Origin of the sequence: Priestia sp. JV24 (genome assembly GCF_025910025.1) — a bacterium.
In the GTDB taxonomy this organism is placed as follows: domain Bacteria; phylum Bacillota; class Bacilli; order Bacillales; family Bacillaceae_H; genus Priestia; species Priestia megaterium.
In genome coordinates this window covers 1-49,090 of record NZ_JAPCIN010000013.1, presented here as the reverse complement: position 1 = coordinate 49,090, position 49,090 = coordinate 1, and the positions used below count along the sequence as shown (strand labels likewise).

The following is a 49,090-nucleotide window of genomic DNA, read 5'->3' as shown; positions in this document are numbered from 1 at the left end:
CGGTATGACCAAATACCCTTCTTTCCAAGCTGGGAGAGGCTAAAGGATGTTTTTATTTATTTTATGAAAGAAAGAGTAAATATCTTTATTGCCTGTCTAAATGATAATAGTGATTCAGAAGGAAACAATACCGGATTGAAGAAGAAAAACAGTTGGTTTCAATAAACTTATTGCTTTCAAACAAAAAAGTAGAGAGGTGTTTATAAATTGTATAGAGGTCGAGATATGACTAGATTGTCAATGATTTCAAAAAAAGAATGGAAAGATGATGAACTTACTTACTTTCATCATTCACTTCAACAGATAACTCCCTATTTAAATGAAGAAGGTCGAAAAATTCATCGTCAAATTATAGAGGAAATCGAATCTAGAGGTGGACTTCCCTGTATTGATTCGAACTGCACACATGATAAGGATATTAAATCTAAAGGGTGAACTTAATACATTGAAGGATAGGGAAATCCCTAAATATAAGGTTCATCTGAAAATGGTAATATTTTCAACATGTTAAGAAAGGCTTGTTTATGATATAAAAATACAATCAATGTAAGTAATATTATCGGAAATATAAATAATTTTTGGGCTGGGTGTGAGTCTCCGGTTACTTGGTAGAGCATGGTCCAAAAGTGGTGAATAGCCCACGCAGAATCTGCAATAGACATCCCAACTTGAGTGAGTAGGATTCCGGTAATCTGGTTGTTCGGGTCGGCGTAGATAGAGGTGCCACTTCGTCCGACCCAGCCAAATTGGCCGATGTGCGCATAGTCACCGCGGTAAGTTCACACCGTCATCCCCATATCCCAGCCACCGTAACGCCCTTGTCCATTGGAAAAAGGAAGCTTAAGGGCTACCAATATAGCCTTTAAGTTTCTTTTCTATTCCGATAAAAACCATTACGGTAACTAACCTAATCCTGCTTACGATATACAACTCAAAAGGGAATTATTTAAGCTTATTTCTTATTTTAAGATCTTATCTAATCTTTCAGCCTAGGAAAGTTAGGCTATAGGGGAAAGACTAATTTTATCTACTATACATTTGGAGTTTAACAATCCACATCTTAGTTCCTTGAAAGCAGATAATTTAACTCAATTTATACGACCTTTACCCTGTATCTGTATGAGATTGTTTTTAATTAGCTGGTGAAGGATATATCTATTAGTTGAACAACCTATTTTATAGGGGGAGAGGAGGAGAAAATAGTGAAAGAAATTAAAGTAGCAGAAAATAGTGGTCAGGCAAATAAGTTGATTGAAGATCTTTTTACCACTGGTTTTAGTAAAAGTGAAGTTTACTTGTTGGCCTATAATAAAGAGCGTTCGGAATATTTAACAGATATAACAAATACAAAAGAATATCGAACTTCTGAACAAGGGATTTTTACGTCTACTGTTGATAAGTTATTTTCTCGTGAAGATGAACTCCGTTCTAAAATGACTTCGTTAGGGTTAACAAAAGAAGAAACTGAACGATGTATAGGTGAAATGAAGCAAGAACGTATAGTAATTATTGCAAAGAAAAGTATTTAATAGTTTGCGGATGGAATAAATGTTAAAGAAACTAAGTGATCGAGAAGAATGAACCTTATTGGTATGTTGCTGTCTATATATGGTTTGCTCTATTATTAGAAAAGTATATAATTCTAAAAAAGCTATACAAACTCTCTTTACCTGTTAATTATAGAGAGTTTGTATAGCTTTTTTACTGATATTATTCGTTAGTAGTAAAATCATCTGTTTTTAATGCAAAAACTAGTATACGGCCCCAATTTAATTCTTTTAAATAGTGTTGAACTTCCTCATCTGATAATCCCAAAGAGTAAAGCTTAGAGTGTAGTTCATCTTTGTAAAAATGAAATGAATTTGCTATTGGATTGTTATCCCTTAATTCGGATACACCAATATCGTTTATATTCAACGCACTTGTCAATTCTTCAGTACGATCTTTTTCATGGGCTAATAAGTAGATATTATCTTTTCTGAATCCTAGACTTAAAAATTGTTCAATAGCCTCTTTTACTTCATAGCCGTCCTTTACTACTCTTATTTTCTTCATTAAAAAACCTCCTTAATCATAGGCTATTTAATGGAAGTTTATAATATGAATAACTTGCTACCTTCTTAGAACATCTTAACTACGCTTTAGATATTTTAGACTAAGGTATGAAGCCCATGAATATGTTTGTTGGCTCTAAAATAATACATATGATTATGATGAAAGCAATATCTGTCCAAGATACAACTGAAGTGTTTTACAATTGTATTAACATAGTCAATAATATGAACTGATGATTCATTGTTTCTTTTCATTATAATATTGCACAGGGAACATAGATCCTTCTGAGACCATTTTATTATCTTCAATGTCCAGAGGGTCTGGATGACCTGCTTTGTGTATGGGAAATGAGGCCAATTTTTTGGTCGATGATTCATATGAAATAACTTTTTTTACACTTCGAACAAACCCTTTTACCTTATCTAAGTTTGATTTATCCTTCAATAAATAAGTTGTAATTCCTACGCTTACTGTTGAAATAGCAAGACCAGAAATAAGTGTTTTTTGTCGCATTCTACTTACTCCTCCTTAGTTTTATTTTGAAACCATTTTCCTTATGTGATAGCTTAATAAACCTGTATTTTTAGGTATCATTTGCAAGCTTCAAGGCTATCTATTAAATTTTAAAAGCAGATCGTTCAATTTAACTTGTAGATTATCTCGTAATTATATCTAATTCAAACTCAAATGTTTTTTCGCAAAAACCAATTAATCATGTATTTTTTCTTGTTTAAGGTCTCTTCTCTCATTTTATTTATCTTTATAATCGAATCGAAAATTCCATAAGCATAGGTTTGAGATCATCTTCGTTAGGATAAAAGTAAATAAACTATTTCACCTATAGGAGGAGATGTATATGGATTTATATGGTCGGAACAGGGAGGTATTAAAATGACAGAGTCAAGAAAGAAATCCCCCCATCCTCAAGAGACCAAAAGAAGGGATCATGCTGAGCAATATCCTACGGAGAATAAAACTCTATTTGATCAATTTAAAACTGAAGAGACAGTTGATCCAATACCAACTGAAGAGTTAAAGATAGAAAAGCAAGATGAAAGAAATAGGAAGAAAACTAAAAATGAATCCTCCACTGAAAATAAATATAAGAGAAATTAATATTAAATCAATAGCATGAAAAAGTAGATATTCTAATTGATTATTACACTAAGTTATTAAAAAGTACTTGAAAGGAGTGGTAAGAATGGGAAAAACAGAACTACAGCCGGTTTTTGTTTATTTACATCCAGATGTATTAGCGCAAGGTGGTATTTATTTTATCGGACTAAATAAACGAGACAGGGAGCTTCCTCCGGCGAGTATTGAACATTTACGTTTAGATATGGCTAAACAATATTTCCCTTGGGATCCTGAGGCTCATCTTGTTGTAGAAGAAGGAAGATTCCAATGGGATGCTGTAAAAAAAGACTATATAGAAATCGTCGCCTAATAAAAATCTCGACATGGTAAAATGTCGAGATTTTTCATTTAGATAGTTTATTGTAGATAATAGGCAGAAATATACGCTGCGCCTCATATAATATTTAGAAACAAAATTAAATAGCCCATCCATAAACAATTGCAGAGATCACAATAAATCAAATCATTCTTTATAATAGATGGGTGAACAACACTCCTACAATAAAGACAAGTTGGTTTAGTTTCAATGAGTCCTTCCATACTATGCGGGTTAACGTAATGTGCGTTATTGATACAAGAAGAGGGAACACTCTATGATGAGCGTTCCTTTTCTCTAATCTCAATTCTCTTTAAAATACTTGTCCATTCTTTGCTTTAAATCTTCATAATTTTCATCGGTGGCTCGTTCGAGACCATATGTAAGAACATCTTTCGCTTTCTTTTTCTCATTAGCCATTAGATAAAAATCACATACTCTTTCATAAAATACATCTTCCTCATTCAAAGCCATCTCAGCTGCTGTATTCCAATCTATAATCTGTTCATAATGAGGAATACCTATATTTATTACATTTTGAACAAATTTACTAAACTCTTTTTTATCTGACTTTTTATTGTAAAGTGTAAAATGTTCTTCATTACCTTCTAACCAATTAGGAATATTCCAATCTGCGCTGGCAACAACTACATTATTAGCTTTAGCTAACTGAGTACCCCAAGTTTGCTCATACCATTTCCCATATTCATTTGACGATACATCCCACATAGTCCAAAAAATGCATTCATCTTGGGAGCTATACGGACTAATACAAAAAGATAAACTTAAACTGAAATGCCCTGTCTTTCTAGAGAATTTAGGTGTGCTTTTGGCATATTTGAAGCCCAAAGGCTCTAAGAGAGGAAGGAGATCAGTTTTAATATGAAAATTAAGTAAGTCTTTTGGCTTCATAATTTCTCCTCGATTGGATGCTAAAGTTGATTGCCATTAGGTAGCAGCATGTAGCTAAAATATTCTTGAAAAACACCCGTTCCTTTGAGGCTGTTCTTAACAGTGGTAAAATGCTTTTCTACTGCGTTACTATAAGTCGGATTTCTGGATGGAGTTCGTCCGGAAAGGTAAATAAGTTCTATAAATGGATCTTCTTTGTTCAAATTGAAGGATTTATTAATCAGTGATTCACCGAACTCTTTCGTTTTATCGTAATCTTCTCCAAAGTATTCTGGAAACAACTCAATCATAAAACCAAAAACAGCATTAAAAAATGCATCTTCTTTAAAATGAATGATTCCATAATGATAAAGTTCCTGTAGCAATTCTTCATAGTCATCATAATCACTTTCTTGTACTTTACTCGTGTTTTCTACGCCCCATTCTACACCTAAATACCAACACAAAAAGCTAAGTTTGAGAAAAACCTTTAAGTCCTGGGAATTTTCTTTCCAAGTATGATATAACTTATCCCTTGCTGCGTTCCAATCAGATTCTTTTTCCAACTGATCGGTATCTTTCAGTTCCCAGTTTTTCATAGATTACCTCCAATTTTCTTTTAGTCTCCTACTATAGATATTTTTTGGATTTCATGACTACTTAATATTTTTATTAATTCGCTCAATGCCGGATCATAATCTCCTGGGATAAATATTTTTATGTTCTCTAAATCCTTTATAAATTTATCAATTTCGTCTCGATCAAATTCTACATTAGTCAAATAGTAATCTCTAATTTTTCTTAAATACAAATAACTTCTCCAGTTATTATTTGTGTGAAATAGAGCATCATGTAATGACTCCTCAATTTCTTTAAAATCAAGATACCGATCTTCTTTACCGTACATCTCAATATCAAGTCCCATGTGCTTCCCTCGCTTTCTAATTAATTTATCCAACTAAAGTAATTATATCGCTTTATAGATAAGTATCCTCTAATTAAATTTAATAAGGATAGCCATAATAAAAAGTTCGCAAAAGTATACTTTTACGAACTGTGGGTTTGTATGAAAAATTTATTATTCTCGACGTTCGTTCAAATTTAAAAACATTTTAAGAACGTTCTTTAAAATTCACGTAGTTTTATGAACGTTCTTAGCAAAGTAATAGATTAAAAAGTCTACTTCCTATAATCAAACTTATGGAAACTAGAAAAATAAAAATTACAACCCTACTCATTTCTAAGTTAGGGTTGTAATTTTTATTTATACATGTAACTGCTGATTAACCAATCTCTTTACTTTCTCATAAGCTTTGACCTCACCTTGGTAAAAACATGCACTGTTCCAGTCTTCTCTTTTCTCCGCATCCTTTCTCCACGCATCAGATTGTTCCAGTAACTTATCAATGTATTCAATAAATTTCTTTCGTTCCATTTAATCACCTTCTTTTATCAAATTTGGAAATATTTTTAAGTTATTTCGATAAGTAATATTTCTAGAATTTAGTGAGAATACCTGTTGAAATTTGATATAATCTCCAGGACTTTTAGGAATAAAAGAAATGACCTCCAGTAATGAAAGTCATTTCTTTTATTTTATTACCTGTTTATGCTCATTTTAATGAGTTATTTTAATTCTTTTTGATTTTAAAAACATTACTTATGTTAATTTAAAGAAAAATAAAAAAAGCTGCCAATACAGCTAGGCAGCCCTTCCTTAAATATCCCTAATTATTCTCTCTGCTATAAACCATAGAGGAGATATACTTATTTCTTTTGCTTGTTTGTTGATTTCTCATTATTCTTCCCTTTTTCAGAAGTAGTAATATCCGCATCTTCAACATGACTTTCTGGTTTCTGATTGTTTACTGAGGCTGTAACCTCTTCAATCTCTTTGATAACAGGAGAAGTTGTCACTTTAAGTTGAGCTTCTTGTTTCTTGTTGGGTGAAAGTTTAACTTTTTCCTCTTTTGGAGCATCAGAGGCAATTGCGGCAGCAACTTCTTGGTAACTTTGGTCTACGTAATTATCCATGTTTTGATAGATTTCAGAGTCAGCAAGTTCAGGAATTGCGGGAAGTTCTGACTGTTCAATTTTTGCTTCTTCCTTTAGAACAGTATCTTTCATCTCTTTAATCTCTTGAATTTTACGCTTACCAATGATGACTTCTTCCACAACTACAGGCCTCTTGGTTACTTCAATTCGCTCCTCCATAATAGGAATACGAATGATCTCGTTCTCTGTCAATGGGCTACCATCATACTGACAGTCTATGACCGGGCGACGTTCTACGTAGATTTCCTCACGCATAACTGGAACCTTGATAGTTCGTAGTTCTTCTACAATTCCCTTACGAAGTTGTATTTCCCCAGTCTGAACTCGCTCTTTCCTTACATTAAGTTGCTCTTCACGAAGTAGCACTGACCTATGCCCCTCTGTCTCGTATGGCAACTCCCTAACCGTAGTATATGAAGGAATTGTTTGAGTTTCATCCACATCAATTAGGATAAGGATTTTCCCTTCTTTTACATCCATTTCACACTGTTTTGCAGTAAAGTTTTGAATGCCCATTCTAATAAGTTTTGAAGTTAGGCCACCAGCTTGGGTAGTAGTAGCCATTCCACCTGTCATTATGGTAAGAAAGCTATCCATCATCACACCTGCCAACGAACTTACAGCTGACGTTCCAGCTTCTATCATTACATTCGTCTCGGCTCCTAACTGTAGAGTTTTACTTCTATCCTTTGCTACTACCAATATATCTGTTTCACGATATCCCTGACTTTTTAACCCCTTAATTGCATGTATTGCTTCTTGCTCCGAATGAAAAGTCCCTACAACTCGTTTTCTCGCTTCCATTTTCCCATCTCCTTAAATTTTAATTAAACGAAAACTTCTTTTCACATTTAATTCCATCCTTATTGTGTATATCATGTACCCAGTGGGCTTCTATTTAAAACTTAATACGGATGACTATGTAAATGACACCTAAATCATAAAATGTAGAAAGATGAAGTAGAGGCAATATCCATATTCGGGAAAACTTTAGAGTTTTTATTGAAAAAGAACATTCGTTCGTATATAATATGAAAAAGGAAAAACCTCATATTTTTCCTTAATTGAAACATATAGGATATTTAATACAAAGATAATTTACAATTAGTTTTCATGGAGGAGAAAAAGCGATGAATTCTACATACCATCATTTAAAAGATACAAAAAAAGAAGAAGGGCAAAAAGAATTACTTGAGAGAAACCTAGAAGCTCATAGAAGTAGAAGATGGGTAACCAACTCCATTTACGCTATGTCCCTGCTTGTAGTTGTACTTTGTTTCTATTTTCATGTACCAAAGGCTGCAATTATTACTCTAATCTTATTTTTGATATGTGCAACTAGCGAAATACTGTATAGAGCGTTAGATAAAAAGATAGAACTACGGTTAAAACGGATTAAACAGGAGAAAAGAAAGATCATATTTAAAGGAAATAAATCCTAACAGCTTTTCTACAAATTCCTTTCTGCTATACAGATTTGAAATTATTTTTCACATGGGAACGAAGAAGAAAGAGTTAGCTTCATTATAGAATGAAGTAAAAAAGCAGTCCTTTAACTATTAAAAGACTGCTTTCTTACTATATAGAAGAGAAAGAGTAGCAAAAAATCATCCTTGATAAAGTTTACGACTATGCTGAATTTCCGGATAAAGTTAGTGGCCGTTGCGATAACTGCAACTCAGCTTACTTCAAAATTTCTGTAAAGGATGGCGTATTCTTACGTGAATGTCGAGAATGCGGGATGAAGAAGAGTATTTAAGCATAGATGATACGGAAAAAGGAGGGGTAAATACCTTCTCTTTTTTGGTTAGACTGTGTTTTAACCCTTTTTCTAATTTGTCCTGTTATAACTTTTCTCTTAGCATAGAAATTTCATCAATCAAATCCTTTATTAATCGTCCCAATCCTGCTAATTGCTCATCTTTGCGATCATAATCATCAATTTTCATAGATAATTCTAAAATACGACAGGTCTCTTCAACTGTCAGACCATGATCTCTTGCAAGAGTTTTTACTGTATCAAGAAATTTAACAGCATCATTATCAAAATAATGTTTTCGGGGTATTTGATTGAATAATGTTCCCATTTTCTCTCTCCTTAAAAGCTTAATATTAGTAAATTGTACAAATGAATCAGTGACAGATTTGTAGGTAGTACAGGCTGAGAGATTATATTTATTGCAAAGACTTATTTTTAAAACTTGAGGCATTCGATTTACAATATTATTGCTACCAATCTGCACGGATTTATGTAATAACCCCCTAGAAGTACGGAAATTATATATTAGCAACATTGAGAATTGGACTGTATTACTTTATAAACTGTTAATCGGAAATAGACACTCCGCAACATCATTTTTCGGTGAATTAACAATTGTAGATACAGGGTATGATTTCATCTTTTGAGCAGGAAAAGGAATTAGCAGAGATTTAAGATACTCTATATCATACATCTTAGAGTCCATCCATACATCATATGCATTTTCTTCAAGAATTACAGGCATTCTATTATGAACTTCTTGCGTGATTTCATTTGGGATTGTGGTTATAATTGTACACGAATAAAGGGGATCACCATTTTTATCCCATTCATCCCAAAGTCCAGCAAATGCGAATGGCCGGTCATCTTCCATAACAAATCGAAAAGGCTGCTTATTTTTCCCTTCTTTTTTTATTTAATGTTTTTTTAACTCTCTTTAGAACTTAAGGTATACAATTTACAATGCTGCTACCACTGATGCGCATTACTTTATATCCTCGTTTCCTCAAAAAAGCACCTTTCTTTCAATTATATGATTTTTTCCCTATTAAAGAATGATACCGTTTTCCACCGCATTCAATCGCAAGCCTATCTACGGCAAGGCTGAGTCTTTATGAATCAAATTTTGTTTATGCTCGGACAGAATAGCCATTTATAACTAATTACTGACACGAAGGTCTTTCAAAAGTTAGTTGGGCTGTGATATGTCAAATATTCTGCTTTCTATCCAACAACAAGAAGACTACCTTCCATTGGTAGTCTTCCTGCTACTATAATTCCTTTACCTTATATGCAAAAGGTCACTTACTGCGTCCTTTAGTTTTCCATAGGTTCTTATTTTACTGAAGTCTATACCCAATTGAACGGCTGTTAAAGCGATCTCTGGACGGATACCTGTGATCGTTGTATCGATTCCTAGCAATTCTAACATGGTTACCACTTGAAACAATTCATTCGTCATCATTGTATCAATGGAAGGTACGCCTGATAAATCAATTATTAGGCAAGACAATTCAAGGTCTTTTGCCTGCACCATAATTTTTTCTACAAAGTTATTGCTCTTATAGTCATCAATCTGACCAATTATGGGAAGGACACCAACTGTATCTGAAATACTGATAACTGGTGTACTAAGTTCCGAAATTAGCATTTTTTGAGCATATATTTGCGCCTCTGCTACTTGCCCATAATACATGGTAAAAAGTTCAATCATCCGATCAAATGCTTCGTTTAAAGTTCTATTCCATAAAAGAATATCTCTTTGCGTAATACTAGACTGATGGAGATCTACAAATACTTCAACCCTTTTAAGAAAAATGAAACGGAATTTTTTAAAATGCTGGATACTTTGATACAGAGGATTCCCTAAGCGAGCTCGTTTGGTTGCAATCTCTTGGGCCCAACCACTAAGATTTTTAAAAGATCCATCCTTTAGGACCTTTACTATCGTACGGGTAAAATAGTGATTTTGTTCTCGAAGGTATTCAGTTACCTCTAAAGAAGCATCAGCTGTATAAACAGAATTCTCTTCTATCTCTCGAGAATCTAACCACTCTTGAGCCATTTCATTCACATGTTGTAATAAAAAATCATGTAATTCTTGAGTCATTTTATCCATAGTGTTTTCCCCTTTGGTGATAGATAACTTTACCTTTCCCTTTTATTGAGTATAGAAAACCTAACTACTATTCAAAACATTGATACTCACTTTAAGATATGGTGCATTCATCCAATAAAGCGTTTCTGGGGTACCTCTTTATTTTTATCGATGAATTATTTGAGTTAAAAAATAAAATGAGGTTAAGTAAGCTACTTAATATTGGCTTTGATTCTAAAAAAAGAGCTACTCATCTGAGTAGCTTTTCTAAAAAACAAACATTTAAGGGAATATAAGGGATTTAGGTTCCTATTATCTTAGTCTGCTCAAAAACCTGAATTTTATTCTTCTCCTATTTATTGAACGTTTCGTTATTATTTGATGTCAAAGGACTCTCTTGATTTTTAATATTTACTTCTTCCTTCTTTAAAGTTTCCGATATCTTTTCATTTTTTTCTTTTCGTCGTTTACCTACAACTACTTCTTCTGTTACCACAGGCTCTTTTGATACGGTCACTTTCTCTTCTTCAAGGGGAATACGAACTGTCTCTTCATCTTCTCTAATCTGCGTATTGGTTCTTTTATCAGATACAGGACGACGTTCTACGTAAACTTCATCATGCTCGACAGGGATATTAACTGTTTCTTCTTTTTGAAGAACGTCCTTATCGACTTGAACTTCTCCTGTTTGGACTCGTTCTTTATCTACGTTTAATTGTTCTTCTTTTAGCTCAATATGTTCTTCTGCATTTTCAGGAACATTTCTTTCATGCTCACGATGTTCTCCATATAATGATTTATCATAAACAGAGTCACCTTTCGCAAAAGCAGAATTCTCTCTATTTCCTAAGAAAGAATTTGTTTTTGTCTCTCTATTAGCTCTTACTAACAATAATACTTTTCCTTTTTGTAGATCATCTGCATAAGGTCCTGCTTCTGTAAGAGGGACACCTAAGTTAATTAAACGCTTTTCTACTTTTGCTTTATCTTTATGAGTCTCTTGATGATGATTTGGTGAAAACATATGTTTAATTTTATCCATAATTGACTCATCATGATGAGTTTGTTCTGTGGTTTCAATCTTCTTTACGTCAATTCCTTCTTTGCTCTCTACTTCCAAATATTCCTCTTTATCGATATCTTTGCTGGTTACCAGAGAAAGATCCTTCTCCTGAAATCCTTGTGTTTTTAAGTTTTGAATAGCTGTGATAATAGCTTCTTCATTATCATACGTACCTATTACATTTTTTGTCATGAGTAGTTCCTCCTCCTAATATAGAAAATGGTTTATATAAATGGATTCATTTATGCTATTTGTAATACCCCAGGTTCTTTTTCTAAAACATTCAAAAAATTAGCCAATCCTTGTTTAAATGGAAGTGAGCTGGGAATATAACTCACAAGTCAAAAAAATCATAAGGAGGAAACAAACATGGAAAAGAATAAGGAAAATGAAAAAATGAGTAGAGAAGAAGCTGGACGAAAAGGTGGAGAAACTACATCTAAAAATCATGATAAGGAGTTTTTCCAGGAGATTGGAGAAAAGGGTGGAAAGGCTACATCTAAGAACCAAAGCAAAGAGTTTTTTCGAGAAATTGGTGAAAAAGGCGGAAAAGCTAGCAATAAAAATTCTAACAATTAAAATCTCTACAAAATAGCTTAGCTAGGTACTGATTTATACGCATAGGGTCTTCAAAAAATACGATGACATGGAGGAATTGAGACATGACAAAAAAATTAGCTATGCATGAGACGCTAGAAGTCCATGAAATCTTAACGCTTAAAACATCATGTGTAACGAAAGGTACAGCGATGTTGGAGCTGGTAGAGGATGAAAAATTAAAAAAGATTCTTGAAGAAGACGTGGAAACGTCTACTAAGGCAATTGATGAATTACAAAAAATTTTAAAGAAAGCTCAATAACAGGAGGGGTCGAGGAATGGCTACTAAAAGTACGCTTAACAAAACATTAGATGATCTTGCTATCGCAACAGATTTATTATTATCAGCGAAAAATGGTGTACGAACGTATGCGGTAGCGCTTACAGAAACGGCAACACCAGAAGTGCGCAAAGTATTAAAAAAACAATTAGATGAAGCGATCGATCTTCATGAAAAAATCGCTCAATACATGATTGATAATGAAATGTATCATGCCTACGATGTTGAAGAACAAGTAAATCACGATTTGAAAAAGGCAGATAAAGCATTAGATTTAGCAAAAGGTTAAATGGTAGGTAGGTTTGGAACGTCTCTTTACAAGAGAGTTCGAGCCGAATCATAAGGGTAAAAGCAAAAAAGCTATCCACTATATAAAGTGGATAGCTTTTTTGCTAATGAATATGTCTCATTATTATTGTTGAGGAAGATGTAAGGCTGTATCAGTTGCTTGCAAGTCTATCTTTAGCTGTTCTTGCATATTTTGAGGGTGATAGTACCCCTTTGACACCATATAATCCGTAATCTCTTGATGTGTATATAGAAAATAAGCCACCTAGGGATATCGAAAGTAGGTGGCTTATACTGTAAACTTAATATGGAGTACGCTTTTAAAAGTTAATTTCTGTAAAAAAGAGAGCTACCAGATATACCTGGGTTCGTCATTTCATAGGGATTTAAAATTAATTCCAGCTCCTCCTCAGTCAATACGTCATATTGCAAACATAGTTCTCGTACCGACTTTCCATTTAAAATAGCCTCTCTAGCAATTCGAGCCGCTACTTCATATCCGATATGTGGATTTACGGCTGTAATAATCCCTACACTTTTTTCTACATACTCTTTTAAACGTCCCTCGTTTGCTTCAATGCCTCTTAGACAATGTTCTGTGAAGACGTGAAATGCGTTATTCATAATACTGATTGACTGAAGCAAGTTAAACACAAGAACAGGCTCCATCACATTTAGTTCAAGTTGACCTGCTTCCGATGCCAGGCAAATTGTATGATCATTACCTATAACTTGAAAAGCTACTTGATTAATCATTTCAGGCATGACAGGATTGACCTTTCCAGGCATAATAGATGAACCAGGTTGACGAGCTGGTAATATAAGTTCAGCTAATCCAGCACGAGGACCAGATGCCATTAATCGGATATCATTCGCAATTTTAGACATATTAATCATGCAAACTTTTAAGCTAGCAGAGACTTCTGTATAAGCATCTGTATTTTGAGTCGCGTCTACAAGATGATTGGCCTTCTTAAGTGGTAAACCACTGATATTTGCTAGATATCTTACAACATTTTCGATATAACGTGGATCTGCATTTAAACCCGTCCCAACTGCAGTTGCTCCCATATTAACCTCATATAAATGTCCATAAGATTGCTTAATACGTTTCATATCGCGCTCAAGAACACGACTATATGATTCAAATTCTTGACCAAGACGGATTGGAACCGCATCCTGTAGGTGAGTACGTCCCATCTTTATAATAGAATCAAATTGTTCTGCCTTTTTCTGAAATACACTGTGCATATAATTCATTGTTTTCAGTAACTTATTTAACAGATTAAGCGTTGCAATATGGATAGCAGTTGGGAATACGTCGTTTGTTGATTGTGACATGTTTACATGACTATTAGGGCTTAAATCGGAATAAGAACCTTTCTTGTGACCAAGTAACTCTAAAGCTCTATTTGCAATAACCTCATTTGCATTCATATTCATTGAGGTCCCCGCACCACCCTGTATTGGATCAACAATAAATTGATTGTTTCTTTTCCCTTCAATAACCTCGTCTGCTGCTTCAATAATTGCATTACCCAACCCATCATATAACCTTTTTGTTTCCATGTTAGCAAGAGCAGCAGCCTTTTTAACGATTCCTAATGCTTTAATAAGCTCTGGGTGAATCTGATATCCTGTTATTGGGAAGTTTTCAACTGCGCGTAAAGTTTGAATCCCATAATAAGCATAAGTAGGAACTTCTTTTGTTCCTAAGAAATCTTTTTCAATTCTTACATTTTGTTTTTTTGGTATTTCTATATTTGCCATAACATTGTCTCCTTCTTTACATAAAAAGAAATTTTTTATGCTACGTCCGATTTTCTAATAGACTCTGTATAATGCTTTGCTTTTTCTTTATCGAATCCGCCTTCCCACTTAGACATCACAATAGCAGCTAATGCGTTACCTACTACGTTGACAGATGTACGAAGCATATCTAAAATACGATCAATACCAGCAATGAATGCCATGCCTTCTAGAGGTAATCCCATTGATCCCAGTGTTGTTAATACAACAACAAATGATGCTCCTGCAACACCTGCCATTCCCTTAGAAGTCAACATCAACACAAGTAAGAGTGTAATTTGTTCTATGAAAGATAAATGAATGCCATACATTTGTGCGATGAAAAGGGCAGCAATGGCTTGGTAAATGGATGATCCATCAAGGTTAAACGTATACCCTGTCGGAATAACAAATGATGTGACAGCTTTTGGACAACCAAAGTTCTCCATTTTAGTCATTAACCTTGGCAATACTGCTTCAGAGCTTGCAGTTGTAAACGCTAAAATTAACTCATCTTTTAAGATTTTTATAAGGACTAAAACATTCGTTCCAGCCATTTTTGCAATAATACCTAATACTACAAAAACAAAGAAAATCATGGTCAGATATATAACAAGTACTAACTTTCCTAAAGGAATTAATGAGCCGATTCCAAACTTCGCCACATTCAAACCAATTAAAGCAAATACGCCAAATGGGGCAAATTTCATAACTAAGTTTGTCATCCAAAACATGGATTCCAGTACGCCTTCAAAAAAGTTTAAAACTGGTTTGCCTTTTTCTCCAATTGCTGCAACTCCTAGGCCAAATAAGACTGAGAAAAAGATAATCGCTAATAAATTTCCTTCAGTCAGAGATTGGAATATATTGGTTGGGATAATATGAACGATTTGAGCTGCTACACCTGCACTCTCAGTTGTTTTAGATGTTTCTTCATATTTGGATATATCACCTTTCTCTAGGTTCCCCATCTCTATACCACTACCTGGATGGAATAAATTTGCGGCTAATAAGCCCACTGCTAATGCAATTGTAGTAACAATTTCAAAATAAAGAATGGTTTTTCCACCTAGTCTTCCTAACTTTTTAATATCACCTACACCAGCTATAGATACGATTAGTGCAGATACAACGATAGGAATAACAATCATTTTAATTAGGTGAAGAAAAATATCCCCTAAAGGTTGAAGAATCGCCATCACTGTATTATTTCCATAAAAAATAGCGCCTATAGCAATCCCGAACGCAAGTCCAATAAATATTTGTGTAGCTAATCCCAATTTCTTCATAGTTGTAACCCCTTTCAATTTCTGGTTCATTAAAACACTTAAAGAGAGCCTATGCTTAGGCTAGCGTCTATAAAAAAGACAATAATTAAAAATAAGTCCAATGTGTGAATAATCTTTAAAATAACTGGTAATCATATGATTTGAAATTAACTCCCCCCTTCAGTAAAGCGTTTTCAAAACCTTCATTGTAAAAATACACTTTTTCTGATCACCTTATATACCTGAGCATATAGTATCGTTCATAAAGAGATTTTCTATTATCCTTTTAACCTTTTTGAAATCCTGTTTATTGTCTAACATTCATATAAATGTAGTAACAGTCACTTCTATATTTATATGAATGTTAGACAAAATATCCTAATCTATTATTCCTTCATTTCAGATAAAGAAATATCTTCTTCTTTACCTAGTGTCTAGAGATAAGGTAGCAATAACCCTAGATATCTCTATAATTTGTTAAAATAATTAAGTCTCTTAAAGTGTTTTTCTTCGAACGAAATGATATCGCTTTCAAAAAATCTCAATCGTAATAACTACACATATCTTCTCCGAAAGCTAAAGGAATTTAGGATTTATTCCAGGTGTAACTTAATTAACGAAACTATAGCATTAAGTTGGGCTATCTCCTTTAATCTCTTCATACTGTAATCTCATTATAATAAACATACTTTTCTTGTATATAGGTAATGAATGGAATCAAAAAAATGAGGATAACGAAAAGTATATTTTTAATTTCATGTTCTCTTTTTGCGTACTTCAGTTACATTATATTTATATGTAACAGATAAATCAAGAAAATTATTATTCATTTCGCGTACATTTTATTTAGATAGGTCTCATAGAAGTGAATGATATTTTAATAACGAAGAACTGTTACTTAAATATTAACCTTTCGTTTATGTTCAATAAGGTTGAGTAATAGATACTTCAGTTTAAGTGAGGAAGCTAATCCCTAATCGCGCATATTCTAGATCCGTTTACTCCTGACCTACTGCAGTAAAGAAGCATATCTGCACTTTATTTTTAAATATTTTCCATAATAATAAGCGACCCTATATACCGTAAACAAAGTTAATAAGGTCGCTTATACTATATTTTGATTTATTATTTTTTTGTCTGTTTCTTTATAATAAAATATCTGTAATCTCATTAATCTTCTGACAGAATTTCGCTATCATTATTAATTTGATCGAATAAATAAGTAAGATAAGAATCTAGTTCAAATTGATTACCTTCAACAAAATCATATAGCATAGAATTATTTTCTTCTCTCATTTTTAGTCACTCCAATTTAAGTTTTTTCAATTTTTATACATGATGACTATGATTCTTTTTTTGACCCATCTTTCTTAAAAGAAAGCTTACAATTAATACTAAAATGATTGATCCAATAATTGCTGGGATGATTGCAAAACCGCCAATGACTGGCCCCCAACTTCCTAAGATAAGGCCGCCTAACCAAGAACCAATAAAGCCAGCGATAATATTACCAATAATACCTCCAGGAACGTCGCGTCCTGTAATTAAACCGGCGAGCCACCCAATAATTCCACCTACAATTAGCATCCATAGAATCTCCATTAATATTTCCCTCCTTCTAAATTGTTTAGTTAACTTTACCCCTCACTAGAACTCATTAATCTTGTTATTTTTTTCCTGATTAGAGCTTTTCTCGTATATAAAAGGACACCCTCTCATTTCTCGACTGTTTCATGAAAAAGATAAACGATTAAGACAGCCCTCAGCATATAAAAAACCAGCACCTCCTATATAACCATCTACCCCTTACCTACTGCAGTAAGAGCTCCTTGTTATTTTTTGAGTAGACAGGTAAGTTTACTGCAGTAGCTGCATCATAGTATCTAAAGAATTACGACTTGATTACTAATCAGTATCTATTTCAGTATCGTTGCCGCGTTAATATACGTTGTGAATGTACAGTTTTAATTAGCTACTTTTCCTTTGTTAATCCGGATTACACGTTATCTTTCCATATCTCAATGCATCATAGATAGCTCGCCCATCGCTTAAACTCGTTTCTGAATATTCAAAGGGTAAGAGCGAGAAAACAATATAATAAATAGAGAAATAAACAAATTGGTAAGAGAAGAGATTCTTTGAGAGAACACCCCACATAATTAAACCATATACAAAAAGGATAGACGCTAAATTAGCTATGGTACCTCCAGCATAAACACAAGCATGAGTAAACCGATTATCATACTTTAATTTTTCGTAAATACAAAAGGAGTGCAAAAAATAAATAGATTTTATTTTAATTTTTTTCCACCTAAAAATCGTTCTCCCTTGTCCAATGGTAAAATCGATCCTTCCACCTAAAATAATAGCCATAAGTGAGTGCCCCAGCTGGTGAATAACAGACACAAGTGGAATGACAATTAAAAAAGAAAATAATAATTTCGGCATATCACTCCATCCAAACATACCTGTCTCCCCTTCATGCTAAAATAGTCTTACATTTGATATTCCACATTTCCGTCTATCAAAACCGGTATTCTTATGAGGGCTATATAAGAGAACGGTGCGTTTCTATGTTTTGTTTTTATGGTTTCTATTAGGTTAACTAAATAATTAAACCCGACCTTCTTTATAATAAAAAGAGCTACCTCCAAATAGAAAAAGGTAGCTTGGCTCTACTCAAGAAAAAAATTACATACGTTAATCTGGTTTAAAAAATTTAAGTATTTTAATATGATAAAACACTTAAATAAAACGCTTTCATTTTTTTCTATTCACTTATTTCCTTTGTTACAATGAAATTATAAGGATTAGAGTAGAAGGGTAGATGGGAGATATGAGTACAAATCTATTGATAATTTAGGGGTTATATTTCTGACAACAGTAGCTATCACTATTTTAATTAAGATTTCGGAGGAAGATTAAACGATACTATAAAATAAAAAGCACCTCGTTCTATTGGCATTGGAGAGTGAGGTGACTTTTTTTGATTTTGAGTTATACTTTGCAAAAGTATAAGAAAGGTTAGGTCTACTAGTAATTATAACATATTAATTGAAAGGTTGTCATACAAATTTTATTGTAGAAGAGCACCTCTGTACTCAAAAAACAGGAGTGCTCTTTAGCATGATTATAATTATTTTTATCTTTTTGAATTCTTATATTAACCATCTTTTTCCTTTAAAAACTTTTTATCCTATAGAAGAATAATAGTTCTTACAATATAATGTTTTCCTCATTATGCATATCCGATATATGACTTCGTTGTCCTGGTTTCACAAATATCATAGATACCATTCCAATTATTACGGCAATGGCAGCAGCAGTAAACATAGCATTATACCCATGTGCCGCAACAAGACTTCCTGTTAGCGTAGGCGCAATAATAGTAGCCAGGTTTGCAATAAAATGAGTTACTCCCCCAAAAGTTCCTGCTTTATTGGGCTCTGTATCAAGAACAACTGTCCAATAGATCGAATTGGGTAGGTAATTAAAGGCATTACCTATACACATTAATAAAAGCACTGAGGCCGCGCTTCCAACCGTTGGGATTAGCATAAAACAAATAGCTGTAAAAAATAAGCAGACTACTGTGAACCAGGATCTAGCTATACGCAAAGTTCCTGTTTTCTCACGTAATTTATCCGAAATTTTCCCTCCTATTAATCCTGTAACAATAGCACCTACCCATGGAATCATACCTATATATGAAAGAGATGCTAAAGAATAATTAAATTCATCTTGCAGATATTTTGGAGTCCAAGTTAGTAATAGGATATTGACATACAAAAATGCAAAGTACCCAATAGCGTTCATTACTAATGTAGGGTTTTTAAAAAAATAATACCAAGGAACATTTTGGGGATTTGTATTATCTAATTGTAATTCACCTTTTATTAAATTATCTGTGCTTCGAATTTTTTGAAGTTCAATTTTTGAAACTCTCGGATGATCTTCAGGTAAATTTGTAAATATTTTTCTCCATATTAATACCCAAATAAAACCTAATAGGCCAAGAATAATAAATGTTATCTTCCAATTAGTGAATGTGAGAAGACCCACTACAATAGGTGCCGTGACCAATGCTCCAATTGGAGTTCCAACTAAGCCAAGTGCTACGGAAAAACCTTTTTCTTTTGGAGATACCCAATTTGCCATCGTTCGGTTCATTGTAGATAAAGTAGGTCCTTCAGCCAGACCAAACAAAACACGAAATACCGCAAAACCAGCTAATGCAGAACCCCCAAAGAACGTTGCACCTAAGTAACCAGCAAATATTGTCCCAATTTCAAATATAGACCATGTGGTGCCAGCAAGAATCCACATAAACTTAGGACCTTTCTTATCTGCCAACGCTCCTCCAAATAGTGCACCAAAAATATAACCATAGCCAAAATACCCCAAAATTGCCCCCCAACTTACTGGATTTAAGTTGAATTCTTGAATAATTTCAGCTTGAGCGTATGAAAGTGCTCCTCTATCTATGTAGTTTATGATTGTTATAATAACAATCATAAAAATAATAAAGTAGCGATAATTGTGTTTCATCAATTACTTCTCTCCTCTCTCATTTTTTCACTTTTCTTCCTGAGAAAGAAAGCTTCATAACAAATCACTAGAGATTTGTTATTTTCAAAAGGATAAGGAAATTAATATTTTATGTTCTATTTGCAAAGCCTGTTAAAAAATTTAAGAATACATGAACTCCTGCTTTAATAGTCATTCCTGATTTATCACGTAAGGGATCTAAACATACAATATCCATCGCTTGGACTAATGGGTGTGAACCAGCAATATATATCGCTTCGAACAATTCATCCGTTCTCATTCCTCCTGTAGTTCCTGCTGGTACACCAGGGGCATAAGCGATATCAAGAACATCCATATCTACTGTAAGATAAATGGCATCCACTTTCTTAGCTAAATCGTCTAAGGCTTTTTCAACTGTATTAGAGATTCCTGTTTTTCTAGCTTGAAGTAAGGTCACATAATTAACCTTGTGGGTATCTGCATACTCTTTGAGAGATTTAGAGTTATAAAACCCATGCAAGCCAATATTCCAAACGTTTTTGCCTTCAATTGTACCACTCTCAATCAAGTTTCGAATGGGTGTTCCATTTGATGGTCCGTTATCTTCTAAACTGCGTAAATCAAAATGTGTATCGAATTGAAGAATTCCTATACGTTGTTCTGGATGTGATGCTTTCCAGCCTTTTACTAACATAGCCGTAATCGAATGATCTCCCCCTAACATGATAGGGAGGGTATGGGGGTGATATTTCCTCATTGAAATCATTGCTTCTTTAATATACTGATGAGAAAGTGAAATATCTGTTACATGCTGTTTGACATCGCCTAAATCTAAAACCGATAAGGAGGTCAAATCCGTATCATATTCAATATGATACGGATTAAACGATTTCCATAGTTGTCTCATAGCAAGGGGTGTTTCACTTGCTCCTGAGGCACTAATAGAAGATCTCGAAAGAGGGACTCCCAAAATGGTTACATCTACAGCTTGAAAATCTATTTCATCTTGCCCTTCAAAAGTCTCGATCCAATCACTTACCTTAGGTTCAGTTGAACGCTGTCTTCCCCAATGAAAAGAGGGACGATTAAGTTGTGGGTACGGGTACGTCACGTAAAACCCCACCTTCTACAATCACTTGTCCTTCTTTAATCACAGTATCTACAAGGTTTACTGCATAGTTATATTGCAACGTTTGATAATTTGGTGCATCAAATAAAACAAGGTCCCCTTTCTTTCCTACTTCGATACTCCCAACTTCATCAGCTCTTCCAATGGCATGAGCTGCATTAATTGTACATGCTGTTAGGACTTCGGCTGGCGTCATCTTCATCGTAAGACAAGCTAGATTCATAATAAAAGGTAATGATTCAGTAGGTGATGACCCTGGGTTACGATCAGTTGAAAGGGCAACCGGAACTCCAGCTTCAATCATCTTTCTTGCATTCGCAGGCTTCTCCATTAAAAAGAACGCTGTACCTGGCAACAAGACTGCAATAACACCACTTTTAGCCATTTGTTTAATACCTTCATCAGATACCTGTAATAAATGGTCGGCTGAAACAGCCCCTACTTTTGCTGCAAGTTCTGCACCGCCAAATTGAACAATTTCATCTGCATGTATTTTTGGCTTTAATCCGTAGACTTTTCCTGCCTCAAGAATTTGCTCCGACTGTTCAACTGTAAAAACTCCTTCTTCACAAAAAACATCGCAAAACTCAGCTAAATTTTCTTCTGCAACTCTTGGAATCATTTCCTCTATCACTAAACGAACAAATTCGTCTGGGTTTTCTTTATATTCAACTGGAACAGCATGCGCTCCCATGAAGGTAGAAACTAAATCAACAGGGTGTTTTTCGTTTAGCTTTTTTGCTGCTCGTAGCTGTTTCAATTCATCTTCCAGTGTCAAACCATATCCACTTTTCGCTTCAACCGTCGTAACTCCATATTGTAGAAAACGATTCAGGCGTTTAGAGGTTTCTTGGATCAGTTGTTCTTCTGTAGCTTCTCTTGTACTTGTTGTTGTTTGGAGAATTCCTCCGCCTGCTTTTAGGATATCAATATATTTAGCTCCGTTTAATCGCATCTCTAGTTCTTTTTCACGACTGCCCCCAAACACAATGTGAGTATGAGCATCAATTAGACCTGGAGTAACAATCTTTCCTGAAGCATCAATCGTATTTATATGTCCATTCAAAGTATGAACATAGCGTTCTGCTTCAACATCTGATCCAACAAATGTAATCAATCCATTTTCTACTACAACACTGCCATGTTCGATAATACCGATATCGGACATATCTTGAGCGCGTTTTGGTTCTTTAGTTCCGCCTCTAACTGTAATCAGTTGTGAGGCACATTTAATATACGTAATACATGACATAATGCTCACTCCTTTTCTTTTAGTCTAATGTTGGAATGTTCATGCCCTTTTCTTTGGCAGTTTGAATGGCTAATTCATAGCCTGCATCTAAATGACGAACTACGCCCATACCAGGATCTGTTGTTAATACGCGTTCAAGACGTTTAGCTGCATCTTCCGTACCATCTGCTACTACGACCATACCTGCGTGAAGAGAATATCCCATGCCTACGCCACCACCATGGTGAACAGATACCCAACTTGCCCCTGCGGCTGTATTAACTAGTGCATTTAAAATAGGCCAATCTGCTACAGCATCACTGCCGTCTCTCATCGCTTCTGTTTCACGGTTTGGTGAAGCAACAGATCCCGCGTCTAAATGATCTCTACCAATAACAATAGGTGCTGAAAGTTCTCCAGATGCAACCATTTCATTAATAATTTTTCCAAATCGTGCACGTTCTCCATATCCTAACCAACAGATACGTGCCGGTAATCCTTGAAATTCAATTTTTTCTCTCGCCATTTTAATCCAGTTACAAAGATGGGTATTATATGAGAATTCACGTAAAATAACTTCGTCTGTTTTATAAATATCTTCTGGATCACCTGATAAAGCTACCCAACGGAAAGGTCCTTTTCCTTCACAGAATTGAGGACGGATATAAGCAGGTACAAAACCTGGAAAGTTGAACGCGTCTTTTACGCCTTCATCTAACGCTACTTGACGAATATTATTTCCGTAGTCGAAAGCAATGGCTCCTTCTTTCTGCATATCTAACATAGCCTGAACATGAACAGCCATACTCGCCTTAGATTTCCTTACATATTCTTCAGGATTTTCAGTACGTAATACTTCTCCTTGCTCTAAGGTAAAGCCTACTGGAAGATATCCATTTAATGGATCATGCGCAGATGTCTGATCCGTTACAATATCTGGAATAAATCCACGTTTAATCATTTGAGGAAGCACTTCAGCTGCGTTTCCAACCAAACCAATCGAGAGCGCTTTTCCTGAGTCCTTTGCTTCTTGTGCTAAAGCAATCGCATCATCTAGGCTTTCTAACACAACGTCACAATAGCGTGTTTCAATTCGTTTTTCAATACGTGTTCGGTCAACATCAATTCCAATGACTACGCCCCCTGCCATTGTAACTGCTAATGGCTGAGCGCCTCCCATGCCTCCTAATCCAGCTGTTACGGTAATGGTACCTTCGAGACTACCATTAAAATGTTGTTTTGCACATTCAGCAAATGTTTCATATGTACCTTGTACAATTCCTTGACTTCCAATATAAATCCAGCTACCGGCTGTCATTTGCCCATACATCATTAATCCTTTTTTATCGAGTTCATGGAATTTTTCCCAATTTGCAAAGGCCGGAACAATATTGGAGTTAGCTAAAAGTACACGTGGTGCATCTTTATGAGTTTTAAAAACAGCTACTGGTTTTCCAGACTGTACTAATAGTGTTTCATCCTCTTCTAGATCTTTCAAAGTGGCTACGATACGATCGAATGCATCCCAATTTCGAGCTGCCTTCCCTATTCCCCCATATACAACTAATTTCTCCGGATGTTCTGCCACTTCTGGATCTAAATTGTTCATTAACATACGAAGAACAGCCTCTTGTACCCAACCTTTTGTATTTAATTCTTTTCCATGAGGTGCCTTAATTATCTTTTGTTCAGTAGTCATATTTCTTCCCCCTGTAAATAAATTTAAATAATTTTAAACGTTTTTTAAAAATTTATTCTTATAGATAATTACTTATAATCTGGCCATATTTCATACGGGTTTACTTTACGCAGGAAATCTCATAAATCTTTATAATTGAGAAAAAGAAAGGTTGATACCCTAATATTTTAATAAGTCTATGCTAGAGTTTTATAATAAAAACGACTTTACACGTTCATTAACGTACCATTTCGTAATTAACTTCTTTTACAACCCCTTTTAAATCAGCAGCCAATTTTTCAATATCACGTGAGAAGATTCGATCTTTCGTAATTGTTGGAACAGATTTTCTAATTCTTGAATAAAGTTTCGTTGTTTCTGGAGCTAACTTACTTACACCTCTAATATCAGCAGCCTGAGCAGCACAGATAGCTTCGATGGCAAGAACCCTTCTACTATTTTGAATAATTTGATAAGCATGGCGAGCAGCAGTTGTTCCCATACTCACATGATCTTCTTGATTAGCAGAAGATGGAATAGAGTCTACACTAGAAGGATGAGCTAATGTCTTATTTTCCGAAACTAATGAAGCAGCAGCATATTGAGTAATCATTAAGCCTGATTGAAGACCAGGGTCAGGACTTAAAAATGCCGGTAAATCACTTAGTTGGGGATTCACCAATCGTTCGATACGTCTTTCAGAAATATTTCCTACTTCAGACATTGCAATTCCAAGAAAGTCCATCGCAAAAGCAATAGGTTGTCCATGAAAGTTTCCACCGGAAATAACATTTCCACTGTCCGAGAAGATTAGTGGATTATCTGTTGCTGAGTTTATCTCAATCGATAGTTTCTCTTTTACATAATTTAAAACTTGTTGAATAGCACCATGGACTTGTGGGATACATCGTAATGAATAGGCATCTTGAACTCGAATTTGTCCCTGAGTAGTGGTTAGTTGACTACCGTCAAGGTAAGAAAGAATCCGTTCAGCCACTTGTTTCTGTTCAGGGTAAGGTCTTACAGAATGAGATTCTGGTGTGAAAGCGTCAACAATTCCTTGTAAACCTTCTAATGTCAGGGAAGCAATTCCATCTGAAAGATCAGCTAACTTTTGAGCCTCCATGTAAGCAACCACACCTACAGCAGTCATAGCTTGGGTTCCATTGATTAAAGCAAGCCCTTCCTTAGCTTGCAATTTGATTGGTTGAAGACCTGCTAATTTCAATGCTTCTGCACCTGACATTTTTTCACCATTAAAAATGGCTTCTCCTTCTCCAACTAATAATAGGGCTAAGTGCGATAGAGGAGCTAGATCACCACTTGCTCCTAGCGATCCTTGACTAGGAATAACTGGAACGATATTTTGATTTAAACAATCTATTAATAACTGCAGTGTTTCTAGACGAATTCCTGAATAGCCTTTCGCTAATGCATTAGCTCTTAGAAGTAACATAACCTGGCTTACTTCTATAGGAAATGGCTCCCCAAGCCCACAAGCATGGCTTCGAATTAAATTGATTTGTAAGTCAGCTAAATCATGCTTTGAAATAACTGTGTCACTGAATTTCCCAAACCCTGTGTTTACACCGTAAATTACCTTGTTATTGGTAATACTATCCTCCACTAAAGCTCTACTTTTTTTGATATTTTCTAGAGCGTGATCACTAATTTTAACAGAATAACCTTCATAAATAACTTGATGAATTTGTTCATACGTTAATGAGTTACCGTCTATTTGAACAAACATTCTAATCACTCCTTCTTAAATTAAAAAGTCTTATTGTTTTTGAACATAAAAAGGGGCTATATCAAAAAAGAAACAAATCTTTTTTGATATAGCCCCCTATAAACTAAACTGAATAAACTATGGGCTTTAAATACAATTTTAAATATCTAAAACAAACATAACTAACAATGCTAAATGAATCTATACTTTAAGGTCTAAAGCTTAAAGCAACTAATGTGTCTGAAACTAGTATCTCTTTATCTGAATAATTTGTCAATTGTTTTTTGAAAAATTTAAAATTATTTATTTAAATTGCTTTGAATAGATTTTTTTAGATATGGTTAAACCCAAAACCTAATGCATCATGTTCAAACCCTTTTTTTGGAGCCCCTATAGTTCCATAGACACATACACTAATCCATTCTCCCCCATAACCAGAGGAGTCAATATTTCCTCTGACAATTGAAAAAGTTAAACCAACTGTACGTAAAATATCGCCTAACTGTAAAGTCCCCCTACTTACTCCCTGAATTGCCTCCAATATGGCATGATAAAGAGCATGGACTTCCCTATACGAATTAGCATTTATAATATGGTTATTTTTAGCACTTGTTTCAACAGCAGCAACTACTTTTGATAGCTCCATAGCCCCAACTTTTCCAACTGTATAGTTATAACCCCTTGAGTCCAGTTCTTGTTCAACTTCTTTCACCAGTTCAGTATTATGCAAGAGAACCAATAAAGAAGTTAACTTACCCATTGAAAAATTATTCTTTTGTTTGACCTGATTGCTCATAAGATGTTCCCCCTTTGTGCTTCCCTTACTACTAGATTAGTATATACTGAAGAGTATATTAGATGTCAACCCACCTTTTGGTAGCGCATACATTTCTGCGTTGACAACTATTTATTCGGTAGATATACTAAATATAATTCTGAAAATTCTAGATAATATAGCCTTTAGTGGATGAATTAAATTTTAGTTAATGGAGGATCTTAACAAAAAGATGGAAATATAAAAATCAGGTATGATGTTATTTTTTAGAATAGGGTTTTCTCCAAGAGAGTAGATCAGATACCTATCAGACTTAAAAATATTACTTATATAAGTTTATTTAGGCGTAGTTAAGTAAATAAGACAAGACTCCAATTTAGTTATTAGTTTATAGAATGGAACTTGGCAAAAAGGAAATTATTATTTTTGCGAAGTTTTTTTGTGTTGGAAAGACTTATAGTAACTTGGAAAGGAAAGCTAGATTATATTTTTTGAGGTTTTAATAGATATTTTAAAAATCATAAAGAAACTATATTCATTCAAAACATATTTTAAATTATGTCCAACCGATCTGCTCATTTAAATTTTTAGTTTAAAGGAGAACCCTGCTTATAACATAAAAATAATTAAATCATACTATTAGGAAGAGGGTTATACATGCATAGTAAAAAAATAGAAGTATCCAATGAGCTTCAAAGAAATATGAAAAGCAGACATTTATTTATGATTTCAATTGGTGGAGTAATTGGAACAGGCCTTTTTCTAAATTCGGGTCATATTATCAATGAAGCAGGTCCTGGTGGGGCTGTATTAGCTTACCTTGTTGTGGGTTTCTTAATGTACTTAGTTATGCTTTGTCTTGGTGAATTGACCGTATCTATGCCGGTGACAGGATCATTTCAAGCCTACGCAACAAAATATATAGGACCTGGAACAGGTTTTACTGTGGGATGGATGTACTGGTTGAATTGGGCAGTTACAGTAAGTGTTGAATTCACAGCATCTGGATTATTAATGCAGCGCTGGTTTCCTGATATTCCTGTTTGGGTTTGGTGTGCTATTTTTGGAACTTCTTTGTTTATCATTAACTCTCTGTCTACTCGCAGTTTTGCAGAAACAGAATTTTGGTTTTCAAGTATTAAAATCGTAACCATTTTATTATTTATTATAATTGGGGCAGGTATAATTTTTGGATTTCTTGATACTCATGGGGCAAAAAATCCAGTTCAAAGTGTTTCTACCATAATGAATAATGGAGGACTTTTTCCAAATGGATTTAGTAGTGTTTTCTTTGCCATGATTGGAGTTGTTTTTTCTTTTCAGGGAACCGAATTGATTGGTATTGCAGCTGGAGAATCTGAAAATCCACATAGGGAAATCCCTAGAGCTATTAAAAATACGGTTTGGCGAACAGTATTTTTTTATGTAATTTCCATGCTTATCCTCGTTAGTTTAGTCTCCTGGAAAAAAGCAGGATCAGTAGATAGCCCATTTGTCTATGTTTTCGACAATGTTGGGATACCGTATGCAGCAGATGTGATGAATTTTGTTATTCTTACTGCGGTTTTATCGGTTGCAAATTCAGGGTTATATGCATCCACACGAATGCTATGGGCTATGAGCCTCGAAGGATTTGCTGGGAAATCTTTTTCAAAATTAAGCCAAAAGGGGGTACCATTACGCGCATTAAGTGTAACTTTTTTAGTAGCATGTCTATCTCTTTTAACAAGCTTCATTGCTGCTAATACTGTTTTTCTAATTTTAGTATCAATCGCTGGCCTAGCTGGCATCACTGTTTGGATGTTAACTGCCCTATCTCAATTAAATTTCCGTAAAGCTTATATTGCGGAAGGAAATGATATTAATCAATTAAACTTCCGTACACCTCTGTATCCTATTGTTCCAATTACTTGCTTTGTACTCTGTTTAGTAGTCATTGTTAGTATGGCTTTTGTTGATTCTCTCAGGGCTGCTTTATATTGCGGTCTCCCATTTGCAATTGGGTGCTATGCCTACTATTACTTACGTATTCATAAGAAAATAGATAAGGAAAAAGATACAATAATATTAAAGAGAAGTTCTGGGGAATAGACCTAGTGGGAATTACATTCTTCCTTTAATTAATGGATCATTGAGTAAATCACGATATTTTCATTACCTCTTTTTGATTTTTTAGCAGATTTTATCCTTGGATAAGATCTGCTTTTTAATTACACTAACAAACATTAGACACGAATTAATTCATCAACCTTTTTTATAAAACATGGGATTAGGCTCTGCCATCTGAATATGGGTTACCTCTATATTTCTCAAATATACTCTACATTTATTTTTCGTCTTTTTCTTTCTTTTCTAATTTTTATAAATTATATCACCGTCTTTTATGTTAATTTCACATATCAATTAGATATTGAAACCCCTTATACTTTTTCTAATCATCATAATCACTCTAAAATTCATCTTAAAATCACATTAAAAATAGATGAAAATAGTAGAATTTTATAAATTTAGTGGTATAGTAACAGCTACATAAGCTCTCTAAGAAAGAAACTTTATTATAAATCAGCTATATTAGATTAATAAAGACAGGAGTAATTGTAATGAAAAAATTGACCTTAATATTTGTATTAATATTTGCAATAGCTATACCAAATGTTGCTCAGGCAAAAGGATTTAGTGGCCATAGTTCTTTCAGTCACAGTTCTTCGTTCAGTTCTCATTCAAGTAGGGGCACATATTCAAGTGGCACTTATCATTCTGGATATAAGTCTCCGTCAAGCAACGTTACAAAAACACCATCGTATACTAGGTCTCACACGACGTATAACCAGACGCCGCCTTCACGAGCAAAAAGTATACTGACTCATGCTGCAGCGTTTGGAACGGGGGCACTTTTGGGCCATATGCTTCATCCATTTGGAGGAAATTATAATGGTACGTATGGAAATAACGCTTCAAATGGATTTTCTTTTTTAGGAATTCTTGTAGATATACTTGTGATTTTAGTCATCATTTGGGTAATTAAAAACATCTTTACAAGAAGAAGATATTAAGGAGAAATTTAAGATGGAAGTACTATTTAATGAACAAGATATTGTAGATAGTATTTGTATTTATATTGCGTTAAAAGAAAGAATCGAACCTCAACAAGTAGAAGTAGATTTGGAATTTCATCCCTCTCTTGGGTTTGCTGCTTCTACCTTAGCATTAGGACGTACAGCGCGATTGCATGAACAAGACATCATTGATGCTGTTGCAGTATATTTACAGGACTATCACCAGTTCGTCGCTAATCATCTACAAGTTAATTTATCTTTTTCGGAAAAGAATGGGTTTACTTCCTCTATTCAAGTATTGAGTAATTAGTAATTAATTTTTGACATGAGACTTCCGAGCATTTTCATACTGGAACGAATAAGTTCTTTCATTATAAGTTTAGTTTATTATAAAAAGATATATGTAAATGTAAAATAAAAAGAAGCCTCAGTTTTTAAAAAAGAAGGCTTCTTTTTAATGAATTTCTTCTATATTACATCGTTTTTATTAAGATACAGATTTAAGTTCCTCTGTTAAACGTAAAAAAGCTTGTTTATCTTTATTCTTTAAAGACTGGTCTATTTCCTTAAGGATCTTATTTCTTTTGAAGTCGTTCATCGTTTGATCCAAAAATAATTCAGCCAGCATTTGATCGCGTAAACCTGGATCGATGTTGTTAATTCCATTATTTCACATTAAAAATCAACCCCTTTATCTTTTCTCCTTTTTAAACATTATTCTCCTTTCTGACGTTGTTTATACGAGATTAATAGATAAAGTGAAATAATGAATATATTTTTTACCCCATGTATTAATAATCCTCTTGTTATTCTGATTGTTATTTTATACTTATAAACCCTAAAGTGAGCACAAAACTGTTTTATTCATTTGTTGAAGGAGATCTACAAACTAACCTTTAAGAATATAGGTTCTGACAGTCATGTTTAATGACGGCAAACCACTAGCTTAATCTACTTTCCTTTCAGAAACGTTCGTAAAAGTACATAGTTTTTAGAAGACGTTCGTAATTTATTTTCAAACTTAATCGAACAATGAAAATGACAGGTTTTCTATATAAGAGAAAAGTTCGTAAATATATACTTTTATGGACTTAATTATCGGAAAATCCCTCAGTATTAACATGAAAAGTTTTTAAATATATATAAAGCAGCAGGAAACTAATACTTCCTACTGTTTCCCATATTATAGGGTCGATACACTCTTACCTCTTTTGGAAAAAATAATCACCTTATTCTCACTTATAAATGTTGATCCTAAAAGAAGCGCGCCACCTATTATTTGAACAATTGTCATATGTTCTCGCAAGATAACTGCAGAAATCAATATGGCTACGAATGGATCTACATAGCTTAGCATAGCGATACTTTGGCCTTTTAATTTCTCCATACCGGAGAAAAACAACCAAAATCCAATACCAGTGTTCACAATCCCCAGAATTATTATAAAGGGAACGGACGATTTAAATACTTCAAAGACACCGAATCCTTCCGTCAAAAATACATATGGCAAGAGCAGTAAAGCTGTTATTCCAAGTTGGATAATTGTAATCTCTAGCCTACCCATGAGGCGAATAAATTTATTGAGTAACATCAATGCAGCATAACATGCAGCTGCTAGTAATCCAAAAAAGATTCCAAGTAAATCTTCTGTTCCAGAGGCACTTACACCATTTCCAACAATCATTAACATACCTATTATCGCTATACCGATACAAATAATTTTTTTGACAGGTAATTGTTCTTTAAGGATAAATGGTGAGAGGATCATGACGAATACAGGTGCAAAATAATAGCCTAGCGTAGCATTAGTGAGCGTTGTGTGATCATATGCTTGGTAAAGAAACATCCAATTTCCCCCTAATGCAATACCCGAAAAAAATAAGATACAACCATTAGCTTTTACCAATTTCCATGTAATGGTTCTCTTTCTCATAAAAAGAACAACTATTAAAAACAAACACCCAATTGAACTACTTAATAAGGCCGTTTCACTAGAAGATAAATCAATATATCTTACAATTAAACCCATTGTACCGAAAATAATCATAGATAAAACAAACTGTATCTTATATTTCACTGCCTTCACCCACTTAATACACAGGCAATTTGATCAAACGATTTTAGATTATTTTGCTCTATTTCATTTGTCAGCGTAGAAATTCTAACTTTTATGGCTATTCTATTTTTATATAGACACATATCACACCTCTATAATCGATACCTTATGATTTGTATAAGGTAAAAAATTATTAATAATTTGCTCCGTTCGTACTTTTATATATCCGGTTGTTGTTCCATCACTGCATCCATACCATTCTTCATTAGTTACATCTTTATCAAAAACAATTTGTACATTATTACCCTTATCAAACAGTGCACTAAAAACAGTTGCTGCTCCAATTTTTGTTCCTAACATATCTTTCATCAATTCCTCAGGAGCAAACGAGACTCTAGCTATATTTAGAGCACTACTGAAGTCTTTTGAGCAAAAAGGCTTGTCTCCTTTAGTGATAAATAGATAGAAGGAAGTTTGCTGTCGATTACACAAGAACAATGTTTTAACCATTTTTATGTTCAACTTATTATTAATAAGCGTACAGTCATCCATTGTAATGGCTTCATCTGTATCAACACGTTGAAAAGGAATATTAAATTGTTGTAAAGCAAGATACGTACTTTCTTGTAAAGGTGTGGAATATTTTTTTGGAGCCATGGTATAAACCTCGCTAATAAAAAACATATTTTTTCATTCCTTCGCTTTGTATATTTAATAAATGTAGATTATCATGGAAAATATCATTACAAAAGCGAATATTTGTCATGCTAAGCATGACAAAAACAGATGCAAAGGTTGTGATACGATGGATATGAATATACAAAAATATATTGCTTTTGTTAAAACAGTTGAATTGGGAAGCTTCACAAAAGCAGCAAAGTATTTAAATTATTCTCAGTCTGGCATAAGTCGGATGATTAACGATTTAGAAAAAGAATGGGGAGTAACTTTACTTGAACGAGGTCGATCTGGTTTACGGTTAACTTCAGACGGATTAAATTTATTCCCAGCTGCTAAAAGACTATTTGAAGAATATCAAAACTTACAGCATCAGATAGAAGAAATTAACGGGTTACAATCGGGAGTGGTTCGGATTGGCACTTTCTCTAGCGTAGCCACGCATTGGCTCCCAAAAATAATAAAGCAATTTAAAACTGATTATCCTAATATTGATTTTGAATTACTTTTAGGTGATTACCACGAAATAGAAAAGTGGATTTTAGAAGGGCGTGTGGATTTTGGTTTTTTACGACTTCCTACTCTTCCAGAATTGGAAACAACATTTATAGAACAAGATAACCTAATTGTTGTATTGCCTAAAAGCCATCCTCTTGCAGATCTCGAAAAAATTCCAATTGCTGAACTTTCTGAGTCATCTTTTATCTTGTTAGAAAAAGAAGGGAATTCTGATGTGGCTAAACTGCTGAAAAAGTGGAATATTTGTCCCAAAATCAATTTTACGACATGGGATGACTATGCCATTATGGCTATGGTAGAGAGTGGTTTAGGTATTAGTATTTTACCGCAATTGGTTTTACAACGCATTTCTTACGACGTTATCACAAAAGAATTGGAAGTACCTGCTTACCGAAAAATCGGATTAGCATACAGGGAAAATCAAACTTTATCTCTTGCTAGCAAACAATTTTTAAATTATTTAGAGTATAGATAAAATACTCATTTCTTCCCTAAAGATACTATATTTTAAAATACTAGTATATGAATAAAACGTGCACTTTTTATACATCCGCCTCCCACTTGGGTATCGAGTAAATGCCGTCATATCAAGGATGTATAAAAAGCAGCATAAAAGAGAAACACACTCTAATTGGAACCCTTACTGCCACAAGGGTTCTTTTTTGATGCGTGTTCCGGAAGAGTGATTACGTTAACTAAGAATGAATAGCGTATACAGGTTAAAAACAGAAAAACTCCTGTGACCTGTTCAGGAGTTTTTCTGCTACATTTATTTAACCAAAGGACTGAAGCCTCACGGCGTCTTGAGTAGTTTGTTCAAGTTACCAATAACTTATGTATAATTTATAAAATTCCATATTATGGTGAAATTTAGTTAGAGAGGTGTTGTATATGAAAAAGTAATTTTTGATATTTCATTTTTATTACTTTTAATAGACGTTTATCCTTCTTTTAGGTTTAATATTAATTTTATAGAGAAACCAATTATTAATCCAGGAATAACCCACAATATTGGAAACCAGACCGCCCCCAACAATACCCCAAAAACTTTTGTTTGGGCTGAATATATAGTTCCGACAGTAACAAAAAATGCTGAGCTAACGAAGGGCAGATAGGAATAAGGCTGTTTTCCTCCTCCTGCATCTTTAAAGGCATCCCACATTGCAAAGAAGTATAAACAGGGATAGAACATAAGCCACTGATAATTTGCTTGTGAAACCGCACCTTCTATATTTCCAATAAAACTCAAACGGATGGCTTCATTAAAGTTTGCCATTACATTTATTATAAGCTCTAATATAATAAATAAAATTCCTTTAAGAAGTTGACCGTTTAATATTTGGGGAAAACCAGGTAAAGCTATACTCCACAAAATACTCTCTGTTATTTTATCTTTCTTTTCCATCTCACTTACATCATTTGTCTTTTGCCAAATCTTCATGGTTTGTAGCTAGTGGAGGCTGTTCCATCCACTCATTTTCTATTAGAAGATTCATTCCATCTTCTGCCAACAATCCAATATCGGTAATCATTTTTGCGTAATTAGCTACCAAATCCCTTCGTTGGGATATTGCCATTGCTTCTCCATAATACCCAATGGCTGAAGAAATTAGCGTAGATATTAAAAACATCATAAGTTTATCAGAAAAAGGTGGGGTTGTTGAATCCGTTACTTCTGAATCAAAAGTCCGTGGAATATGTAAATTATCTTCTTTTAACATCGAAGTTAGGATTTCGAAGTGACTTTTACAGACCTTTCTAGCTCTTTCCATATATTTTCGAACATCTTTAGATTGAGCTACCTGACTGAACCCTAATTCTAGTACTACTTTTGTCATTGTCTTTTGCATATTAAGATAAGTACCACTAACTTCAACTGCACTAATAGGTCTACGTTTTCCAAGCCAACCTGTTAAGTAATTTTGTTTTTTAATAAACTCGACTTTCTGGTGATTATTAAAAGTAGGGGGTTTGCTAATAATCCCTTTACTTACAAGAACACCAGTGGCTAGATCATACAATTCCACTGTTTCAGAAATAACTTGCTTAAAGTATTTTCTTTGATCTTCTTTAATAGTACAGCCTGTCGCTCCAGCATATCTAGTCATGCCGTGAATAGACATTATTTGAATAAAAACAATAATATATGTATCTGTAAATAAAGCAGGTGCCTCTAGTGTGATATCCTCATCTGTAAACCCCTTGGGTAGTGGATAACTTTCTTTTGTCAAAAATTCTTCTATCTTTTGAAGGTGGCGTTCCGACAATTCAAGAGCAAATTGAAGTACCTTACTTATGTCTTTATCTTGAACATTCTCAATAAAATAGTGAAGCATACAACGTGATAAGCTGTCATTAAGATACTGTGACCAAAGGTTTGCAAGTTCCGAAGAACTCATCCTTCCACTATGTGTAATACCCTCCATTTAATTCCCTCCTGTAAATTTATCTAAAATAGTTTCTCCTAATAAAAATTTTTTATGATAAGGGTAGAACAGACTCTTTTTTTAAACAAATTAAACACTATAAAAAGAACCTTACCTGTAAGCTTTATTATTGATTTTTTTATGCTCATTCAGAAAGTTACAATTTATAAGCTGCAAAAAGCCCCTGATAAAAAAGCTTTTTAGCATACAATTTCCTATAAATACGTTTTATGTTAACTAGAAAGCATTTAAATATTATCTAGAATAGGCATGTTTAGAGATGATATTTTATTTCATCTTTTTGACTTCCTTATTTCGTTTGAAAGACTAAAAGTCTATCTGTATAAAAAAAAGGAAAACAATTCAATTCGAAAGATAAATCGTTTTCCACAATAAATAGATGGCCTATTTTATCTTGAGACCTTATTTCGTTTATATTTAAGTGCTTTTTTTAGAAGTACTATCTGATGGTATAATTCATTCTTAGTGGCTAAATCTCTACACTTACTATAATCTGCAATTAAACCTTTAATCTCCCTATGGAATAGGGAACTTTCATAATTATCCAGCATGTCCTCCCCTCCTGATGTTATTTCTTTTATATTACCCATTCGACACATACTGACACTTATTTTTTCGATAAACCTCATTACGTGAACTCTGCATTTTTAACTACTGTTATAGCAGTGCCTATTTCATTTATAACTTCAAAAATGTTATTTAAAGTTAAAAACAATTAATAAATTAACAATCCCTCCCTTACATTAGAGAAGGATTTTTATTTATCTTATACATCATTGTAAAGGACAAAAGATTAGATTTTTAAAAGCACCACCAAGGTTCGACAACATTTTTATTTCTAGTTTCTTATACTTTAGAGGGATGGAGAAATAATAACCAAAAATCAAAGGTATATAGAAAAGCGCCAGGCTATAATAGGCGTTTTTTGTTTTACAATTTTTTTACTGACTAAGATAATCTTAAAAGAATTAGGTTTGCTATTCTAAGAATACTTTTAAAATTCACCTAAGACTGGCGGAGGGATATAAGTGAGTACAATTATCGAAACTGAATTAATCGAAAATTACGATAGATATAACGATGAAGATCTGCTCAACCTAATTCATTATGGGAACGAAGAGGCATTAAACTTTTTAATTGAAAAATTTCGGGGGAATGTTCAAGCGAAGGCATCAACCTATTTTTTAAGAGGGGCGGATAAGGAAGATCTTGTTCAAGAAGGAATGATTGGTCTATATAAGGCCATTCGTAATTTTAAAGGGGATAAAATGTCCTCTTTTAAAACATTTGCTGATCTCTGTATCAAGAGACAGATGTTTACCGCGGTTAAAGCAGCTGCTCGTCAAAAACATGGACCTTTAAATACCTATGTTTCCCTATACAAGCCTTTATCATATCAAGAATCAGCTTATATGCTTCTGGATATGATAGCCGAAAAAAATACAACAAATCCAGAATTACTACTTATCAATCAAGAAGAATTCGAAGAAAAGAAACAAAAAATAGCCAAATTACTTAGTAAATTAGAACAAAGGGTATGGGCTTTATATATAAACGACTATTCATATACAGAAATTTCCGAATTGTTAAGTGTGTCTGAAAAGTCTATTGATAATGCTATTCAACGAATAAAAAGAAAAGCAGGACGGTACCTAGAGGTAGAAAAAGCTATGTAATCTTTTTGCCTTAATGAAGGACTTAAGTTTACAGTATACAAAAAGCCCTTGATAAAATGTTTTATGTTAACTACACTTGTATACTATGTCCAGCCCGGATGAAATAGAAAAAACTACTTCTGAGTCCTGGAAGTAGTTTTTTTCTGTTCGTTGAAAAGAGATATGTGATCGATGCCTCATGGCGTCTTGATTAGTTTGACTTATAACTGTAAGATAATGCCTTTTTATCTAACATTCTAAGACCTTGTGTCAGATAAAGTATTATCTTTTACATACATTTCATAATGCCCATTTATGTAACTAGATACTTTTAAATTAAGTAAAAGAGCCTTGAGGTTAATTGTTTCTTCAGTATCTAATCCGCACTCTTTTGCTAGCTCTTCAATTTCGCCTTTACTAATTTGTATGTTATTTTCCAAATCAGTTACTGTCTCTTTACTGTATTGGAAAGGAACTTCATCTACAACTTCTGCAATTAGTTGATCCTGTCCTTCATATTCTAATCTCCCTTTGGCTGCAGAGTGTTTTCCAATTAATACAGCCTGTTCTTTTATATCGGATAGTAGAATCATCAATCTAATTCGTTGATTCACATGAATACGTGGTTTATCAAAAATAGAGATAATGTTGGTTTGATAATCATCCATGGTTGTATGAAGTTGATGTTTTGCTTCTCTTATTACTTCTTCGCTGTTTTTAATGAGTATCATATTTAATTTCTCTTCCCTTTCCGCGCAATGCATACTTCCATTATAACAAACCATCGAAAGGAAACAGCATTTTTCACTACTTACTATGATAAATAATGTATATAAACAAATATTATCATGCGTTTATTACTCATTAACATTAACTGTAGGAAAATATACTGACTCATAATTTTTAAAGGTTTACACCAATAATAAGCGACCTCATTGATTCCAATTAGAATTATAAGGTCGCTTATAAGATATTCTGATTCAAATTTTGTATTTTTACCGTTCTTTTATTGCAAAGCAATTGTTTTATCATTAATTCCTCGTCTCATTTTTCACATATTTATCAATCGTACTAGGTAAATAAGGTAAGAATTTAGTTTGAATCGCTTCTCTACAATAAAGTCAGACAATATTAGGCTAGTATTAGTAATCACTCTAATTTACATTTTGTCTCTTTCTTATGCATGATGACCATGATTATTCTTCTGTCCCATTTTACGCATAATAAAGCTTACAATTAACACTAAAATAATCGATCCAATAATAGCTGGAATAATTGCAAATCCACCTATGACTGGTCCCCAATCACCTAAGATAAGTCCACCTAACCAGGCACCAACAAAACCAGCAATAATGTTACCAATAATTCCGCCAGGAACATCTCGTCCAGTAATTAAACTAGCAAGCCAACCGATAATTCCTCCAACAATTAGCATCCATAGGATTTCCATTAAGAATCGTCTCCTTATTAAAAGATTTAGTTGACTTTACCCCTAAATGGGACGCATTAACCATGGGGTTTTTTTCTTGTTTAGAGATTTTTCTCTCAGCAAAGTAGAAAATTCCATACAGATTCCTTTAAATGGTTACTAAGTGCTATTCCTATTTATCATATGAATTTCCTAAATGAAAATAAGTCACACATTATAAGTTTGCTTGCTTCTATGAATGGCATCATTCATTTTAGGTTAACTAGAGATCACTAAGGTATCATCGCTACTGTTATGCATATTAGTAATAATCTGTCATGATCTACTCTTTTATATAAAAAAGAGAAAAACAATCTGATTTAAAGACACATTGTTTTTCTCGACAAATATATAACATCTACTATCTAGATATCCTTTTTTCAGATCCATATTTAAGTACTTTTTTTAGAAACACTATCTGATTGTATAACTCGTTCTTAGTAGGTAAATGCCTACACTTATCATAATCCGCAATTAAATATTTGATTTCCCTATAGAATAGGAGACGTTCATAATTATCAAGCATGTCCTCCCCTCCTGATGTTATTTCTTTTACATTACCCCTTTTCGACACATACTGACACTTGTTTTGCGATAAATCTGATTATGGTAACTAAAAATATATGCAGTATACAATATAGGAGTTGTGTTTTTGTAAGTAGAAGTAGCACTAAATACGTTATGTAAAAACAAAGGGAGTAGATCCTATGAATATTTCAATTTCAAATAATATAGAGAATGTTAATTGGTCAAGAATAAAAGCAATTTATCATTCTGTAGACTAAAAGAAACATGATGAGGATAAAATTGTAGGGTTTGGAAGAGCCATTTCAGATGGTGTATTTAATGCTGCCATATATGATGTTGTGATTGAAGACATCCATCAAAATAAAGGATTTGGACAGCAAATTATAGGTAACTTACTTGCGCAACTTAAGGAGATTTCTTGTGTTCATCTTGTTGCTACAACAGGTAATGAGGAATTTTATCGTAAAGTAGGATTCAGTAAGTTGAAAACTGCCATAGCTCCATACTTAAATCCTACTTTAACTGAAGAATATGTGGAATAATCGATTTCTCATAAAAAACATTATGTTAACTAAGATTGTATAGCCTATACAGTCTGAAAATAGAAAAAGACCATCTCTTCCCAGTCAAAAGAGATAGCCTTTTTCTTTAAGTTGAATTAATAATAGTCGTTAGATGGTGCTCTATTGCATCTTGAGTAGTTTACTCATAAATAAAGAATTTTAAAGAATTTTATTTGTTATGGAGTAAGTTTTTCTTTATAACTTTTATGTGAATAGGAAGAATAATACTGAATACAATCAAATAGGCAATTATAGAAAGAATAAAAAAGCTCCAATTTTTCATTTTCAAATACCCTGTTTGTATCATTAGCCATTCAATTAGAGTTGATAATAAGGTGAAAAGAAGAACAAGGATCCGTTTGTTGTTTTTTTTGAAGTAGTTTAGATAGATAACAGAAAGTGATGTAGGAATAAAATTATAACTCACAAATTCACCAAGTCCCGTAATTTTAGGGTTACCTAGATCCACCCAGTCTAACATTCTCCCCACTACCGTATCAGAATTCCAAGCTACATAACCTACAACTCCAAAAGTAATATAAAATTCTAGCCAGTTAATTTCTCTTTTAGGCATGAAAAGGGCAAATAATAATAATAGAAAAGCTACAGAGATGGGAAACCAAATTCCTCTTGCAGATAAATCTAAATTTTTGATGATTGAGTGCATAATTAGATACCTCTTTTTTAAAAGATATATTTATTTTCCCCTAATTATCAAAATTCATTTAAATAATTAGATTTTAGGATTTTATCTGCTACCTATAATACCCGTTATGGTAACTATATTTGTAAAGCCTATAAAATATAAGGATTACTCTTCATATTCAACCTCAGCTCCTTTAATATTCTGAGGAAATGAGCTAATAATTGAATTAGTTGAAGAAAATAAATCTTCATTAGATAGGGAAATGACAGATGCACCATCGTAAAAAACCCAAAACATTGTGCAATCTTTTCGTAATGTAACAATAGGCATTTGAACCTTTCTTCTCCCAAATAAGGTTTTCATATCCCGTTTTTCAAAGCTAAATAAATCTTCAGAAAGAGACCAAGCAGCAAAGCAATTCATACTTCCTTGGCTATATAAAAAAGGCATAACGACTTTAAATTGTGTATAATCTTCAATTTTAGCTTTAATAAAAGTCTCTTTGTCTACTTTTAGTTTTACATATTCAATATTAGCAGATGAAAATACAGCACCTATTTCTTCTGCATCGTAGCTTATATATGTAAAAAGTGTATATATTGGAAACCTGTTTAACTCTTTCATCCAGTTATTAATAAAGGTTTCCATGTCTACATCATGATCTTCATACTCTACAATGTAAGGGGCATCGCTATCTATTCCGAAGGGAAACATACCACCCCATGAGGGAATATCACTTATGTAGCTTTTGGAAATAAACCCCACTTCAATATCCATTAATTCTCCTCCAATACTTAAAGTGTATTTTAAGTATAATTATAATTGATATGTAAATAAGTTCCTATAAAGCACATTATGGTAGCTAAGAATAAGTACTATATACAACCTAAAAATATAAAATGGACCGAGTCTATAAAGGGTTTTTTGTAAATGAGACGAAGTAAATTATTTGAATGGCTATAAGTCAAGGTGATTGGTTCTTTAAAATAAACATACCCTACTATCACTTTTGAACAGTGAATAAAATTCCATTCGACAATAAAATAATATTAAATTGTAATGGGTGGAGGAATTTTAATGGATCTGTATTACGAAGTTAACGGGCATGGCCATCCTGTTGTTCTCTTAACTGGCGGTGCTGATGTACGGAACTGGACATTTATGGTACCTCTTTTAGCTAAACACTATAAGGTTGTTGCTTGTGATGGACGTGGGACGGGGAAATCACCGATCCCTTTAGAAGATGTCAACCCTGTTAAAGATTTGCTGTCACTACTTGATCATCTAGAAATCAGCCAGGCAACACTTATCGGTCACTCAATGGGTGGCCAAATTGCTACTGAACTCGCTCTGAGTTATCCCAAAAGGGTTTCAAAACTTATTTTGCTTGCCCCTGGATTATCTGGGTTTACCTATTCCAAAGAATTTGAAGAGAACATGAAAAAGATTCATCAAGCTGCTCCAGATATAGATAAGATGGTTGAGCTTTTGCTCAGCGACTCATCGTATAGCGTTTTAACGATGAGTCCTCACCAGAGTTTAATGGTTCAAATGCTCAAGCACCATATGAATCGAATGTTTGAATGGCCAGCCGTTAAATTGATTTGGCAGCAACCATTGGCAATCGAAAGATTAGGAGAATTGACGACTAAAACATTGGTGATAGTTGGTAAGGAGGATTCATCTGATAACCTTCGTGTTGCTGATTACTTTCGCGAGCACTCAGATGCTCGCATCATAGAAATTCCAGGTGCTGACCATATGGTCAATCTCACCCATCCTGAGAAATTGTATCATCACATTAATGGTTTTATAAAGAAATGAACTGTTAGAAAGTACCCCTGAAATGGTAGATGAAACGAGAAGCCCTATGTTTTTAATAATCGTGGCAGAAAAGAACTAATTTGTTTCATGAAGAAGAACTAATTGATGAAATAATTAAAAGATGTCCTAATTTACCAAGGGACACCTTTTTTTGTTTGTTAGAATCCATTTTATGGAAACTAAAAAAGACAAATTAGTGGAGCATATCATACGAATTTTAGTGTAGTTAGGCAGGAAGGCATCCTTAAGAATGCCTTCCTACAAAATTTATTATATATACTAGAATATGTCGAAAATTAAAAATTCATACTTTCTTAATTACAAGCATGAGTTTTATCAATAAAGTTTATTAATTTAAATTTTCGGCAATGTATGACTCAGTTCTTTACCAATAAGATTGGCTGAAACTGGTTTCTCCCCTATCTCCCTAGCCCATACCGATAATTGTCCAATATGATGTATTTCATGAGCAATCACATGACGCATAACTTCTCCCCAAGTGTCAGTTGCTATACTTCCGTCTGGTTGTGGATCATAAAGAACATTCTTTTCTTTTTCTGCATTCCAAGACCTAACAAACTCTCTTACCTCAAACTGAAAGTTTGTATCTAGATGGCGAACTTTTTCTAAGCTTTGATATTCCTCAAAATTCTCCTGGAAATCATCTTTTTCCTGAAGAACACGAATCCAACTCCATTCTACATCAACAATGTGAAAGAGAGTATGTAATATTCCCCCTACTCCTCCTGTTCGTTTCCGAAGCAATTCCTCTAGTGGGATATTCTCACACCATTTATACCATTCTTCTCTAACCAACCAGTTATAATGAAACATAGTTTGCAAACTAATTCCTCCGTTTACTGTATTTTTTCAGTTTGTCTCTTTTTTTAGGGGAGTATTAATTAGTTCGACAACTATTTATAGATACCTATCTCATTGGAATTAGACAAGATAATATATAGAGTCGTATAAGCTATTTTGTTCCTAACAAGAGTGATTATGTTAAGTATGATTATAGAGAAAAGAGACTCTAGCCTCCCATAAAAGAAAGGCTAGAATCCCTTTTTTATTTATTAGCTGCGTTTAGTGCAGTCAGTGAATTATTAAGTGCTGATTTGCACTTATTGACATCAGGGTTGGATGAACGAGCTGCTGCTAATACAACATCAATAGTTCCATCGATCTTGGTCCATTTAGAACCGTCTATTTTTCTAAGTTTAGCTTCTGATGAGTCCCACTGATGTTCTAAATCATCTGCTCCTTTTTTCGTTGCAGTAAAGTTTTTTGAATTTACATCCTTGAGCATATCATTTTCGATGTTAATAAAATCCTTTAATTGCCCAGATAATGTAGCTTGTGAAGCAGTGGATTGCGATGCTAAATCATTACTGCGCCAGATATAACCACCTATACTTAGAACTAAGAAAATACAGAGCACTACAATGGTTTGTGTCAAAACATTTCTGTTACTTGCACGTGTTGGGTTTGTATCCACCATTTCACTTTTTGAAGTTATATCAATTTTTGTAATGGCGAGAAAAATAATTATTGCTAAAATACCTATAAGAAAAATAACACTAGTAACAGTTGTTCCCAAACCTAATCCACCATTAACTTTTGTTTGTGATAGGTAATCTCCTAATGATGCTCCCAGTGGACGAGTAAGAATATAGGCAATCCAGAATGCTAAAATCCCATTAAGTTTCGATTTGTATGCCAAAAAGATACAGCCTATGATAATGATGACTGTTACTCCCGTTTTAAGGTAGCCAAAACCTAGTTGTTCAGAGTATAAATCACCTACTGCTGTTCCAAGTGCAAATGTGAAGAGAATAGTAAGCCAATAGAAAACTTCTCTTCTTCTTGTATAAATTGAGTGTATAGAGAGTGTTTTTTCACTAAGATACCAAAAAAGAAAAGTTAAGCCAAGTAGAACGGAAAAAACAATTGCACTAACTTCAAGAGGTACTCCCATTGCATCTGTCAAATTATCAGTTACTAATGTTCCAAATACGCTTATAAGCACAACCGTTGTCCAATAAATCCCTGGGACATATTTAGTTGCTTTAAATTGAAGGTATAATAAAATAAAAAATGCTATTCCCATAATTATAGTAGTGAGAGTTAACCCAAATCCAAGGTTGAAATTTAGAAAATCAGCAAATGTTTCACCTACAGTTGTGCACAAAACTTTTATTATCCAGAAGAAAATTGTGACTTCTGGCACTTTGTTAAGTGAAATACCCAATTTATTTTGGTTCTCTTGCATACACATGCCCCTTCTTTACAGTGGTTTCCCACAACTTTTTTTAAAAGAACAAACTGATTGTTCTATAGCATTGCCATACATTTTAGAATTCAAAAAACACCTCATATCCAATATGTTTTTAAAGTTAAGATAATTGTATGGGACTACTCTTAAATATGTATGAAAAATAAATTAATAATTCATTAGAATAGTTAATTTATACATACTACAACGAAGCTAATGAAAAAGGGTAAGAGAATAAATACAAAAAGTTATATAAACGATAAATATGAGAGGCGAACCAGCCCTTGTGTACCATGGAATCGTTTTTGTGATGTGTACCGGAAAGAGTGACTATGTTAACTGAAAATATATATAACATTTATAAATTAAAAGATATAATTTAATTAATAAGTCTATAAGGAGGTTACTCTTATAAAAAAGTACGAAAAAATGCTAGTTGGGCTCAATGATAAAGAGTTAAATTGTTATGGCAACCAAGGAGATTGGCTTTATATTGCAAATAAAAAAGATACAAAAAAGGGACTTTTTCGTTTACCAAACTATCTTTACTTCTTTGTATCTTTAAATAGTGAACGTATGCCTTCTGAAATTGGGGTTGTGAAAAGGATTGAAGGGCATGTTACAGCAGAAGATCTTGCTAGGCTTGATTATGAAAGTAGAAAACAAGATGTTTCGCTCATAGATGAAGAGATTTTAAAACAATATGAAGAATTTCTTCAAAAAGTAAACGCTCAACCAGAACATACTCCTATGGGAGCCACATGGTTAGAAACAATATTGCCTAAAAAGACGAGAAAATTAAGAGTACATAAAAAGTTTTTTACTGGAATGTCTAAAGAAGAGAAGAAATCTATATTTGAATTTGATATTAAGGAGAAACCCTAATAAAACAAGCTCTAACGTTATATCGTCAGAGCTTGTTTTGGTCCTAGAAAGTCCATTATGTTAACTGCGGATGTATATCGTATACACGTGCGTTTTAACTATTGGAACCTTTTTGCAATCTTACATTTGTAATTTTTTCTGATTTTGTATCAAAACTGATATTAACTATAACTTCAAATTTATTGTTATTTTCATCGAGCCACAGTTTAAATGTCTCGATAGAATAATTTCCTCGCTGTTCTCGCTTCACATGTAAATAATCATAAATTTTAGCCGAAGGATATTTTTCAGCAGTTTTCTTCATAGCAATTTTCCCCCACTTTGCATGTGAAGGATTAGGTTTTTCTGCATGTACTGTATTGATGCCAATAGGCTTATCTAAAAAGAGTACGAAAACAAACACAATAGATAAACAAGTAGCTATCAGAGATTTATTCATTAGTTAAATCCTCCTGTTTTTGTTATATTCTTTGCTGATTTCGTATGTGCTATCCCTGATTGGTGCCTAGAATGTGTTTTATGTTAACTAAAAGTGCATATTATATACAGTCTAAAATAGAAAAAACTACTGTCCCTCGCCAACAGTAGTTTTTTCTCATACAGACAATTAGAAAATCGTGTTACGAATACCAACGTCGGAAGGTATTCTAATTACATTTTGTTCCAAGTACCTAAGAGATATACTAATACATATAAATTTAAAAACGAATTTTATAATCGACTCTACTTAGAAAAAAACAAACACTTTCTTTCATCTAATTATCATTACTTGTTAAGTAAATACTAAAGTACTTGGTGTATTATTAAAGTTTCACAATTTACTCTTAGTGATGACAAATTGGTTCTTTGACCATAATGTAAGTAATAGACAAAACACTTATTTTGTTTTTATCCCTGTTATTTAATTGACATATTTTCATCTTTTAAAACTATATTTATCTCTATTATGTAATAGGCATGTCCCGGATAATCTTAACCAAAAGAACAGGGAACCTCATATTTATATAATTAAACATTATCTGAATTACCTGAATTACCTGTCTAATATAGAAAAATGAAAAAAGCGGTAAAGGTTCATTTCCTTACTGCTTTTTTCGCTTTCCTATTAATCGTGTTACAACAAGCATAGTACCTGGTAGCGAACGAGTTTTTCGATAGGCTAAATACTTGCCGTTCCATACAGGCTTATATTTGTCTTTAAAAAATCGTAAACCATTAAAGCTGTACATATAACGTACGTTATTAAAAATAGCTGCTGCTACGCGCTCATACCAAAAAGAATGAGGGGAAATACCTACATTGGAAAGAGGAGCCATTCCTATGTTCAAATAGAGATAGCCTTCTTGCTTCACCCATTCTAAAAGATGAATCAGCATAGCATCCATTACACCACTAGGGGCATTAGGAATGTATCGCATTAAATCGATAGAAATTTCATTTGGCTGGTAAACCGGCATAAGAGTATAAAACGCAACAATATAACCATCTTTATCTGCAAGTATGGCAACTGGTGCACGATTAATATAATCTAAACTAAAATAGCCAAGTGAAAATCCTTTTTCCTTTTTACCATTGAGCCATGCATCTGATACGCCTTTTAACTGTGTATATAACTCATTTGTAAATGGAGGGGGAATCACAGAAAACACATAACCTTCTCGTTTAAATTTGTTTACTGTCGCACGAAGGCTCGCTCGTTTTTTCCCCGAAAGGGTAAATGTATTTACATCTACAGTAGCTTCTTCTCCAAGTTTAAAGAAATTATATCCAAAGTCATGATACAACCCCATCCATTTGCTCTCAATTTGATAGAAAATACAAGTATATCCAAACTGGTCTGCTTCATGAAGAAACTCTGCAACCGCCTTTGAAAAGGACAAGGAATTGCCACTAGGATCTCCTAATACAACGAGTCGATCACCTGAACGAGTAAATTGAATCAAAGCCTGTCCATCACTACTGAAGAAAAAGCGTTTATCTCCGAGAAACCCAAGATGACTTAATACATTCCCCCCATATTTCTCTAAAAAGTTTTGTAAACTGACAGAAGAAGCTGGCTGTCCCACCATTTTCGTTCGTGAACGTTTAAAAGATAATAATCCTCCGAGTAAAAAAACAGGCACAACAATTGCGGTTAATAGGGTACTTCTATGTACTTGGTCTGTAGTTCGGACAACATAATGCGGTTCAAATGTATTTGTTATTTCAGAAATCCAGGTTCCAAGTGAATCGTATATATATAAAATAACAAGTAAAGCAACAATAGCCTTTCCTACGTCAACTAATGTAAGCTCTATCCGTTCTTTTACAAATCGTGTTCTTAGTGCGTAAAACACTGTAAGAATGATGAGTAGTAGAAATGTTTCTTCTAAATCGATTCCTTTTAATGCATTAAACACTGCCCCACCTATCAGCACAAAACATATCATGTAATAGGATCGTTTCGTTTGATGATAGACTCCCTTTGTTAAAAGAATAAGAAGTACTCCAAATGAAAGAGACAAACCGAATGAAATCTGTATAAGCTGCTTAGGCACAAGAATACGTAGTTCATGTGCTCTATTAGCCGCAGTAGGGAGTAAAACGGATAAAATGATGATACATCCCGTCAAGGCTGTCAACGTTGCTAAAGACCATGAACTTAACGTAGAGAAAAAACGTCGTCTTAATGCCCATAGGACACCGGTTGTCTCTAAAGTAGGGGCAATAAATGGCCTATCCTCGATTTTCTTCAATGTTAACCCAGTCATTTCGAATGCTGCAAACGCAAGTCCTATTCCAAACGGGAATAAAGTGTAAACGAGACGATATAACAAAAGAACAGATAAGGTTGTTTCTGCACTTATTCCATATTGCTTCAATCCCATTAAAAAAATGAGGTCAAATGACCCGAGGCCACCTGGTACAAGACTAATGCTGCCTGCAATGGCAGATATAACATACACACCTAGGGTTTGCCTAAAGCTCATCTCTATACCCAGCAATAAAACAATAACATACATAACAATACTGGCTGACAACCATTCTACAAGTGATACGAGAGAGTATAAAACAGCTGTGCTAGCTTTTCCTTCTCTATCCTTTTCTTTCTTGCGCTTCACCTTTGAAATTCCAATGTATACAGGGACAAGAAAGGCGAAAATGAGTAAAGCAGGCCAAAGCCAAGGCTTCTCCTGTAATAAAAACCCTATATTTAATACACCGATTAATCCTAAGAATGACAGAAAAGAAAGTCCGGTAATAAATGCAGTAGTCATCCATGCGATATTTTTAACCAGCCTTCCGTTATCTTGCACGTAAGAACGATAAAGCATGACGCGCAAGCCAGCACCTACAAGGCCGCCAAAGCCAAAAATACCGTTAAATGAATTTGCAATCCATGATACACGGAATATTTTCCGTATAGTTATATCAATCTTCATAGAACGTATCATAAGAAAATCATAAAAAAACATCATGGAGACGGCAAGTATACCTACTGTGATAGCTAAAAAAAAACCACCTGTAGGAATGTTCTTAATAACATGTACAGCATTACGAATGGATAACGTTGCAAGTTCCTTTCGAGCCTCAATAGCTATAATAACTAGTATAAAAAACGGAAATAAAAATTTCCCAACATGTAAAATTCGTTTCAAAGTAATTGGCATAGGATCCTCTACTTTCAACAAGATTCACCGTTATCATATCCACGCAACTAGAGTATTATGTACCAAACGAGTAAGCTCATATTTAAGTTGTATTCTAACTATGTTTTTACATATTGAAATATAATTTACCGTAGTACTATATTTTAAGGCAACAGTTAGGAGGTAACTATGAAAC

50 protein-coding genes and 2 pseudogenes are annotated in these 49,090 nt (G+C 33.7%); 16 read left to right on the top strand and 36 right to left on the bottom strand.

Annotation, left to right across the window (positions count from 1 at the left end; genetic code table 11):
• The first annotated feature begins 207 nt into the window (after positions 1 to 207).
• Positions 208 to 435: a hypothetical protein gene (locus OK414_RS09095; protein ID WP_263046187.1), complete on the top strand. Its 228-nt coding sequence runs from the start codon at positions 208 to 210 to the stop codon at positions 433 to 435.
• A gap of 158 nt (positions 436 to 593) precedes the next feature.
• On the opposite strand, the pseudogene OK414_RS09090 reads toward OK414_RS09095, so the two are convergent.
• A pseudogene (locus OK414_RS09090) lies at positions 594 to 830 on the bottom strand (serine hydrolase); the annotation flags it as partial.
• Between the two features lie 372 nt (positions 831 to 1,202).
• Here OK414_RS09090 and OK414_RS09085 point away from each other — a divergent pair.
• Positions 1,203 to 1,529, top strand: coding sequence for a general stress protein (locus OK414_RS09085; protein ID WP_047933669.1), 327 nt, complete (start codon positions 1,203 to 1,205; stop codon positions 1,527 to 1,529).
• Positions 1,530 to 1,710: 181 nt separating this feature from the next.
• Here OK414_RS09085 and OK414_RS09080 read toward each other — a convergent pair whose 3' ends face one another.
• Both OK414_RS09080 and OK414_RS09075 read right to left on the bottom strand, forming a co-directional pair.
• Entirely contained in the window at positions 1,711 to 2,055 is a 345-nt protein-coding gene (locus tag OK414_RS09080) for a general stress protein (RefSeq protein ID WP_013082697.1), read from the bottom strand.
• Between the two features lie 237 nt (positions 2,056 to 2,292).
• A complete protein-coding gene (locus OK414_RS09075; protein ID WP_016763742.1) occupies positions 2,293 to 2,568 on the bottom strand; it encodes a hypothetical protein in 276 nt (91 codons plus the stop codon).
• A gap of 378 nt (positions 2,569 to 2,946) precedes the next feature.
• Between OK414_RS09075 and OK414_RS09070 the strand changes: the two genes are divergently transcribed.
• Positions 2,947 to 3,171, top strand: coding sequence for a hypothetical protein (locus OK414_RS09070; RefSeq protein ID WP_047933673.1), 225 nt, complete (start codon positions 2,947 to 2,949; stop codon positions 3,169 to 3,171).
• A gap of 85 nt (positions 3,172 to 3,256) precedes the next feature.
• Entirely contained in the window at positions 3,257 to 3,502 is a 246-nt protein-coding gene (locus OK414_RS09065) for a hypothetical protein (RefSeq protein ID WP_047933674.1), read from the top strand.
• Positions 3,503 to 3,811: 309 nt separating this feature from the next.
• On the opposite strand, the gene OK414_RS09060 is transcribed toward OK414_RS09065, so the two are convergent.
• The 5 genes from OK414_RS09060 to OK414_RS09040 form a co-directional block, all read right to left on the bottom strand.
• Positions 3,812 to 4,420 (bottom strand): hypothetical protein, encoded by a 609-nt coding sequence (locus OK414_RS09060; protein WP_263046186.1) that lies wholly within the window; start codon positions 4,418 to 4,420, stop codon positions 3,812 to 3,814.
• A 20-nt stretch (positions 4,421 to 4,440) separates the two neighbouring features.
• Positions 4,441 to 4,998, bottom strand: a complete 558-nt coding sequence (locus tag OK414_RS09055) for a hypothetical protein (protein WP_171777397.1) — start codon at positions 4,996 to 4,998, stop codon at positions 4,441 to 4,443.
• A 20-nt stretch (positions 4,999 to 5,018) separates the two neighbouring features.
• A complete protein-coding gene (locus OK414_RS09050; protein ID WP_047933677.1) occupies positions 5,019 to 5,324 on the bottom strand; it encodes a hypothetical protein in 306 nt (101 codons plus the stop codon).
• 339 nt (positions 5,325 to 5,663) lie between these two features.
• Entirely contained in the window at positions 5,664 to 5,834 is a 171-nt protein-coding gene (locus OK414_RS09045; protein WP_016763740.1) for a hypothetical protein, read from the bottom strand.
• A 332-nt stretch (positions 5,835 to 6,166) separates the two neighbouring features.
• Positions 6,167 to 7,258: a YsnF/AvaK domain-containing protein gene (locus OK414_RS09040; protein ID WP_171777398.1), complete on the bottom strand. Its 1,092-nt coding sequence runs from the start codon at positions 7,256 to 7,258 to the stop codon at positions 6,167 to 6,169.
• Between the two features lie 326 nt (positions 7,259 to 7,584).
• On the opposite strand from OK414_RS09040, the gene OK414_RS09035 reads away from it, so the two are divergent.
• Positions 7,585 to 7,896 (top strand): hypothetical protein, encoded by a 312-nt coding sequence (locus OK414_RS09035; protein WP_016763738.1) that lies wholly within the window; start codon positions 7,585 to 7,587, stop codon positions 7,894 to 7,896.
• A 402-nt stretch (positions 7,897 to 8,298) separates the two neighbouring features.
• Here the strand turns inward: OK414_RS09035 and OK414_RS09030 are convergent, their stop codons facing one another.
• From OK414_RS09030 to OK414_RS09015, 4 genes are all read right to left on the bottom strand, one after another.
• Entirely contained in the window at positions 8,299 to 8,541 is a 243-nt protein-coding gene (locus tag OK414_RS09030) for a hypothetical protein (RefSeq protein ID WP_016763737.1), read from the bottom strand.
• Between the two features lie 228 nt (positions 8,542 to 8,769).
• The gene (locus OK414_RS09025; RefSeq protein WP_257064447.1) at positions 8,770 to 9,129 is read right to left on the bottom strand and encodes an SOS response-associated peptidase; all 360 of its coding nucleotides are present in this window, start codon (positions 9,127 to 9,129) and stop codon (positions 8,770 to 8,772) included.
• 366 nt (positions 9,130 to 9,495) lie between these two features.
• Positions 9,496 to 10,332 (bottom strand): STAS domain-containing protein, encoded by an 837-nt coding sequence (locus tag OK414_RS09020; RefSeq protein ID WP_171777399.1) that lies wholly within the window; start codon positions 10,330 to 10,332, stop codon positions 9,496 to 9,498.
• Between the two features lie 331 nt (positions 10,333 to 10,663).
• Positions 10,664 to 11,566 (bottom strand): YsnF/AvaK domain-containing protein, encoded by a 903-nt coding sequence (locus tag OK414_RS09015; RefSeq protein ID WP_047933684.1) that lies wholly within the window; start codon positions 11,564 to 11,566, stop codon positions 10,664 to 10,666.
• Between the two features lie 177 nt (positions 11,567 to 11,743).
• Between OK414_RS09015 and OK414_RS09010 the strand changes: the two are divergent.
• The 3 genes and pseudogenes from OK414_RS09010 to OK414_RS09000 form a co-directional block, all read left to right on the top strand.
• Positions 11,744 to 11,941: pseudogene (locus tag OK414_RS09010) on the top strand (KGG domain-containing protein); the annotation flags it as partial.
• Positions 11,942 to 12,036: 95 nt separating this feature from the next.
• Entirely contained in the window at positions 12,037 to 12,234 is a 198-nt protein-coding gene (locus tag OK414_RS09005; protein ID WP_013082684.1) for a hypothetical protein, read from the top strand.
• Between the two features lie 16 nt (positions 12,235 to 12,250).
• Complete coding sequence (locus OK414_RS09000; RefSeq protein ID WP_047933685.1) at positions 12,251 to 12,541, top strand: spore coat protein; 291 nt, start codon at positions 12,251 to 12,253, stop codon at positions 12,539 to 12,541.
• A gap of 326 nt (positions 12,542 to 12,867) precedes the next feature.
• On the opposite strand, the gene aspA is transcribed toward OK414_RS09000, so the two are convergent.
• From aspA to hutP, 11 genes are all read right to left on the bottom strand, one after another.
• Entirely contained in the window at positions 12,868 to 14,310 is a 1,443-nt protein-coding gene (gene aspA / locus OK414_RS08995; protein WP_128820942.1) for an aspartate ammonia-lyase, read from the bottom strand.
• 35 nt (positions 14,311 to 14,345) lie between these two features.
• The gene (locus OK414_RS08990) at positions 14,346 to 15,617 is read right to left on the bottom strand and encodes a cation:dicarboxylate symporter family transporter (protein WP_205662634.1); all 1,272 of its coding nucleotides are present in this window, start codon (positions 15,615 to 15,617) and stop codon (positions 14,346 to 14,348) included.
• Between the two features lie 1,149 nt (positions 15,618 to 16,766).
• Positions 16,767 to 16,892 (bottom strand): hypothetical protein, encoded by a 126-nt coding sequence (locus OK414_RS08985; RefSeq protein WP_255219823.1) that lies wholly within the window; start codon positions 16,890 to 16,892, stop codon positions 16,767 to 16,769.
• 33 nt (positions 16,893 to 16,925) lie between these two features.
• Entirely contained in the window at positions 16,926 to 17,198 is a 273-nt protein-coding gene (locus tag OK414_RS08980) for a GlsB/YeaQ/YmgE family stress response membrane protein (RefSeq protein WP_016763729.1), read from the bottom strand.
• 384 nt (positions 17,199 to 17,582) lie between these two features.
• Entirely contained in the window at positions 17,583 to 18,062 is a 480-nt protein-coding gene (locus OK414_RS08975) for a site-2 protease family protein (RefSeq protein ID WP_205662633.1), read from the bottom strand.
• A 750-nt stretch (positions 18,063 to 18,812) separates the two neighbouring features.
• Positions 18,813 to 20,144 carry an MFS transporter gene (locus OK414_RS08970; protein ID WP_205663033.1) on the bottom strand — a complete coding sequence of 444 codons (1,332 nt, stop codon included), beginning with the start codon at positions 20,142 to 20,144 and terminating at the stop codon, positions 18,813 to 18,815.
• Positions 20,145 to 20,253: 109 nt separating this feature from the next.
• Positions 20,254 to 21,237, bottom strand: coding sequence for an agmatinase family protein (locus OK414_RS08965; RefSeq protein WP_205662632.1), 984 nt, complete (start codon positions 21,235 to 21,237; stop codon positions 20,254 to 20,256).
• A complete protein-coding gene (gene hutI / locus OK414_RS08960; RefSeq protein ID WP_205662631.1) occupies positions 21,212 to 22,507 on the bottom strand; it encodes an imidazolonepropionase in 1,296 nt (431 codons plus the stop codon). The genes OK414_RS08965 and hutI overlap by 26 nt, the downstream gene beginning before the upstream one ends.
• 19 nt (positions 22,508 to 22,526) lie before the next feature.
• Positions 22,527 to 24,185, bottom strand: a complete 1,659-nt coding sequence (gene hutU / locus OK414_RS08955) for a urocanate hydratase (RefSeq protein WP_205662630.1) — start codon at positions 24,183 to 24,185, stop codon at positions 22,527 to 22,529.
• Positions 24,186 to 24,402: 217 nt separating this feature from the next.
• Positions 24,403 to 25,914, bottom strand: coding sequence for a histidine ammonia-lyase (gene hutH / locus OK414_RS08950; RefSeq protein ID WP_047934127.1), 1,512 nt, complete (start codon positions 25,912 to 25,914; stop codon positions 24,403 to 24,405).
• A gap of 310 nt (positions 25,915 to 26,224) precedes the next feature.
• Positions 26,225 to 26,689, bottom strand: coding sequence for a hut operon transcriptional regulator HutP (gene hutP, locus OK414_RS08945; RefSeq protein WP_028408945.1), 465 nt, complete (start codon positions 26,687 to 26,689; stop codon positions 26,225 to 26,227).
• Positions 26,690 to 27,325: 636 nt separating this feature from the next.
• Between hutP and OK414_RS08940 the strand changes: the two genes are divergently transcribed.
• The 3 genes from OK414_RS08940 (at position 27,326) to OK414_RS08930 (ending at position 30,034) form a co-directional block, all read left to right on the top strand.
• Positions 27,326 to 28,759, top strand: a complete 1,434-nt coding sequence (locus OK414_RS08940; RefSeq protein WP_047933615.1) for an amino acid permease — start codon at positions 27,326 to 27,328, stop codon at positions 28,757 to 28,759.
• 509 nt (positions 28,760 to 29,268) lie between these two features.
• Positions 29,269 to 29,721, top strand: coding sequence for a hypothetical protein (locus OK414_RS08935; protein ID WP_047933616.1), 453 nt, complete (start codon positions 29,269 to 29,271; stop codon positions 29,719 to 29,721).
• Between the two features lie 13 nt (positions 29,722 to 29,734).
• A complete protein-coding gene (locus OK414_RS08930; protein ID WP_053215339.1) occupies positions 29,735 to 30,034 on the top strand; it encodes a DUF2653 family protein in 300 nt (99 codons plus the stop codon).
• 177 nt (positions 30,035 to 30,211) lie between these two features.
• On the opposite strand, the gene OK414_RS08925 is transcribed toward OK414_RS08930, so the two are convergent.
• The 3 genes from OK414_RS08925 to OK414_RS08915 form a co-directional block, all read right to left on the bottom strand.
• Positions 30,212 to 30,352: an IDEAL domain-containing protein gene (locus tag OK414_RS08925; protein ID WP_047933618.1), complete on the bottom strand. Its 141-nt coding sequence runs from the start codon at positions 30,350 to 30,352 to the stop codon at positions 30,212 to 30,214.
• A 555-nt stretch (positions 30,353 to 30,907) separates the two neighbouring features.
• Entirely contained in the window at positions 30,908 to 31,801 is an 894-nt protein-coding gene (locus OK414_RS08920; protein WP_205662629.1) for a DMT family transporter, read from the bottom strand.
• Between the two features lie 123 nt (positions 31,802 to 31,924).
• A complete protein-coding gene (locus OK414_RS08915; RefSeq protein ID WP_234943498.1) occupies positions 31,925 to 32,437 on the bottom strand; it encodes a prolyl-tRNA synthetase associated domain-containing protein in 513 nt (170 codons plus the stop codon).
• Between the two features lie 154 nt (positions 32,438 to 32,591).
• Between OK414_RS08915 and OK414_RS08910 the strand changes: the two genes are divergently transcribed.
• Positions 32,592 to 33,452: a LysR family transcriptional regulator gene (locus tag OK414_RS08910; protein ID WP_205663032.1), complete on the top strand. Its 861-nt coding sequence runs from the start codon at positions 32,592 to 32,594 to the stop codon at positions 33,450 to 33,452.
• A 465-nt stretch (positions 33,453 to 33,917) separates the two neighbouring features.
• Here the strand turns inward: OK414_RS08910 and OK414_RS08905 are convergent, their stop codons facing one another.
• Positions 33,918 to 34,382: a hypothetical protein gene (locus tag OK414_RS08905; protein WP_026106547.1), complete on the bottom strand. Its 465-nt coding sequence runs from the start codon at positions 34,380 to 34,382 to the stop codon at positions 33,918 to 33,920.
• Positions 34,383 to 34,392: 10 nt separating this feature from the next.
• On the bottom strand, positions 34,393 to 35,403 hold the full coding sequence (locus tag OK414_RS08900) for a DUF3231 family protein (RefSeq protein WP_263046184.1): 1,011 nt from the start codon (positions 35,401 to 35,403) through the stop codon (positions 34,393 to 34,395).
• Positions 35,404 to 36,452: 1,049 nt separating this feature from the next.
• Between OK414_RS08900 and sigH the strand changes: the two genes are divergently transcribed.
• A complete protein-coding gene (gene sigH, locus OK414_RS08895) occupies positions 36,453 to 37,100 on the top strand; it encodes an RNA polymerase sporulation sigma factor SigH (RefSeq protein WP_205662626.1) in 648 nt (215 codons plus the stop codon).
• A gap of 236 nt (positions 37,101 to 37,336) precedes the next feature.
• Here the strand turns inward: sigH and OK414_RS08890 are convergent, their stop codons facing one another.
• Together OK414_RS08890 and OK414_RS08885 are read right to left on the bottom strand one after the other, a co-directional pair.
• Positions 37,337 to 37,810: a hypothetical protein gene (locus OK414_RS08890; protein ID WP_205662625.1), complete on the bottom strand. Its 474-nt coding sequence runs from the start codon at positions 37,808 to 37,810 to the stop codon at positions 37,337 to 37,339.
• A gap of 446 nt (positions 37,811 to 38,256) precedes the next feature.
• A complete protein-coding gene (locus OK414_RS08885; RefSeq protein ID WP_074898003.1) occupies positions 38,257 to 38,529 on the bottom strand; it encodes a GlsB/YeaQ/YmgE family stress response membrane protein in 273 nt (90 codons plus the stop codon).
• Between the two features lie 824 nt (positions 38,530 to 39,353).
• Between OK414_RS08885 and OK414_RS08880 the strand changes: the two genes are divergently transcribed.
• A complete protein-coding gene (locus tag OK414_RS08880) occupies positions 39,354 to 39,617 on the top strand; it encodes a GNAT family N-acetyltransferase (protein WP_234943530.1) in 264 nt (87 codons plus the stop codon).
• 190 nt (positions 39,618 to 39,807) lie between these two features.
• On the opposite strand, the gene OK414_RS08875 is transcribed toward OK414_RS08880, so the two are convergent.
• Together OK414_RS08875 and OK414_RS08870 are read right to left on the bottom strand one after the other, a co-directional pair.
• The gene (locus OK414_RS08875; RefSeq protein WP_205662624.1) at positions 39,808 to 40,305 is read right to left on the bottom strand and encodes a hypothetical protein; all 498 of its coding nucleotides are present in this window, start codon (positions 40,303 to 40,305) and stop codon (positions 39,808 to 39,810) included.
• Between the two features lie 144 nt (positions 40,306 to 40,449).
• Positions 40,450 to 41,061, bottom strand: a complete 612-nt coding sequence (locus tag OK414_RS08870) for a hypothetical protein (RefSeq protein WP_205662623.1) — start codon at positions 41,059 to 41,061, stop codon at positions 40,450 to 40,452.
• Between the two features lie 300 nt (positions 41,062 to 41,361).
• Here OK414_RS08870 and OK414_RS08865 point away from each other — a divergent pair, with 300 nt between their 5' ends.
• Positions 41,362 to 42,108: an alpha/beta fold hydrolase gene (locus tag OK414_RS08865; protein ID WP_205662622.1), complete on the top strand. Its 747-nt coding sequence runs from the start codon at positions 41,362 to 41,364 to the stop codon at positions 42,106 to 42,108.
• Positions 42,109 to 42,462: 354 nt separating this feature from the next.
• Here the strand turns inward: OK414_RS08865 and OK414_RS08860 are convergent, their stop codons facing one another.
• Positions 42,463 to 42,951: a DinB family protein gene (locus OK414_RS08860; protein WP_205662621.1), complete on the bottom strand. Its 489-nt coding sequence runs from the start codon at positions 42,949 to 42,951 to the stop codon at positions 42,463 to 42,465.
• A 223-nt stretch (positions 42,952 to 43,174) separates the two neighbouring features.
• On the bottom strand, positions 43,175 to 44,377 hold the full coding sequence (locus tag OK414_RS08855) for a hypothetical protein (protein ID WP_205662620.1): 1,203 nt from the start codon (positions 44,375 to 44,377) through the stop codon (positions 43,175 to 43,177).
• Positions 44,378 to 44,809: 432 nt separating this feature from the next.
• Between OK414_RS08855 and OK414_RS08850 the strand changes: the two genes are divergently transcribed.
• A complete protein-coding gene (locus OK414_RS08850; RefSeq protein WP_234943497.1) occupies positions 44,810 to 45,265 on the top strand; it encodes a hypothetical protein in 456 nt (151 codons plus the stop codon).
• A 94-nt stretch (positions 45,266 to 45,359) separates the two neighbouring features.
• Here OK414_RS08850 and OK414_RS08845 read toward each other — a convergent pair whose 3' ends face one another.
• Both OK414_RS08845 and mprF read right to left on the bottom strand, forming a co-directional pair.
• The gene (locus OK414_RS08845; RefSeq protein ID WP_078082548.1) at positions 45,360 to 45,704 is read right to left on the bottom strand and encodes a DUF3889 domain-containing protein; all 345 of its coding nucleotides are present in this window, start codon (positions 45,702 to 45,704) and stop codon (positions 45,360 to 45,362) included.
• 643 nt (positions 45,705 to 46,347) lie between these two features.
• Positions 46,348 to 48,915 carry a bifunctional lysylphosphatidylglycerol flippase/synthetase MprF gene (mprF, locus tag OK414_RS08840; RefSeq protein ID WP_263046183.1) on the bottom strand — a complete coding sequence of 856 codons (2,568 nt, stop codon included), beginning with the start codon at positions 48,913 to 48,915 and terminating at the stop codon, positions 46,348 to 46,350.
• Positions 48,916 to 49,090 lie beyond the last annotated feature (175 nt).

Coding starts and splice junctions, on each gene's coding strand:
- OK414_RS09080 (WP_013082697.1), bottom strand. CDS start 2,055: ATGAAGAAAATAAGAGTAGTAAAGGACGGCTATGAAGTAAAAGAGGCT.
- OK414_RS09075 (WP_016763742.1), bottom strand. CDS start 2,568: ATGCGACAAAAAACACTTATTTCTGGTCTTGCTATTTCAACAGTAAGC.
- OK414_RS09070 (WP_047933673.1), top strand. CDS start 2,947: ATGACAGAGTCAAGAAAGAAATCCCCCCATCCTCAAGAGACCAAAAGA.
- OK414_RS09065 (WP_047933674.1), top strand. CDS start 3,257: ATGGGAAAAACAGAACTACAGCCGGTTTTTGTTTATTTACATCCAGAT.
- OK414_RS09060 (WP_263046186.1), bottom strand. CDS start 4,420: ATGAAGCCAAAAGACTTACTTAATTTTCATATTAAAACTGATCTCCTT.
- OK414_RS09055 (WP_171777397.1), bottom strand. CDS start 4,998: ATGAAAAACTGGGAACTGAAAGATACCGATCAGTTGGAAAAAGAATCT.
- OK414_RS09050 (WP_047933677.1), bottom strand. CDS start 5,324: ATGGGACTTGATATTGAGATGTACGGTAAAGAAGATCGGTATCTTGAT.
- OK414_RS09045 (WP_016763740.1), bottom strand. CDS start 5,834: ATGGAACGAAAGAAATTTATTGAATACATTGATAAGTTACTGGAACAA.
- OK414_RS09040 (WP_171777398.1), bottom strand. CDS start 7,258: ATGGAAGCGAGAAAACGAGTTGTAGGGACTTTTCATTCGGAGCAAGAA.
- OK414_RS09035 (WP_016763738.1), top strand. CDS start 7,585: ATGAATTCTACATACCATCATTTAAAAGATACAAAAAAAGAAGAAGGG.
- OK414_RS09030 (WP_016763737.1), bottom strand. CDS start 8,541: ATGGGAACATTATTCAATCAAATACCCCGAAAACATTATTTTGATAAT.
- OK414_RS09020 (WP_171777399.1), bottom strand. CDS start 10,332: ATGGATAAAATGACTCAAGAATTACATGATTTTTTATTACAACATGTG.
- OK414_RS09015 (WP_047933684.1), bottom strand. CDS start 11,566: ATGACAAAAAATGTAATAGGTACGTATGATAATGAAGAAGCTATTATC.
- OK414_RS09005 (WP_013082684.1), top strand. CDS start 12,037: ATGACAAAAAAATTAGCTATGCATGAGACGCTAGAAGTCCATGAAATC.
- OK414_RS09000 (WP_047933685.1), top strand. CDS start 12,251: ATGGCTACTAAAAGTACGCTTAACAAAACATTAGATGATCTTGCTATC.
- aspA (WP_128820942.1), bottom strand. CDS start 14,310: ATGGCAAATATAGAAATACCAAAAAAACAAAATGTAAGAATTGAAAAA.
- OK414_RS08990 (WP_205662634.1), bottom strand. CDS start 15,617: ATGAAGAAATTGGGATTAGCTACACAAATATTTATTGGACTTGCGTTC.
- OK414_RS08985 (WP_255219823.1), bottom strand. CDS start 16,892: ATGAGAGAAGAAAATAATTCTATGCTATATGATTTTGTTGAAGGTAAT.
- OK414_RS08980 (WP_016763729.1), bottom strand. CDS start 17,198: ATGGAGATTCTATGGATGCTAATTGTAGGTGGAATTATTGGGTGGCTC.
- OK414_RS08975 (WP_205662633.1), bottom strand. CDS start 18,062: ATGTTTGGATGGAGTGATATGCCGAAATTATTATTTTCTTTTTTAATT.
- OK414_RS08970 (WP_205663033.1), bottom strand. CDS start 20,144: ATGAAACACAATTATCGCTACTTTATTATTTTTATGATTGTTATTATA.
- hutI (WP_205662631.1), bottom strand. CDS start 22,507: ATGTCATGTATTACGTATATTAAATGTGCCTCACAACTGATTACAGTT.
- hutU (WP_205662630.1), bottom strand. CDS start 24,185: ATGACTACTGAACAAAAGATAATTAAGGCACCTCATGGAAAAGAATTA.
- hutH (WP_047934127.1), bottom strand. CDS start 25,914: ATGTTTGTTCAAATAGACGGTAACTCATTAACGTATGAACAAATTCAT.
- hutP (WP_028408945.1), bottom strand. CDS start 26,689: ATGAGCAATCAGGTCAAACAAAAGAATAATTTTTCAATGGGTAAGTTA.
- OK414_RS08940 (WP_047933615.1), top strand. CDS start 27,326: ATGCATAGTAAAAAAATAGAAGTATCCAATGAGCTTCAAAGAAATATG.
- OK414_RS08935 (WP_047933616.1), top strand. CDS start 29,269: ATGAAAAAATTGACCTTAATATTTGTATTAATATTTGCAATAGCTATA.
- OK414_RS08930 (WP_053215339.1), top strand. CDS start 29,735: ATGGAAGTACTATTTAATGAACAAGATATTGTAGATAGTATTTGTATT.
- OK414_RS08925 (WP_047933618.1), bottom strand. CDS start 30,352: ATGCTGGCTGAATTATTTTTGGATCAAACGATGAACGACTTCAAAAGA.
- OK414_RS08915 (WP_234943498.1), bottom strand. CDS start 32,437: ATGGCTCCAAAAAAATATTCCACACCTTTACAAGAAAGTACGTATCTT.
- OK414_RS08910 (WP_205663032.1), top strand. CDS start 32,592: ATGAATATACAAAAATATATTGCTTTTGTTAAAACAGTTGAATTGGGA.
- OK414_RS08905 (WP_026106547.1), bottom strand. CDS start 34,382: ATGGAAAAGAAAGATAAAATAACAGAGAGTATTTTGTGGAGTATAGCT.
- OK414_RS08900 (WP_263046184.1), bottom strand. CDS start 35,403: ATGGAGGGTATTACACATAGTGGAAGGATGAGTTCTTCGGAACTTGCA.
- OK414_RS08890 (WP_205662625.1), bottom strand. CDS start 37,810: ATGATACTCATTAAAAACAGCGAAGAAGTAATAAGAGAAGCAAAACAT.
- OK414_RS08885 (WP_074898003.1), bottom strand. CDS start 38,529: ATGGAAATCCTATGGATGCTAATTGTTGGAGGAATTATCGGTTGGCTT.
- OK414_RS08875 (WP_205662624.1), bottom strand. CDS start 40,305: ATGCACTCAATCATCAAAAATTTAGATTTATCTGCAAGAGGAATTTGG.
- OK414_RS08870 (WP_205662623.1), bottom strand. CDS start 41,061: ATGGATATTGAAGTGGGGTTTATTTCCAAAAGCTACATAAGTGATATT.
- OK414_RS08865 (WP_205662622.1), top strand. CDS start 41,362: ATGGATCTGTATTACGAAGTTAACGGGCATGGCCATCCTGTTGTTCTC.
- OK414_RS08855 (WP_205662620.1), bottom strand. CDS start 44,377: ATGCAAGAGAACCAAAATAAATTGGGTATTTCACTTAACAAAGTGCCA.
- OK414_RS08850 (WP_234943497.1), top strand. CDS start 44,810: ATGCTAGTTGGGCTCAATGATAAAGAGTTAAATTGTTATGGCAACCAA.
- OK414_RS08845 (WP_078082548.1), bottom strand. CDS start 45,704: ATGAATAAATCTCTGATAGCTACTTGTTTATCTATTGTGTTTGTTTTC.
- mprF (WP_263046183.1), bottom strand. CDS start 48,915: ATGCCAATTACTTTGAAACGAATTTTACATGTTGGGAAATTTTTATTT.